The 44,918-nt window shown below is 70.4% G+C and carries 39 protein-coding genes and 1 pseudogene; 22 read left to right on the top strand and 18 right to left on the bottom strand.

The features are described 5' to 3' along the window. Positions 1–97: 97 nt before the first annotated feature. Positions 98–907 (bottom strand): annotated as a pseudogene (locus KUM49_RS12630) (L,D-transpeptidase family protein); the annotation flags it as partial. Between the two features lie 246 nt (positions 908–1,153). Between KUM49_RS12630 and KUM49_RS12625 the strand changes: the two are divergent. After that, positions 1,154–2,734, top strand: coding sequence for a methylmalonyl-CoA mutase (locus KUM49_RS12625; protein ID WP_217236879.1), 1,581 nt, complete (start codon positions 1,154–1,156; stop codon positions 2,732–2,734). A 57-nt stretch (positions 2,735–2,791) separates the two neighbouring features. Continuing rightward, positions 2,792–3,448, top strand: coding sequence for a leucine efflux protein LeuE (leuE, locus tag KUM49_RS12620; protein WP_217236878.1), 657 nt, complete (start codon positions 2,792–2,794; stop codon positions 3,446–3,448). A 47-nt stretch (positions 3,449–3,495) separates the two neighbouring features. Here leuE and KUM49_RS12615 read toward each other — a convergent pair whose 3' ends face one another. After that, positions 3,496–4,611 carry an acyltransferase gene (locus KUM49_RS12615; protein WP_217236883.1) on the bottom strand — a complete coding sequence of 372 codons (1,116 nt, stop codon included), beginning with the start codon at positions 4,609–4,611 and terminating at the stop codon, positions 3,496–3,498. Positions 4,612–4,838: 227 nt separating this feature from the next. Here KUM49_RS12615 and KUM49_RS12610 point away from each other — a divergent pair, with 227 nt between their 5' ends. From KUM49_RS12610 to KUM49_RS12600, 3 genes are read left to right on the top strand one after another with little or no spacing between them, the layout of a single operon-like run. Next, positions 4,839–6,311 (top strand): glycosyltransferase family 29 protein, encoded by a 1,473-nt coding sequence (locus KUM49_RS12610; protein ID WP_217236877.1) that lies wholly within the window; start codon positions 4,839–4,841, stop codon positions 6,309–6,311. Beyond that, a complete protein-coding gene (locus KUM49_RS12605) occupies positions 6,308–8,641 on the top strand; it encodes a glycosyltransferase (protein ID WP_217236876.1) in 2,334 nt (777 codons plus the stop codon). The genes KUM49_RS12610 and KUM49_RS12605 overlap by 4 nt, the downstream gene beginning before the upstream one ends. Positions 8,642–8,644: 3 nt before the next feature. Next, positions 8,645–10,345, top strand: a complete 1,701-nt coding sequence (locus KUM49_RS12600; RefSeq protein ID WP_254401139.1) for a hypothetical protein — start codon at positions 8,645–8,647, stop codon at positions 10,343–10,345. A 9-nt stretch (positions 10,346–10,354) separates the two neighbouring features. On the opposite strand, the gene KUM49_RS12595 is transcribed toward KUM49_RS12600, so the two are convergent. The 6 genes from KUM49_RS12595 to KUM49_RS12570 all read right to left on the bottom strand — a co-directional run bounded on the left by KUM49_RS12595 (position 10,355) and on the right by KUM49_RS12570 (position 16,497). Continuing rightward, positions 10,355–11,617, bottom strand: coding sequence for an NAD(P)/FAD-dependent oxidoreductase (locus tag KUM49_RS12595; protein WP_217236875.1), 1,263 nt, complete (start codon positions 11,615–11,617; stop codon positions 10,355–10,357). Next, a complete protein-coding gene (locus KUM49_RS12590; RefSeq protein WP_217236874.1) occupies positions 11,614–12,033 on the bottom strand; it encodes a GtrA family protein in 420 nt (139 codons plus the stop codon). The genes KUM49_RS12595 and KUM49_RS12590 overlap by 4 nt, the downstream gene beginning before the upstream one ends. Further along, entirely contained in the window at positions 12,026–13,051 is a 1,026-nt protein-coding gene (locus KUM49_RS12585; protein WP_217236873.1) for a glycosyltransferase family 2 protein, read from the bottom strand. The genes KUM49_RS12590 and KUM49_RS12585 overlap by 8 nt, the downstream gene beginning before the upstream one ends. Before the next feature lie 137 nt (positions 13,052–13,188). Further along, positions 13,189–14,031 carry an FkbM family methyltransferase gene (locus tag KUM49_RS12580; protein WP_217236872.1) on the bottom strand — a complete coding sequence of 281 codons (843 nt, stop codon included), beginning with the start codon at positions 14,029–14,031 and terminating at the stop codon, positions 13,189–13,191. Positions 14,032–14,164: 133 nt separating this feature from the next. After that, positions 14,165–15,511, bottom strand: a complete 1,347-nt coding sequence (locus tag KUM49_RS12575) for an alpha-2,8-polysialyltransferase family protein (RefSeq protein ID WP_217236871.1) — start codon at positions 15,509–15,511, stop codon at positions 14,165–14,167. After that, positions 15,511–16,497, bottom strand: a complete 987-nt coding sequence (locus KUM49_RS12570) for a glycosyltransferase family 2 protein (protein WP_217236870.1) — start codon at positions 16,495–16,497, stop codon at positions 15,511–15,513. Before KUM49_RS12570 ends, KUM49_RS12575 begins: the two co-directional genes overlap by 1 nt. Before the next feature lie 198 nt (positions 16,498–16,695). Between KUM49_RS12570 and KUM49_RS12565 the strand changes: the two genes are divergently transcribed. Genes KUM49_RS12565 through KUM49_RS12550 form a run of 4 tightly spaced genes read left to right on the top strand, consistent with a single transcriptional unit; the run spans position 16,696 to position 21,431 of the window. Beyond that, a complete protein-coding gene (locus KUM49_RS12565) occupies positions 16,696–18,057 on the top strand; it encodes a DUF6716 putative glycosyltransferase (protein WP_217236869.1) in 1,362 nt (453 codons plus the stop codon). 23 nt (positions 18,058–18,080) lie between these two features. Beyond that, positions 18,081–19,325 carry an N-acylneuraminate cytidylyltransferase gene (locus KUM49_RS12560; protein WP_217236868.1) on the top strand — a complete coding sequence of 415 codons (1,245 nt, stop codon included), beginning with the start codon at positions 18,081–18,083 and terminating at the stop codon, positions 19,323–19,325. A gap of 13 nt (positions 19,326–19,338) precedes the next feature. After that, positions 19,339–20,277, top strand: coding sequence for an N-acetylneuraminate synthase family protein (locus tag KUM49_RS12555; protein WP_217236867.1), 939 nt, complete (start codon positions 19,339–19,341; stop codon positions 20,275–20,277). 56 nt (positions 20,278–20,333) lie between these two features. Then, positions 20,334–21,431, top strand: coding sequence for a hypothetical protein (locus tag KUM49_RS12550; RefSeq protein ID WP_217236866.1), 1,098 nt, complete (start codon positions 20,334–20,336; stop codon positions 21,429–21,431). Positions 21,432–21,437: 6 nt separating this feature from the next. On the opposite strand, the gene KUM49_RS12545 is transcribed toward KUM49_RS12550, so the two are convergent. Beyond that, complete coding sequence (locus tag KUM49_RS12545) at positions 21,438–22,097, bottom strand: class I SAM-dependent methyltransferase (RefSeq protein WP_308406611.1); 660 nt, start codon at positions 22,095–22,097, stop codon at positions 21,438–21,440. Between the two features lie 267 nt (positions 22,098–22,364). On the opposite strand from KUM49_RS12545, the gene KUM49_RS12540 reads away from it, so the two are divergent. The 8 genes from KUM49_RS12540 to KUM49_RS12505 all read left to right on the top strand — a co-directional run bounded on the left by KUM49_RS12540 (position 22,365) and on the right by KUM49_RS12505 (position 32,332). Further along, complete coding sequence (locus KUM49_RS12540; RefSeq protein ID WP_217236864.1) at positions 22,365–23,597, top strand: amidohydrolase; 1,233 nt, start codon at positions 22,365–22,367, stop codon at positions 23,595–23,597. 303 nt (positions 23,598–23,900) lie between these two features. Then, on the top strand, positions 23,901–24,953 hold the full coding sequence (locus KUM49_RS12535; RefSeq protein ID WP_217236863.1) for a BMP family protein: 1,053 nt from the start codon (positions 23,901–23,903) through the stop codon (positions 24,951–24,953). A 371-nt stretch (positions 24,954–25,324) separates the two neighbouring features. Continuing rightward, entirely contained in the window at positions 25,325–26,380 is a 1,056-nt protein-coding gene (locus KUM49_RS12530; RefSeq protein WP_217236862.1) for a BMP family protein, read from the top strand. A 211-nt stretch (positions 26,381–26,591) separates the two neighbouring features. Then, positions 26,592–28,187: an ABC transporter ATP-binding protein gene (locus tag KUM49_RS12525; RefSeq protein ID WP_217236861.1), complete on the top strand. Its 1,596-nt coding sequence runs from the start codon at positions 26,592–26,594 to the stop codon at positions 28,185–28,187. Next, entirely contained in the window at positions 28,187–29,311 is a 1,125-nt protein-coding gene (locus KUM49_RS12520; protein ID WP_217236860.1) for an ABC transporter permease, read from the top strand. Before KUM49_RS12525 ends, KUM49_RS12520 begins: the two co-directional genes overlap by 1 nt. Continuing rightward, on the top strand, positions 29,308–30,573 hold the full coding sequence (locus tag KUM49_RS12515) for an ABC transporter permease (RefSeq protein ID WP_217236859.1): 1,266 nt from the start codon (positions 29,308–29,310) through the stop codon (positions 30,571–30,573). Before KUM49_RS12520 ends, KUM49_RS12515 begins: the two co-directional genes overlap by 4 nt. Then, positions 30,570–30,962 (top strand): cytidine deaminase, encoded by a 393-nt coding sequence (locus KUM49_RS12510; RefSeq protein ID WP_217236858.1) that lies wholly within the window; start codon positions 30,570–30,572, stop codon positions 30,960–30,962. Before KUM49_RS12515 ends, KUM49_RS12510 begins: the two co-directional genes overlap by 4 nt. Before the next feature lie 92 nt (positions 30,963–31,054). After that, on the top strand, positions 31,055–32,332 hold the full coding sequence (locus tag KUM49_RS12505) for a thymidine phosphorylase (protein WP_217236882.1): 1,278 nt from the start codon (positions 31,055–31,057) through the stop codon (positions 32,330–32,332). A gap of 93 nt (positions 32,333–32,425) precedes the next feature. Here KUM49_RS12505 and KUM49_RS12500 read toward each other — a convergent pair whose 3' ends face one another. Continuing rightward, the gene (locus KUM49_RS12500) at positions 32,426–33,349 is read right to left on the bottom strand and encodes an AEC family transporter (protein WP_217236857.1); all 924 of its coding nucleotides are present in this window, start codon (positions 33,347–33,349) and stop codon (positions 32,426–32,428) included. 142 nt (positions 33,350–33,491) lie between these two features. Here KUM49_RS12500 and KUM49_RS12495 point away from each other — a divergent pair, with 142 nt between their 5' ends. Beyond that, positions 33,492–33,878: an STAS domain-containing protein gene (locus tag KUM49_RS12495; protein WP_217236881.1), complete on the top strand. Its 387-nt coding sequence runs from the start codon at positions 33,492–33,494 to the stop codon at positions 33,876–33,878. Here the strand turns inward: KUM49_RS12495 and KUM49_RS12490 are convergent. Next, positions 33,762–34,772, bottom strand: a complete 1,011-nt coding sequence (locus KUM49_RS12490) for a sigma-70 family RNA polymerase sigma factor (RefSeq protein WP_217236856.1) — start codon at positions 34,770–34,772, stop codon at positions 33,762–33,764. The two genes, KUM49_RS12495 and KUM49_RS12490, sit on opposite strands and share 117 nt — an antisense overlap. 144 nt (positions 34,773–34,916) lie before the next feature. Continuing rightward, on the bottom strand, positions 34,917–36,194 hold the full coding sequence (locus tag KUM49_RS12485; RefSeq protein WP_217236855.1) for an MFS transporter: 1,278 nt from the start codon (positions 36,192–36,194) through the stop codon (positions 34,917–34,919). A gap of 63 nt (positions 36,195–36,257) precedes the next feature. Between KUM49_RS12485 and KUM49_RS12480 the strand changes: the two genes are divergently transcribed. Then, positions 36,258–37,211, top strand: coding sequence for a LysR family transcriptional regulator (locus tag KUM49_RS12480; RefSeq protein ID WP_217236854.1), 954 nt, complete (start codon positions 36,258–36,260; stop codon positions 37,209–37,211). An 83-nt stretch (positions 37,212–37,294) separates the two neighbouring features. On the opposite strand, the gene KUM49_RS12475 is transcribed toward KUM49_RS12480, so the two are convergent. After that, entirely contained in the window at positions 37,295–38,056 is a 762-nt protein-coding gene (locus KUM49_RS12475) for a prolyl oligopeptidase family serine peptidase (RefSeq protein WP_217236853.1), read from the bottom strand. 109 nt (positions 38,057–38,165) lie between these two features. Here KUM49_RS12475 and KUM49_RS12470 point away from each other — a divergent pair, with 109 nt between their 5' ends. Continuing rightward, positions 38,166–39,329 (top strand): adenosine deaminase, encoded by a 1,164-nt coding sequence (locus KUM49_RS12470; protein WP_217236852.1) that lies wholly within the window; start codon positions 38,166–38,168, stop codon positions 39,327–39,329. Positions 39,330–39,467: 138 nt separating this feature from the next. Then, positions 39,468–39,827, top strand: a complete 360-nt coding sequence (locus KUM49_RS12465; RefSeq protein ID WP_217236851.1) for an ATP-binding protein — start codon at positions 39,468–39,470, stop codon at positions 39,825–39,827. Positions 39,828–39,905: 78 nt separating this feature from the next. Here the strand turns inward: KUM49_RS12465 and KUM49_RS12460 are convergent, their stop codons facing one another. The 5 genes from KUM49_RS12460 to afsQ1 form a co-directional block, all read right to left on the bottom strand. Further along, on the bottom strand, positions 39,906–40,109 hold the full coding sequence (locus KUM49_RS12460; RefSeq protein ID WP_217236850.1) for a PspC domain-containing protein: 204 nt from the start codon (positions 40,107–40,109) through the stop codon (positions 39,906–39,908). A 117-nt stretch (positions 40,110–40,226) separates the two neighbouring features. Then, complete coding sequence (locus KUM49_RS12455; RefSeq protein WP_217236849.1) at positions 40,227–40,778, bottom strand: VanZ family protein; 552 nt, start codon at positions 40,776–40,778, stop codon at positions 40,227–40,229. Between the two features lie 210 nt (positions 40,779–40,988). Beyond that, positions 40,989–41,591, bottom strand: a complete 603-nt coding sequence (locus tag KUM49_RS12450; RefSeq protein ID WP_217236848.1) for a hypothetical protein — start codon at positions 41,589–41,591, stop codon at positions 40,989–40,991. After that, on the bottom strand, positions 41,591–43,147 hold the full coding sequence (locus KUM49_RS12445; RefSeq protein ID WP_217236847.1) for a HAMP domain-containing sensor histidine kinase: 1,557 nt from the start codon (positions 43,145–43,147) through the stop codon (positions 41,591–41,593). Before KUM49_RS12445 ends, KUM49_RS12450 begins: the two co-directional genes overlap by 1 nt. Next, positions 43,144–43,821 carry a two-component system response regulator AfsQ1 gene (gene afsQ1 / locus KUM49_RS12440; protein ID WP_217236846.1) on the bottom strand — a complete coding sequence of 226 codons (678 nt, stop codon included), beginning with the start codon at positions 43,819–43,821 and terminating at the stop codon, positions 43,144–43,146. Before afsQ1 ends, KUM49_RS12445 begins: the two co-directional genes overlap by 4 nt. Positions 43,822–44,075: 254 nt before the next feature. Between afsQ1 and KUM49_RS12435 the strand changes: the two genes are divergently transcribed. Then, on the top strand, positions 44,076–44,855 hold the full coding sequence (locus tag KUM49_RS12435; protein WP_217236845.1) for a SigE family RNA polymerase sigma factor: 780 nt from the start codon (positions 44,076–44,078) through the stop codon (positions 44,853–44,855). Positions 44,856–44,918: the final 63 nt, after the last annotated feature.

The raw sequence follows: 44,918 nt of genomic DNA, 5'->3' as shown, positions 1-44,918 counted from the left end.
CAGGCAGCGCGGATCCGGGGTGTCGGCCGGCTGGCCGCCCATCAGGTAGAGGTCCCACCGGCCCGGCTCGCGCGTCATCTTCAGCAGCCGCTGCCAGGACGACGACCTTGTCCCCGTTCCTCACCTGCGCGAACAGATCCGCGATGGCCGGCTCGTCCCGTACGTTGACGCAGCCGTGCGAGGCGCCGGCGTATCCGCGGGCCGCGAAGTCGGACGAGTAGTGCACCGCCTGGCCGCCGCTGAAGAACATCGCGTACGGCATCGGGGAGTCGTACAGCGTCGACACGTGGTGGCGGGACTTCCAGTAGACGCTGAAGACGCCTTCGCGGGTGGGCGTGTACTGCGAGCCGAAGCGCACCGAGACCGTGCTGACCGTCCGCCCGTCGATCATCCAGCGCAGGGTCCGGCTCGTCTTGCTGATGCACAGCACCCGCCCGGCCAGGCAGCGCGGATCCGGGGTGTCGGCCGGCTGGCCGCCCATCAGGTAGAGGTCCCACCGGCCCGGCTCGCGCGTCATCTTCAGCAGCCGCTGCCAGGTGACCGTGTCGGTCTCGCCGGTCTTCGGCAGCCCGCGCTTGCCCTGGAAGCCCTTGACCGCCTGCTCGGTCAGATCGTCGTAGGACCCCGTCGGTCCGTCGAAGAGCCAGGCCACCTGCCGCAGCCGGGCCTGGAGCTCTCGCACGTCCCGGCCCGAGTCGCCCCTGGACCACAGGACCACGGGGGCGGGCTCGCTCTTCTTCGGCGTGGGCGTCGAGCTCGGCTTGTCGTCCGCCGGGGCGGACGAGGGGCTCGTGTCGGGAAGCTCGACACGCACCGGCGAGTCCTGTCTGCCGTCCCCGTCGGCGGCCTGCACCGTGCAACCGCTCAGCGCGGCCACGGCCAGCAGCGCGGCGAACCGTCTCCCCATGCCCTCAGTACGCATTCCGACCCCCGTCGTCTCACGGATGTGCACCGATGCCACCTGAGATGTCTGCCCCCGGATGACTGGTTGCGAACGGCGCGGCATTGTTGTGACCGGGACCTCGAAAGGGCTGTGAGCAAGGTCCCAGCGTGCTTCCCTCCACCGGGTGCACGCCCGCCGCTACAGTCCGTCGAAGGGTCGGACCGTACCAGCTGGTAACCGGCGAGTAACCTCAGCGGGAGGCAACACACCATGGCGCGCGAGTCGGAATCGGGACTGCCCATCGAGCCGGTGTACGGGCCGGAGGCCCTGGCGGGCTGGGACCCGGCCGAGAAGCTGGGGGAGCCGGGGTCGTACCCCTTCACCCGCGGCGTCTACCCGTCCATGTACACCGGCCGCCCCTGGACGATGCGCCAGTACGCCGGTTTCGGTACGGCCACCGAGTCCAACGCCCGCTACAAGCAGCTGATCGCCAACGGCACCATGGGTCTGTCGGTCGCCTTCGACCTGCCCACCCAGATGGGCCACGACTCCGACGCGCCGATCGCGAGCGGCGAGGTCGGCAAGGTGGGCGTGGCGATCGACTCGGTCGAGGACATGCGGCTGCTGTTCGGCGGGATCCCGCTGGACAAGGTGTCGACGTCGATGACGATCAACGCCCCCGCGGCCCTGCTGCTGCTCATGTACCAGCTGGTGGGCGAGGAGCAGGGCGTCGCCGCCTCCCAGCTCACGGGCACGATCCAGAACGACGTGCTGAAGGAGTACATCGCCCGCGGGACGTACATCTTCCCGCCGAAGCCCTCCCTGCGCCTGATCGCGGACATCTTCAAGTACTGCCAGGCCGAGATCCCGAAGTGGAACACCATCTCGATCTCCGGCTACCACATGGCCGAGGCGGGCGCCACGCCCGCGCAGGAGATCGCCTTCACCCTCGCGGACGGCATCGAGTACGTGCGCACGGCGGTCGCGGCGGGCATGGACGTCGACGACTTCGCGCCCCGCCTGTCCTTCTTCTTCGTGGCCCGTACGACCATCCTGGAGGAGGTCGCCAAGTTCCGTGCCGCGCGCCGGATCTGGGCGAAGGTGATGCGGGAGGAGTTCGGCGCGAAGAACCCCAAGTCGCTGATGCTGCGCTTCCACACCCAGACGGCCGGTGTCCAGCTGACGGCCCAGCAGCCCGAGGTGAACCTGGTCCGCGTCGCCGTCCAGGGCCTGGCCGCGGTGCTGGGCGGCACGCAGTCGCTGCACACCAACTCCTTCGACGAGGCCATCGCGCTGCCGACCGACAAGAGCGCGCGGCTGGCGCTGCGCACCCAGCAGGTCCTCGCCTACGAGACCGACGTGACGGCGACGGTCGACCCCTTCGCCGGGTCGTACGTCGTCGAGAAGATGACCGACGAGGTGGAGGCGGTGGCCGTCGAGCTGATGGCCAAGGTCGAGGAGCTCGGCGGCGCGGTCTCGGCCATCGAACACGGCTTCCAGAAGGGCGAGATCGAGCGCAGCGCCTACCGCATCGCCCAGGAGACCGATTCCGGCGAGCGGGTCGTCGTCGGTGTCAACCGCTACCAGCTCGACATCGAGGAGCCGTACGAGCCCCTGCGCGTCGACCCCGCCATCGAGGCCCAGCAGGCCGAGCGGCTGGCGAAGCTGCGGGCCGAGCGGGACCAGGCGGCGGTGGACTCGGCTCTGGCCGCCCTGAAGAAGGCGGCCGAGGGCGAGGACAACGTCCTCTACCCGATGAAGGACGCGCTGCGGGCCCGGGCGACGGTGGGCGAGGTGTGCAACGCGCTGCGGGAGATCTGGGGGACCTACGTGCCGTCGGACGCCTTCTGAGCAGCGGTTTCACCATGGACTGAGGGAGTGTCGTACCCGCGTGCGACACTCTTTTTCATGTTCGGAGTCATCGATCTCTCCACCTATCTGGCAGGACTCGTCCTGATCGTCCTGCTGCCCGGTCCCAACTCCCTGTACGTCCTGTCCGTCGCCGCCCGGCGCGGTGTGCGGGCCGGGTACACGGCCGCGGCCGGGGTCTGGTGCGGGGACGCCGTGCTGATGACCCTGTCGGCCGCCGGGGTCGCCTCGCTGCTCCAGGCGAACGCCGTGCTGTTCGGGATCGTGAAGTACGCCGGGGCCGGGTATCTGACGTGGCTGGCGATCGGGATGCTGCGGGCCGCCTGGGGAATGTGGCGGGACCGACGGGAGCGGACCGCCGTCGAGGACGCCTCCGCCTCCGCCTCAGCCGCCGACGAGCGGCCGTATCGGCGGGCGCTGGTCATCAGCCTGTTCAACCCGAAGGCGATCCTGTTCTTCGTCGCCTTCTTCGTGCAGTTCGTCGACCCGGGATACGCCTACCCGGCGCTCTCCTTCGTCGTCCTCGGCACGTTCGCCCAGCTGGCCAGCTTCCTGTATCTCAGCGCGCTGATATTCAGCGGTACGAAGCTGGCGGCGGCGTTCCGGAGTCGCAGGCGGTTGTCGGCGGGGGCCACTTCGGCGGCGGGGGCGTTGTTCCTGGGGTTCGCGGTGAAGCTGTCGCTGGCGAGTTCGTGAGGCAGCGGGTCCCGTGTCGCGGTACCACTGCGCATGCGAAGCGGAGTTCAGCGCACCCTGGCCAGCGCCGCCCGCAGTCTGGGCGTCAACGGCTTCTCCACGTACCGGTTCAGCAGCCACGCCAGCAGCAGCATCGAGGCGACGGTCAGCATGAAGGTCTCCGCCGACGGTAGGCCGAGGCTGATGTGCAGGGCGTGGATCACCACCCAGCCGAGGTGCTCGTGGACGAGATAGAAGGGGTAGGTCAGCGCCCCCGCGACCGTCAGCCAGCGCCAGTCGGCCCAGTTCAGCCAGCCGAGCGCGATCGCCGCGACCGCCACGAACCCGACGGCGACGACGAGGACGATGCCGAGTGAGGAGCGGTGGGCGAAGGCGTTCGGGTCGGACGCGTTCCACAGACTGCGCACCGCGTAGTGCTGCCCGATCAGGAAGCTCACCGCCACGATGCCCCAGCCGTAGACGTCCCGCCGGTCGCGGTGGACGAGGTAGAGGCCGACTCCGCCGATGAAGAAGGGGGCGTACTCGGGCATCAGCACGACGTCGAGCAGCGGTTGGCGGGCGGCCTGCGCGAGCGCCGCCGCCAGCGTCCAGCCCGCGCAGAACAGGATCACGCGCCGCCGCGAAGCCCCGGGCAGGACGACACACAGCGCGAACAGCGCGTAGAAGCGGACCTCCGCCCACAGCGTCCAGCACACGCCCAGCACCCGGTCGACGCCCAACGGCTGTTGCAGCATGGTCAGGTTGACCAGGGTGTCGCTCGGTGACAGCGCCTCGTAGGCGACCATCGGCAGCGCGAACACGGCGGACACGATCAGGACCGCCGCCCAGTAGGCGGGCAGCAGTCGTGCGGCGCGGGACGCGAAGAACGACTTCGGGGGCCGGCCCCAGCCGCTCATGCAGATCACGAATCCGCTGATCACGAAAAAGACCTGGACGCCGAGGCAGCCGTAAGCGAAATAGCCGTGCAGGGTGGGGAACTGCTCTTTCGGTGAACTTCCCCAGGCCCGGGTGATCTCGCCGCCCCGGCCGCCGTAGTGATAGGCCGCCACCATCAGCGCCGCGATCAGCCGTAGTCCGTCGAGGGCGCGCAACCGGGATTCGCGGCGGGCCGGCCGATCCGGCCGAGGGGGTGCGGGCGCGTCGGGCACCGGCCGGACGGTCATGCTGGTCACGAAATTCCCCTTGGTCGACGCGCGGGCACTCCTGCGGTACTCGCGGCACATTAGTCCGAATCACAGGGAAGTCCCGGGCTGCGGGGAGACGGTTGTCCAGGTGGTCTCTGCGAATTCACCTGGACTTTGCCTTCGTTTCCTAACTTTCTCTCAACCTCCCCCCACGTGCTAATAAAGAGCGAATCGCGCAACACAGACGCGGCAAAATCAGGAGTGCCATGACGAGGGTCCAGAACAGACGGGCACGTGTGCGCGGAGGGGGGCTGGACGACTGCTTGCGCGCCTGCGCGGCGCACAGCGGCAAACTCGTCGGCAGTATCGACCGCCGCCGCGTCGAACTCGCCGAACAGCTACGGAAGTTGCTGGTCGTGTGGGGCACCACCGCGGCGGCCGGCGCCCCCGCACCCGCCCCGGCCGGCGCCACCGCCCTGCTCAAGCGGGCGGTCAAGGGCGCCGCGGCCCCTTCCGCCGGCCTCGGCAACGAACTCCTCGACGCCCTGCTCGCCGTCGCCAACAAGGCCCTGGAGTGCGGCTACGACGACGAGTTGAACCTCGCGCTGGTCATCAGCGACACCGTCCTCGCCCAGCGCAAGAACTCCCGGGCCGGCTGGCGACTGCGCGCCCGCCTCCTGGAGGCCCTCGGTGAGGACAAGGAGGCAGTGGAGGCGTACGAGCGGTATCTCGCCCTCACCGACGACGACGGCTTCGGCGTCCGCGCCCGGATCACCGGTATGCGCGCGGCGGCGGAGAAGGAGCGGGAGCTGCTGAGCCTGCTCCGCCGCCAGTGCCCACACGCCGAGCAGTACGCCCGCGGCCCCGCCACCGACACATGGGCCGAAGGCCTCGCCGCGCACGCCGTCGGTGACTGGCAGGCGGCCGAGCCCCGGCTCGTGGGAGCGCTCCTGTGCCTCGCCGCCGAGGACGCCCCGGCCACCGACCGGCAGGAACTCCTCAGCCAGTACCTCGACCTGCGCACCGCCGAGGCCACCGCGAGCGGGGACCTGCCCGCGCTCACCGAGGCGATCGCCCTCTACGCCGAGCAGCGCCGCACCCGGATGCGCGGCCCGGTCGACGACCCCACCGTCGGCGGGGTGCGGTGGATCAGCCTCGGCGAGTTCCGCAACCGGATCGCCGGCAAGTCGGTCTGCCTGGTCGCCAACTCCGGCCGTGTCGGCGCGAGTTCGATGGGCGCGGAGATCGACGCGTACGACCTCGTGGTGCGCTTCAACTCGTACAGGATCGAGCCGAAGCACACCGGCAGCCGTACCGACATCCACGCCACGATCCACAAGCACGGCTTCAACTGGGAGAAGCCCGTCGACACCCGGCTCGTCTTCGGCGGCGTCTCCGGCGACTGGAAGCACTCGTTGCGCAACCGCCTGGTCCCCGGCGCCCAGACGTATCTCGGCGACGAGTCCCTGCGCTGGCCCGTGCGCAACATCGGCAAGCTCGGCACCGACGTCTGGTCGGGCATCCCGACCACCGGCTTCAACATGCTGTACCTGCTGGACTTCCTCGACGTCAGCCCGACCCTCGACCTGATCGGCTTCGACTTCTACGAGAGCGGCGCCTACCGCGTCCAGGAAGCGATGAAGCTGGCCATCACCTCCGTGCACGAATACACGAGCGAGAAGGCATGGGTCATGCAGCGGGCCCAGAGCGTGACCGCCATGAGGATCTCCCTGCGATGACCACGACCTCCCCGACCCAGGCCGCCGCCCCCCTGGCCCCGGCCACCGACGCGCACGCCCTCACCGGCAAGCGCCGCATAGCCTTCGCCAGCTACGTCGACGAGAACTACCTGCCCGGATTCCTCGTCCTGCTGCGCAGCCTCGCCCTGTCCAACCCGGGCGTGTGCGAGGACTTCGTCGTCCTCTACGACGACCTGCGCCCCGGTTCGATCGCCAAGATCCGCGACCTGCACCCGCGGATCGTGCTGCGCCGGGTCAACGCCGAGCACTACGACTCGTACAAGAAGGGCGACCAGGACAACTACCTGGTCCGCAAGGCGTACTTCATCCTGGACGTCTTCCGGCTGCGCGAGTACGACACCGTCATCACGCTCGACACGGACATGGTCGTCCTCGGCGACCTGAGCGAACTGCTGGAGCTGCGCGAAGGGCTCGCGGCGGTCTCGCAGTTCTTCTACGGCCAGCACAAGCTCAACTCGGGCCTGCTGGTCATCCAGCGCGAGTACCTGTCCGACGCGTTCTGCGCCAAGCTCGACGCCACCGGACGCAGCGGCGACTACGAGCTCGACAAGCACGACCAGGGCATCCTGAACGCGGTCCTGGACGGCGACTTCATCCGCCTCGACGCGCGCTACAACTTCGTCAAGCGGCGCCTGTCCGGCGACCTCCCGGTCCCCGAGGACACCGCGATCCTGCACTTCACCGGCCGCCACAAGCCCTGGCAGGGCGGCGAGGCCGGCTACAGCCAGGCCGAGGACCGCTGGCGCGAGTTCGAGCTGGACGACGCCGACTTCCACGCCGCGTACCTGTCGAAGCCGGGCGGCCTCCACCACGACCTGCTCGTCCACTACGGCACCCCGCACGTCGCCCGCACCGGAGACGTCGAGGCCGCCCGCAAGGTCGCCGCCGCGCACATCTCGACGGGCGACTACCAGGACGCCGTGGACATCCTGAGCAGCGTGCGCATCCCGCTGGACGCCGCCTGGCCGCACGAGGTGCTCGGCCACGCCCTGATGAGCGTCTCGCGCTACGACGAGGCCAAGGCGCAGCTGCTGCTCGCCACCGCCGCTCCCAACCGGGCCGCCACCGCCTACGCCCGCCTCGCCCAGATGGCCTGGGTGCACGGCGACAACACGGCGGCCCTCAAGTACGCCACCGCGGGCCTGTCCGTCGACATCACCCACCGCTCCAGCCGGCTGTGGGCGCAGCGCGCCTCCGGCCTGCCCGCCCAGGAGCAGGGCGCCGCCGAGGAACAGCTCGCGCACGTCGCGTTCTACATGGACCGGCAGGGCAACGCTGGCGACAAGCTCCTCCCGGAGACCGTACGCCTCGCCTTCGGCCCGGACACCGGCTCCCGCCGCTGGCACTCCGTACACGCCCACCGCCTGTTCGACGAGGCGGCCCTGGAGCGCGTGAACTCCCGGCGCGGCCTGGTCATCGGCGGCGGTGGCCTGTTCATCCCGGACACCATGCCCAACGGCAACAGCGCCTGGCAGTGGAACGTCCCGGACGAGCTGCTGAATCGTATCGACGTGCCGATCGCGGTCTTCGCCGTGGGCTTCAACGCCTTCGACGGCCAGTCGTACCGGGCGGGCCGGTTCCGGGACTCGCTGCGTCTGCTGGTCGAGAAGTCCTCCTTCTTCGGGCTGCGCAACCACGGTTCGATCGAGAAGGTGCGGACCATGATCCCGGCGCACCTGCACGACAAGGTGCGCTTCCAGCCCTGTCCCACCACGGTGATGCGCCAGCTCGTCGACGGCTGGCAGGACCCGCTGACGCGCGACGACACCATCCTGGTCAACGCCGCCTACGACCGCGCGGGCCTGCGCTTCGGCCACGACTACGACTACTTCCTGGCCCAGATGGCCCAGGCGGTACGGGACCTGGGCGAGCTCGCCGAGGTGAAGTGCGTGGCGCACTCGCTCGACGACGAGAAGATCGCCTTCGACCTGCGGCGCGAGCACGGCATCTCGCTGCCCGTCATCCCGATGTACGACTTCGAGAACGACGAGATCCGCGAGCTGTACGCCCGCACCAAGCTGGTGATCGGCATGCGCGGCCACGCCGGCATGATCCCGTTCGGCGTCGGCACACCCATCATCAGCCTGATCTCGCACCCGAAGATGGCGTACTTCCTGCGCGACATCGAGCGCCCCGAGTGGGGCGTCTCCGTGCACGACCGCCACCTCGCCGCCCGACTGGTGGAACGCTCCAAGGACCTCCTCGCCGACCACGCCAAGACCGTCGCCGACGTGCACGGCCGGCAGCAGGAGCTCTGGAAGGTCACCGAGGCGAACGCGGCCGACCTCCGCGCCCTCCTGGGCGGCTGACGGATGGCGACCGTCCTGGCCGACGAGGCCGCCCCGGCGGCACAGCCGCGCCGGGGCGGCCGCCGGTCACCGTACTGGTGGCCGCTGGTCGCCCTGCCCGCCGCGGCCGTCGTGGTGTACACCGTGCTCACCCGGCGCCTCACCGGCGACCTGCACTACGTCCTCGGCGCCCTGCGCACCGGCCGCGCGGCAGGCTACTCACCGTCGGAGATCTTCACCCACCGGCCGTACTTCTACCGGTGGTTCATCGCCGGCCTCGACCGGCTCACCTTCGGCGGGACGACGGTCCGCGAGGCCCTGATGGGAACGGCGGGCGTCCTGCTCGCCGCCGCGGCCGCCCACACGCTGTACGTCGTGCTCCGGCGACGGCTCACCGGCCGCGAGTCGGCCCTCACCGCGGGCGCCACCGGGCTCGCCCTGGCCCTCGCGCCCCGCAACGACTTCCTCCAGCCGGAGTGGGCGGCCGTGGTCCTGACGGTGTTCGCCGTCGCCGCCGCGCTCGGCCTGTCCCGGCCCTGGCCCGCTGCCCTGCTCGCCGCGCTGCCCTTCGGCCTCGCGGTGATGATGAAGTACTCCACCGCCGCCACGGCCGCCATCGGCGTCCTGCTCGTGTACGCCGCCGACCGGGGCCGGGCCGTACGGCTCGCCCTCGTCGGGGTGCCCGCCGCGGTGGCCCTGTTCGGGCTGAGTCTGCTCGGCGGGTCGCACGAGTGGCAGTGGACCGAGGACATGCCGCAGATCAACCAGTCGGCGCTGAGCCGCACCGGCATCCACCCGTCCTTCATGCTCGACCGCTCCGTGGAGTTCCTGGCCGACCGGGCCGTGGAGAGCCCGGTCCTGCTCCTCCTGCCCGGAGCGCTGCTGCTGGTCCTGTCCCGGATCCCCGGACGCGGCCGACGGCTCGAACTGCTCCTGGTCGCCCTGACGATCGGCCTCGGCGCCCAGGCGGTCGTGATCGTGCAGGGCAACTGGTTCCTCTACCACGGCGCCCAGATGCCCGTCCTCGCCGCCATGCTGTGGGGCCTCGCCGTGGGCGGTGCCCGGCGCTCGCCGCCGTGGTGCTTCGGGGCCGTGTCACTGCTGTACGGCGCGCTGCCCGTGCTGTACGCGCAGGCCCCGGCGGACTGGCAGCGTACGTATGTGGCGTGGGCGCTCGGGCTGGTGGCCCTGCTCGCCGCCGTGGTGGACGTCCTGCGCGCGCCGGCCACGGCAGGGCATCCGGCGCGTCTGCTGTGGCCGGTCGCCCTGGCCGGTGTGGTGTGCCTGGCCGCGAGCATCTGGCCCGGCTCCCCGCACCTCGTCCAGTACGGCAAGGTCAGGATGACCGGCACCGAGTACCTGGCCGGGATGCGGAACAGCGAGGCGGAGGCCGACCGGCTGCGGGCGCGGATGCCGGCCGGTGCCCCCGTGCTCTACCTCGCCTTCGGCGACACCACGTACTACGTCGACCACCCGGCCCGGTGCCGCTACCCCATCGCCACGTTCCTCCAGCGCACCCGCTACCTCGCGGACGTCACCGAGCTGAAGTCCTACCGGGAGAACGCCGACTGCATCGACCACGGCACCGCCCCGTACGCGATCCTCGACCGGGCCTGGTTCCGGCCCGCCAAGGTCGACCCGGCACTGTGGCGGCGCATCACCGCCGCCTACGACTGCCCGCCGTCGAGCGCCGGCACGATGACGGTGCTGTGCCGGCGCAAGTAGGGCCGAAGGTCACCGCAGCCCGAGTGCCGCGGTGACCTTCCTGGCCAGCGCCACCGAGTAGCTCTGCCCCCGGTCCTGCGGGTAGATCTGCGCCATCGTCACCAGCGTGACCCGGCTCATCGGCGTCTCGTGGGGCGGGATCAGCGCCCGGTACTCGGGCGTCACGACGGGCTGCGCGAACCCGGCCTTCGAGAAGTGCCAGTCCTTGATCCAGGACTCGTCGAAGTCCGGGTTGACCCGCCGCAGATACGGCAGGAACTTCCGCAGCAGCTCGGCCGGTTCGGTGGTGAACCGCCAGTCCTCGCGCTCCACGTAGTTGCCGACGTAGAGGACGTGCCGGCCGCCGTACACCGACGGGTCGATCATCTTCGTGTGCTCGACCACCGCGAGGAACGGGAAGTCCGGCTCGTTGATGTTCAGCCAGTAGTACGGGATCACGCTGCGGTCCAGTTCCAGCACGAAGCAGGTCGCGCCCAGGTACTGGTTCCTCCACACCGCGTCCTCGGACGGCAGCCCGGCCGCCTTGGCGAAGGCGGGCTGCGGAGTGGTGACGAGCAGCCGGTCGAACGCGTACGTCGAACCGTCCGCGCACCGCACCACCGCCTCTTCGCCGTCCTGCCGGATCGACTCGACCGCCTTCCCGAACTCCACCTTGCCGCCGCGCTCCTCGACACCGTCCCGCAGCGCCGCGTACACCCGCTCGAACCCGCCGTCCACATAGCCGAGCTCGAACGTACGGCAGTGGATACGGGCCCACAGCCACGCCATCGACACCTGCTCGGCCCGGTCGCCGAACTTGCCCCGCAGCAGCGGCTCCCAGATCGCGCCGGTGGCCTTCCTGCCCGCCCAGCGGCGCAACCAGGCGAGCGCGGTCAGGTCGCTGAACCGCTCACCGTTGCGGATCGCCTTCAGCGCCGCCGACGATCCGGCGAACCGCACCGCGTCGACGGGGGAGAACTCCGGGAAGCGCAGCATGTCGAACGGGGTGGTGAAGTCGATGAGCTTCCCGCCCCGGTAGATGCCGGTGGTCGGCTTGTGGAAGCGCAGCGCGTCGCCGAGGCCCAGCTCCTCGATCAGGGCGATCATCGCCTTGTCGCTGCGGAAGATGTGGTGGTAGAAGCGCTCCAGCGGAACGCCTCCCACCTCCAGCGAGGCGGCGAGACCGCCCAGTTCGTCGGCCGCCTCCAGGACGGTGACCCGGTGGCCGGCGCGTACGGCGTCCCAGGCGGCGGTGAGGCCGGTGGCACCCGCGCCGATGATGCCGAGGTTCATGCGAAGCTCCACTTTCTGTTGAGCACGAACTGGAGCGCCAGGACCAGCGGCAGCGAACCCGCCTTGACCAGGTTGGCGTCGATCCCCAGCCCGTCGGTGAAGACGAGGAAGAGCAGGTTCGTCAGGACGATGCCGGTCAGCCCGACGGCGTAGAAGCGCAGGAAGCGCACGAGGATCCGGTCACGCCGCTCGAAGGTGAACAGCGCGTTGAGCACGAAGTTGTTCGCGATGCCGAGGCTGGTGCTGAGCGCGTTGGCGAGCTGCTCGTCCATCCCGGCGAGGTTGTGCAGCAGCAGGAAGACGACGAAGTCGAGGGCGACACCGCTGCCGCCGATGAGGCTGTAACTGACGAGCTGGCGCAGGGTGCGGTTCTGCTTCTCGGGAGCCGCGTCGACGGTGGCGGTGGTCTCAGTCATCGTCACCCGGACCGCCTGTCACCTCACGCACCAGGTACAGCGGACGCCCCTGCGTCTCGCTGTATATCCGCCCTATGTACGCCCCGATCACGCCCAGCGACAGCATCTGGGTGCCGCCGAGGAACAGCACGACACACATCAGCATCGTCCAGCCGGAAACGGTGATGTCGGGCCGGAAGAACTTCATCGCCAGGGCGTAGAGGATGCCGACGAGCGACAGCGCGAGCACCACGAAACCGAGCCGGGTGATCATCTTGAGGGGTGCGGTGGAGAAGCTGGTGACCCCGTCGACGGCCAGCCGGGCCATCTTGCGCAGCGGGTACTTGGTCTCGCCCGCGAACCGTTCGTCGCGGTCGAAGGCCACCTCGGTCTGCCGGTAGCCCATCGAGGCGACGATGCCGCGGACGAAGCGACTGCGCTCACGGTATCGGCGCAGTTCGACGGCGACCTTGCGGTCCAGCAGCCGGAAGTCGCCGGTGTCCAGCGGGATGTCCACGTCGGTGGAGGCCCGCAGCACGCGGTAGTACAGGTGCGCGGTGGCCCGCTTGAACGCGCTGTCCTGTCGGCTGCGCCGGCGCGCGTGCACGATGTCGGCGCCCTCGCGCCAGGCGTCCACCAGCTCCAGGCTGACCTCGGGCGGGTCCTGGAGGTCGGTGTCCATCACGATCACCGCGTCGCCCCCGGCGACGTCGAGCCCGGCCGTGATGGCGATCTGGTGCCCGAAGTTACGGGCGAGGTCGACCACCCGGACGCGCGGATCCTGCTGTGCGAGGCCCGTGAGGATCGCGAGCGACCCGTCGCTGGACCCGTCGTTGACGTACACCAGCTCGAAGTCGAGCTCGGGGCGCCCGGCGAGTGCGGCGGTCAGCGCGGCGTGGAAGGCCGCGACACCGTCCCGCTCGTTGTAGACCGGGAGCACATACGAGATCAGCGGCCGGCGGGCCGGTCCCGGCTCGACCGCCGCGGGCGGGACGGGAGCCGGGACGTGGGCGGGGGGCCGGGTGTCCTGCTGGGTCATCTCCGCCGGCCCCCGGGGCTGTACGGGATGAACGTGAACGCTGTTTGCAGCATTTGGGGAAGCTATGCGCGTTCAGTGAACCTGCCCCGAACGCGTCGCGTCCGGGAGCTGTCTTCCCCGTTTCGCTTGAACCCGGCTCACTCGTGCGGGGTGAAGAGCAGGTTCCGTGTCCTGGGCGGACGAGGCGCGTACCACGGGAGAAGCGTCCCGTCGTGTTCGGTGACCCAGTGGCAGTCGTAGCCGAGGGGGTCGAACTCGGCGAGGAGGGTGTCCAGCGGAGCGTCCCGCAGCGCTTCGAGCATCACGGTCGGCCGGTCGCGCTTGAGCACCTGCCGGGCCCCTTGCAGGACCGCCATCTCGTGGCCCTCGACGTCGATCTTGACGAGGTCCAGCCTGGTGTCGGCGAAGACCTCGTCGAGAGGCAGCAGTTGGATGCGCTTCAGCTGGGCGTCGGCGGCGGCGTGCTCCAGGGTCGAACCGGTCGAGAGCAGGTTTCCCGAGAAGCGGACGCTGATGTCGGCCCAGCCGGCGCTGCTGGACACCCCGGCCTGGTAGAGCCGCACGTTCTGGACGTTGTTCGAACGGATGTTCACCGAGAGACGGGCGTGGACCTGGTCCACCGGCTCGAAGGCGTGCACCTTGGCGTTCGGGTTGGCGAGCGCCGCGATCAGCGAGAAGTACCCGACATGCGCCCCGACGTCGGCGATGGTCGCGCTGTTCGCGGCAAGGCGGGCCCAGGTGCCGAGGCTGCCGGGTTCGTAACCGAACGCCCCGTTCCACAGGGTGTCGAGGGCGACCGCGTCGTCGTTCACGCAGAACATGACGAACGGCGGGCCGTAAGGGGAGTCGATCTCGGCGAAGCCCCGGTACGGGAACTTCTTGCGGTGGGTGCGGATGATGTCGCCCGTGGAGACCGGCCGGACGGATGGTGCGTGGGCCAGCATGCGGGCATTGGCTTGTTCGAGCTGGGGGATACGCATCACGCGATGGTAGAGCCGCGGTCATGGCCTGTCACAGGCTCCGCACCAACCGGAAAAGCCAGATCACGGGCGTGTGACCTGGCCTTTCCCGGAGGGACACCACCAGGTACCCCCTGGTTCACCCCTGCTTCGCTCAGCGCTTCACGGCCTTCTTCAGCGCCCGTGCCCGCCGCACCACCCGGCGTGCCGTCGCACTGTGCGGCAGGAACGCCAGCCGCTCCGGAATGCCGCCGGGCAGCCCGAGCGAGGTGAGCCGCTTGCGCTTGAAGTACCGGCGGGTGCGCGGGCCGAAGTGCTTCGCGAGGTAGCGCTCCGCGGCCGGGCGCAGGCCCGGGTGGATCTGCGGCTGCATGGTGAAGCCGACGGCGGTGACCAGGCCGTTCAGGTCCCCGGCGGGGATCGGGTCCTCGCCGCCGCGCAACTCCACGTCCGGCAGCACCGCGTCGGCCAGCACCACCGGGACCCGGTTGCTGTTCTGGTATGGCGTCAGCCGGTCCAGCAGCGGCTCGGTGCCGATGCGGGCGACGGGGAGGTCGTAGAACGCGGACGCCGTGAACAGGGCCGTGGAGAAGCAGCCGACGACCAGCCCCGGTCGCGCCTTCTCGAACAGCACCTCGGCGAGGACGGGCGTGTCCAGCACCGTGAGGTCCACGCCCAGCTTTCCGGCCTCCGCCTCCAGGGCGCGGCTGTAGCGGGCCGGCGCGGTGGGATGCGGTTTGAAGACGACCGTGCGGTGCCCGCGCTCGACCGCACCCCGCATCATCCGTACGTGCAGGTCCTCCTCCTCGGCGGGGGAGAGGATGTTCAGCGCGGACAGGTACTGGCCGAGCAGCAGTGCCGAACCGTCCGGCAGTACCGGCAACTCGGGTACGGACACGGCGAGTTCGTTCATCACCTTCAGGAAGGCCGGCGTCGGCACCACCTGCGCCGACACCTCGAACTCGGTCAGCAGCATCGGCGTGAGCCCCGGCACCAGGTCCAGGTGCAGCAGCCGGCGCACCCGGGTGCCGACCAGCGGGTCGAGCTTGTTGCGGGTGGGGCCGTAACTCATCAGCCCGTCGGCGTAGACGTCGACGGGCGCGCCGGTGAACAGCTGGGCCACCGTGAGGGCGGGGGTGACCTGGATGGACTCCAGGACCAGCTCCACGCGGTCGTCGCCGAGATCCCACAGCAGCCGCAGGTAGCGCTCGAACAGCGGCACGTCGTCGGGGCGCGGGGTCCAGGAACCGGGGTGGAAGGGGCTGATGGCCTCGTTCCAGGACAGGACGTCGTCGAAGTGGCTGCGCAGCGGCTCGAAGCCCGGCATCTCGTCGAGCGCCGGCGTGGTCTCGGGGGTGGCGGAGTTGTTGAAGACGAGCAGTACCCGGCGGTCCGGCTCGGCGAACAGGTCGGAGTCGACCGCGGCGGCCAGGGTGGCGGCGCCGTACAGCGTCGAGGCACAGAAGATCTGGGTGGTGCCAGGGGTGGTGGTACGGGACATCAGGCGGCCGCCTTCGCTGTGGTGACCCGGCGCCGCAGCCGCCGCAGCGTGGAGGAGCGGCGCATGTCCATGGTCTCGAGTACGTCACCGAGCGCGTCCTGCGGCATGCGCTGTATCGCCGCCGCGCTCATCGCCCGCAGCTGCTTGGCCACGGTCGGCTCCCACTTGGACTCGTCCGAGAGATGGTGGGCGATGATCGCGCAGTAGGTGCGCACCGCCTTGGGGAGCAGCCGGTCGGCGTCCCGGTCCGCCGCCGTCTCCTCGATCACCTGGTCGAAGGCGCGGATGAAGTCGAGCTGGCGGGCGTCGCCGATCTGGGTCAGCGAGGAGGCCACTCCGCGCCGGTAGAACACGCCCAGCAGGCTCACCACGGCGAACGACTCGGCCTCGCGGTGCAGTTTCCAGATCCACGGCCGGTCCTCGGCCGTGCGCAGCCCGTCGGTGAAGTGCAGCAGGCCCCGGTCGAGCAGACGGCGGTGGTAGGCGCCGGCCCAGGCGTAGGCGTAGTCCACCGAGGTCGTCCGGTCCGCGGGCAGGATCGCCTCACGCGGGTCCAGCACCTCGCCGCGTCTGCCGACCGGGGCCCGGTGCACGGTCCGGGCGCGGGCGGTGGCCTGCACATGGTCGGTGCGGACGAAGTCGCAGCCCGACCCCTCGATCGCCGACACCAGTTCGGCGAGGTAACCGCGGGCCAGCCAGTCGTCGCCGTCCAGGAACGTCAGGTACTCGCCCTGCGCGGCATCCAGGCCGGTGTTGCGCGCGGTGGCGAGCCCGCCGTTCTGTTCATGTCGGATATAACGCACCTCGGCGACATCCGAAAGCTGGTCGGCAGCGCGTTCGAGAATGGCCGGGGTTTCGTCCGTCGATTTGTCGTCGACCAGCACGAACTCGAAGTCGGGCCGGGCGTTCATTCGAAGGCTTCTGAGAGTGTCCGGGGCGAATTGCTGCACGTTATAGAACGGCACGATCACGGAAAGCTTTGGCACCTGCAAAACCCTAGGAGCCGGTCCGGCAGCAGAACCGTACGGTGCACGTACGGGGGGTGAACTCCATGTGTCGGAATGGTGCATCCCCGCTACTTTTCCCTATTCCGCGGGCCAGTTCGGCTCTCGGTGGGCTGTTGTTAACTTTTCGTTGATTCCCGGTTGGGCCGCACCTAGAAATTGCTTCCTAGCGTCTTCCTCGTGCCACCACGTACAAGGAACACCCCGCGAATCGCCGTCCTCGCGGACTCGGACACCCGCTGGAAATGGGGTGCGCTGACCGCGGACCGCATCACGCCGGGCCCGTCCATGGAAGCCGCATCGCGCGACGACGCGCAAGCCGGCCCCGCCCTGAGCGGATTCCTGCTGCGCGGCCGGGCCACGCCCACGCCCCGCCAGCTGGAGGAAGTGGGGGTGCGCGCCGACTCGCTGCGCGAGGTCACCGCGGTCGAGTTCCTGCGCGCCATGGCCGAGGAGGAGTACGACGTCGTCGTCATCGCCCTCGTCGGCGGCGGCGTCCAGGCGATGCTGCACGGCCTGGGGCGGGTCTGGGAGGGCCGCGAGAAGCGTCCCGTCATCGTCACCGGCTATGTGGGTGTCGTCTACGAGAAGCTCGCCGACGGCCTCCTGCTGCGGCACGGCGCCGATCTCGTCCTCGCCAACTCCCGCCAGGACGCCGAGCGTTTCCGCGCGGTGTACGAGGGCGTGGGCGCCGACGCCTCGTCGGTGACCGAGGTGGCACTCCCGTTCCTCGGCGGAGCCCCCTACACGGGCGAGCACGACCCCTACACGGTGGTCTTCGCCGCCCAGCCGTCCGTCCCGGACAGCCGCAAGGACCGTACGTACCTGCTGGACCGGCTCGTCCGGCACGCCCGGACGCACCCCGACCGCGAGGTGGTGCTGAAGCTGCGCTCCAAGCCGGGCGAACACACCACCCACCTCGAGGAGTTGCCGTACCAGAAGCTGGCGCAGCGCACCGGCCTGCCGCCCAACTTCCGTCTGGTCTACGGCCACATGGGCGAGGTGCTCGACCGCACCGACCTGCTGGTCACCGTCAGCTCGACCGCCGCCCTGGAATCACTGCACCGCCGCATCCCCACCGTGGTGCTCACCGACCTCGGCGTCCGCGAAGTGCTCGGCAACCACCACTTCGTCGGCTCCGGCTGCCTCGCCTCCTGGGACCAGCTCGACGCCGGCCACCGCCCGGCGCCCGACGAGGAGTGGGTGGCCCGGCAGGGCGTCGCGGCCGCGGACTCCCCCTCCGGGGCCGGCTCGTACGCCCACGCCTTCGACGCGGCGCGGGAGCGGATCGCCAAGCTGCTGGCCGCGCCCGAACTGCCCCCGCTGACCCCGTACTACACCCCCGCGACCGCGCCCGGCTACCTGCCCGGCATCCTCGCCCGCCACCACCTCGGCCCGGACGGCAGCCCGCTGCCCGGCGCGCCCGCCGCCGACAAGGAGCCGGGCCCGGTCCGGCAGATCGTGCGCCGGGCGGCGCGCGGCGCCTACCGGCACGGAGTGCAGCGGGTGGCTCCCGTCATCCGGCGGATGGGGGAGCTGTGACCTCTCTTCAAGGAGTAGACCCCATGTCCCACCCGGCAGCGGGCCAAGGCGCCTCCGTGCGCCGCGTGCTCGCGGTGATCCCCGCGCGCGGCGGCTCCAAGGGCGTGCCCGCGAAGAACCTCGCCCCCGTCGGCGGTGTCCCGCTGGTGGCGCGAGCGGTGCGCGAGTGCCGTGCGACCCGGCTGGTCACGGACGTGGTCGTCTCCACCGACGACCAGGCCATCGCGGCCGCCGCCCGCCAGGCCGGTGCGGAGGTCGTGCTGCGGCCGGCCGCCATCGCCGGCGACCTGGCCACCTCGGAGGCCGCGGTCCTGCACGCGATGGAGGCCCACGAGGCCCTGCACGGCGCGGCCGTCGAGGTGGTCCTCCTCGTGCAGTGCACCAGCCCGTTCATCGCCCGCGAGGACGTCGAGGGCGTCGCGGCCGCCGTCGTCGAGAACGGGGCGGACACCGCGGTGACCGTGGCGCCGTTCCACGGATTCGTGTGGCGGGACGCGGACCAGGCGGCCGACTCCGGCGTCGAGCGCGGCGGTCACGGCGTCAACCACGACAAGTCCTACCGCCCCCGCCGCCAGGACCGCCCCCAGGACTTCCTGGAGACCGGCGCCGCCTACGCCATGGACGCGGCCGGCTTCCGCAAGCACCGGCACCGCTTCTTCGGCCACACCGAACTGGTCCGCACGGACCCGGCCCGTGTGCTGGAGATCGACGACCCGCACGACCTGGCCCGCGCCCGCGCACTGGCCCCCCTCTTCGACGCGGACCGTCCCGGCGCCCTTCCCGCCGCCGACGACATCGACGCGGTCGTACTGGACTTCGACGGCACCCAGACCGACGACCGGGTGCTGATCGACGCCGATGGAAAGGAGTTCGTCTCCGTGCACCGCGGAGACGGCCTCGGCATCGCCGCCCTGCGCAACAGCGGCCTGAAGATGCTGATCCTCTCCACGGAGCAGAACCCGGTCGTCGCCGCCCGGGCCCGGAAGCTCAGAATCCCGGTCCTGCACGGCATCGACCGCAAGGACCTCGCACTGAAGCAGTGGTGCGAGGAGCAGGGCATCGCGCCCGAGCGCGTGCTCTACGTCGGCAACGACGTCAACGACCTCCCGTGCTTCGCCCTCGTGGGCTGGCCCGTGGCGGTCGCGAGCGCCCACGACGTGGTGCGCGGCGCCGCACGCGCGGTCACCACCGTCCCCGGTGGCGACGGCGCGATCCGAGAGATCGCCAGCTGGATCCTCGGCCCTTCTCTCGACTCCCTCAACAGTTAAGGAACGTTCTGCCATGAGCACCAACTCCCGCCTGCGCACGTTCGGTTCGAAGACCGCCGGCCCGGGGCACCCCGTCTACATCACCGGCGAGATCGGCATCAACCACAACGGCGAGCTGGAGAACGCCTTCAAGCTCATCGACGCCGCCGCCGAAGCCGGCTGCGACGCGGTCAAGTTCCAGAAGCGCACGCCCGAGATCTGCACCCCGCGCGACCAGTGGAACATCGAGCGCGACACCCCCTGGGGCCGGATGACGTACATCGACTACCGCCACCGCGTGGAGTTCGGCGAGGACGAGTACCGCCAGATCGACGAGTACTGCAAGACCAAGAACATCGACTGGTTCGCCTCCCCGTGGGACAACGAGGCCGTCGCCTTCCTGGAGAAGTTCGACGTCCCCGCCCACAAGGTGGCCTCCGCCTCCCTGACCGACGACGAACTGCTGCGCGAGCTGCGCGCCACGGGCCGTACGGTCATCCTCTCCACAGGCATGTCCACCCCGAAGCAGATCCGCCACGCGGTCGAGGTCCTCGGCTCGGACAACATCCTGCTGTGCCACGCCACCTCGACCTACCCGGCGAAGGCCGAGGAGCTCAACCTCCGGGTGATCAACACCCTGGAGAAGGAGTACCCGAACGTCCCGATCGGCTACTCCGGCCACGAGACCGGCCTGCAGACGACCCTCGCCGCCGTCGCCCTCGGCGCCGCCTTCGTCGAGCGCCACATCACCCTCGACCGCGCGATGTGGGGCTCCGACCAGGCCGCCTCCGTCGAGCCGCAGGGCCTCACCCGCCTGGTCCGCGACATCCGCACCATCGAGGCCTCACTGGGCGACGGCGTCAAGAAGGTCTACGAGTCCGAGCTCGGCCCGATGAAGAAGCTGCGCCGCGTCAGCGGTGTCGTCGCCGAGGCGGAGATCGCGGCGGCGGCGGGCGAGCCGGTCGCGGTCTGAGCCCCGCGCACCCACACCCCCCAAAGAATCAGTTACGACGGGACGGTCGTACGTAGATGAGCCGCCGCGCCGGGTCCGCCGGCCCCCGCACTCTCGCCTTCGTGGAGAGTCCGGTACAGCTGCTGAACGTGCTGGAGTGGGCGCACACGCGTGTGCGGACCCCCGAGCACGACGAGCACGAGCAGGCGCCCGGCGCGGGGCTCACCCTCGTCGTCCTGTCCCCGATCGACCCCATGACCCGCGGCCAGCTGCGCCGCATGTCCGAGCTCGCCCGCGAGGAGGGCCACCAGGTCCGCTGGGAGGAGGCGCGGGGCGGCCCCATGGCCCCGTTCCAGACCATAGGCGGCCTCACCGGAATGCTCCGCCGGGCCGACCGGGTGGTCCTGGGCGACCCCTTCTCGCGCTACGTGCAGCTGCTGCTGACCATCACCAGGGCCCGTGACCTCGTCGTCGTCGACGACGGCACCGCCACGATGGAGTTCGTCGCCCAGCTGGCCGGCGGCGAACGCCTGGTGCGCTGGCACCGCAAGGGCGGCCGGCCCGGCGCCCGTGACCTGGTCTTCGCGCCGGTGTCGTCCGTGGCCCGGCGCCGGCTGACGCCGAGCGGCAACCGGACCGTGGAGATCTTCTCCTCCATGCCGATGGAGGAGACCCCGGTGGGCGTCACGGTCACCGCGAACGCCTTCGCCTGGACCCGCTCCCGCTTCGGCCCGCCCCGCATCACCAAGGGCGCCGACCTGGTCGGCACCTCGCTGGTGGAGACGGGTGTCGTCGACGGCGACCGCTACCTGGAGGCCGTCCGCGCCCTGGCCAAGGCCCACGGCGCGACCCGCTACTTCGCCCACCGCCGGGAAGCCACCGACAAACTCCACCGCCTCGCCGTGGAGACCGGCCTGGAGATCGTCCGCCCCGACCTCCCCCTGGAGCTGATCGCCCGCCGCGGCCCGGTCGGCCGTACGATCGTCAGCTTCCCCTCGACCGTCGTCCACACCCTCCCGCTCGCCCTCGTCGGTACGGACGTACGCGTCGCGGTCTGTGACATCGACCCCGAATGGCTCACCCGGAACGCCTCACCCCGCGCGCAGGGCTTCCTGTCGGGCGTGACGGGCTCCGCGCCGGACGTGACCCGGCTGTCGGCGGTCACGGCGGTGTGACGGTTCCTACGCCGGCTTTCCCGCCAGCAGGAACGCCCGCGGCCGCGTCTCGTCCTCGTACGGCTCCCGCACCATCCGGACCTGGAGGCGCAGGCCCGCCGCGGTGAGGTGGTCGGCGACCGTCTGCGGCGTACGCCAGTAGCAGTCGAGCGAGATCTCCTGGCCGAACCGTTCCGAAATGTGCAGCCGCTCCTCCTCTTCCCCGGACTGGAAGGCGAGCAGCACGTGTCCGCCGGGCACCAGGACGCGGTGGAACTCGGCGAACGCCGTCGGCAGGTCCTCGTCGGGCACGTGGATGATCGAGTACAGGGCGACGATCCCGCCCAGCGTCCCGTCCGGCAGATCCAGGGACGTGAGGGATCCCACATGGAAGCGCAGACCGGGGTGGGCCCGGCGGGCCAGTTCCACCATCCGGGGCGAGAGGTCGACGCCGAAGACCGGCAGCCCGAGCGCGCGCAGCCGGGCGGTGACACACCCGGGGCCGCTGCCGAGATCGGCGACCGGCGCGGACCCGTTGCCACGCACCAACTCGGCGAAGGCGGCGACCTGTGCGCGGTCCACCGGTCTGTCGGCGAGGCCGTCGGCGTAGCGCTCGCTGTAGACGTCGGCGATCTTGTCGTACGACGTTCGGGTGGCCCGCAGGTGGTCCAGCGTCTCGGCACTCACGCTGCCGCACCCTACTGACCCGGCGTCCCGTCCGTAGGCCGCTTCACCGGTCCGACAGGTGAACAGACCGGCCTCTTCCGGGCAAGGCGTGGTATCCGTGGAGAAGAGGATGGGTGCGAAGCACTTCCGCTCGGCCGGAAAGACCGGCGAGTTTACCCATCTCGAACGGTACATATACGTCCGGCGATCAGATTTTCTTCCCCTTTCGGGTTGATCTTTTGTTGATCGAGGGTCAGCAGACCGTCCGGGCGTCCTACCCTTCAGAGGGTGAAGCAATTGACGTCCCTAGAGTCCGAGGCCGATTCCGCCGGGGAAGCGCTGCTTCCCGGTGTGCTGCCCGAGGCGCTCCGTGCCGAACTCGTCGCCTTCCGTCGCGACCTGCACATGCACCCCGAGCTCGGCAACCAGGAGTTCCGCACCACGGCGGCGATCAAGGAACGGCTCGAGAAGGCCGGCCTGAAGCCGCGCGTGCTCGCCGTCGGCACCGGACTCGTCTGTGACATCGGCGAGTGGGACGGCGGCCGTCCCATGCTCGCCCTGCGCGCCGACATCGACGGCCTGCCCATCCCGGACATGAAGACCGAGTGCTCGTACCGCTCCACCGTGCCGGACCGCGCGCACGCCTGCGGTCACGACGTGCACACCACCGTGGTGCTGGGCGCCGGGCTCGTCCTCGCCGACCTGCACCGGCAGGGACGGCTCCCCAGGCCCGTACGGCTGATCTTCCAGCCCGCCGAGGAGGTCCTGCCCGGTGGCGCCGCCGACGCCATCGACTGCGGGGTCCTCGAAGGGGTCGGGCGGATGATCGCCGTGCACTGCGACCCCCGGGTCGACGCCGGGCGGATCGGTCTGCGGCAGGGCGCCATCACCTCCGCCTGCGACCGGCTGGAGATCTCCCTCGACGGCCCCGGCGGCCACACGGCGCGGCCCCACCTGACGACCGACCTCGTCACCGCCGCCGCCCGCGTCGTCACCGACGTGCCCGCCCTCGTCGGCCGCCGCGTCGACACCCGCGCCGGCCTCGCCGTCACCTGGGGCCGGATCGAGTCGGGCCACGCCCCGAACGTGATCCCGCAGCACGCCGAGCTCTCCGGGACCGTACGGTGCCTGGACATCGACGCGTGGCGGCAGGCGCCCGACATCGTGGTCGCCGCGATCGACGAGGTCGCCAACCTGCACCGCGCCAAGTCGGAGATCAACTACGTGCGCGGAGTGCCGCCGGTCGTCAACGACCCGGTGGTCACCGAACTGGTCCGGGAGGCCATGATCGCCCGCCGGGGTGTCGACTCCGTCGAGGGCACCGAGCAGAGCCTGGGCGGCGAGGACTTCTCCTGGTACCTCCAGCACGTCCCCGGCGCCATGGCCCGCCTCGGCGTCCGCACCCCCGGCGAACGCGCCGTACGCGACCTCCATCAGGGCGACTTCGACGCCGACGAGTCGGCGATCACGGTCGGCGTGGAACTGTTCACGGCCGCCGCCCTGATGGACGGCGGTTTCTAGCCGGTCCCCGAGGGCCCCGCTCCGGTTGCGTACCGGGCGGGGCGGAGGGAGTCTGGGCGCGTGGCGTTCCAGCAGGTGCGTCATCACGCTGCATGCAAACCGGAGGCACGGAGAGTCACGGGACCTGAGGGTGCGGTGTCCCACGCCATCCCATTCGATCCGGTGGTTCACAGGGCCGTAACCGGCCATCGGCACGAATGGATAACGGCCACGCGAAACCCCGTTCCCAGGAGTGTCTACGCGCGTTACTCTGCGCCGAACTCAGCACCCACTGCGGGGCTTTGGAGAATGGGGAACTTCGAGATGCGTCGGATATCCAAACTGACCCGTGTCGCGGTGGGGGTCGCGTCGCTCGCGCTCGCCGCAACCGCTTGTGGCGGCACCAGCACTGACGACGGCGGCAGCGACAGCGAGACCAAGAGCGACCTCGGTCTCGCCATCGCGTACGACATCGGCGGCAAGGGCGACCAGTCCTTCAACGACGCCGCGTTCTCCGGTCTGGAGAAGGCGCAGAAGGAGTTCGGCTACAAGACCGCCGACGTCGAGCCCACCGAGGGCGAGACCGACGCCGACAAGGAACAGCGTCTGTCGTCGCTCGCCAAGCAGGGCTACAACCCGATCATCGGCGTCGGCTTCGCCTACACCCCCGCGATGGAGGCCGTGGCCGCGAAGTACCCGAAGACCACCTTCGGCATCGTGGACTCCGTGGTCGAGGGCAAGAACGTGGCGTCCCTCGTCTTCGCCGAGAACGAGGCCTCGTACCTGGCCGGCGTCGCCGCCGCCAAGGCCACCAAGACGAACATCGTCGGTTTCGTGGGCGGTGTCGACGTCCCGCTGATCCACAAGTTCGAGGCCGGCTACAAGCAGGGCGTCACGGACACCAACTCCAAGGTCAAGGTCATCTCGCAGTACCTGACGCAGACCGCGGAGGAGGGCGGCTTCTCCAGCCCCGACAAGGGCAAGGCCGCCGCCGAGGGCCAGATCGAGAAGAAGGCCGACGTCCTCTACGCGGCCGCCGGCCTCTCCGGCCAGGGCGTGATCGAGGCCGCCGCCAAGGCGAAGGTCTGGGCGATCGGCGTCGACTCCGACCAGTACAACCAGGCCGCGCTGGCGGCGTACAAGGGCTCCATCCTGACCTCCGCGCTCAAGGACGTCGGCGGTTCGGTGTACGCCCTGGCCAAGTCCGTCGAGGACGGAAAGCCGCTGACCGGCGTGCAGACCTTCGACCTGAAGGTGAACGGCGTCGGGCTGGCCGAGAGCAACCCGGAGTTCGCGAAGGTCGCGGGTCTGTCCGCCGCGGTGGCCAAGGCCAAGGAAGAGATCATCGACGGCACCATCAAGGTCAAGACCGAGTAGTTGCGCGCGGTTCCGCCCGAACGGGCGAACCCGGTCGGACCGGTACGAAGCGGGCGGGGACTCCTGAGTCCCCGCCCGCTTCGGCATGCCGGGAACGGATCACTCACCGCCACCCTCCCTTCGCGGTCGGCAACCCTGTGAGTCAAGGGTGAGTCGCGTTGGGCACGGCCGGATAACAAGGTGGACAGAAGGGGTTTTCAGGCAGGTCTACGCGCGTTAATCTGCGGCGAAGCCAGCGTCGATGTTGAACCATCCCCGGCGCTGAGCGACCCCGGGGCAGTGCGAGCGACGCCCCCGCGCCGCCCGGCAGGCACCCTCGCCGGAACGCACCCGCACTTCTCCGGACCCGCTATACGACAGGAGCACCACACATGCGCCGGATTTCCCGGATCACGGTCGCAGGCGCAGCGACCGCCTCTCTGGCCCTCGCCCTCTCCGCCTGTGGCGGTACCTCGACCTCGGCGTCGGGCTCGTCCTCGGACGCGAAGGGCGACAAGGGTCTCGCCATCGCGTACGACGTCGGCGGCAAGGGCGACCAGTCCTTCAACGACGCGGCGTACGCGGGCCTGGAAGAGGCGAAGAAGGAGTTCTCCTACGACACGGCCGACCTCGAGCCCACCGAGGGCGAGACGGACGCCGACAAGCAGCAGCGTCTGGAGTCGCTGGCCAAGCAGGGGTACGACCCGGTCATCGGCATCGGCTACGCGTACGCGCCGGCCGTCAAGGAGGCCGCGGCCAAGTTCCCGGACACCACCTTCGGCATCGTGGACGACTCCACGGTCGAGGCGGACAACGTCGCGGACCTGGTCTTCTCCGAGGAGGAGGCCTCCTACCTCGCCGGTGTCGCCGCGGCCAGGAGCACCAAGACGAACGTGGTCGGCTTCGTGGGCGGTGTGGACATCCCGCTGATCCACAAGTTCCAGGCGGGCTTCGCGCAGGGCGTCAAGGACACCGACCCCAAGGTCAAGGTCCTCTCGCAGTACCTCACCCAGACGGCCGACGAGGGCGGCTTCTCCAGCCCGGACAAGGGCAAGACGGCCGCCGAGGGCCAGATCGAGAAGAAGGCCGACGTCGTCTACGCGGCCGCCGGTCTCTCCGGCCAGGGCGTGATCGAGGCCGCCGCCGCCAACAAGGTCTGGGCGATCGGCGTCGACTCCGACCAGTACCAGCAGGAAGCCCTCGCGAACTACAAGGACTCCATCCTCACCTCGGCGATGAAGGACGTCGCCAAGGCGGTGTACAACCTGGCGAAGTCGGTCGAGGACGGAAAGCCCGAGACCGGTATCGTCAGGGGCGATCTGAAGACCGGCGAGGTCGGCCTGTCGAACTCCAACCCGAAGTTCGCGGACAACACCGAGCTGCAGGACGCCATCAAGACGGCCAAGGAGAAGATCATCAGCGGCGAGATCAAGGTCAAGAGCAGCTGACTGAGCAATACCCTGAGCAGCGTGTAACCGCGGGGTTACGTCCGCTCAACGGGGTACGGGGAGGCTGTCTCCCCGTACCCCGTTGTCACGGGCGCCGGGCCCCGTTTCGATGCCGTAGGGGCGCTACGCGCGTAGACGACCCCCGTCCCCAGGAGAGTGCGCCATCAACGCGTCCAGCAGCCCTCCGGCCGGAGCGGCGGTCAAAGGTCAAGTGACCGCCGTCGAGCTCGCCGGGATCACCAAGCGTTTCCCGGGCGTCGTGGCCAACCACGACATCCATCTCACCGTCCGCAAGGGCACCGTCCACGCCCTCGTCGGTGAGAACGGCGCCGGCAAGTCGACGCTGATGAAGATCCTCTACGGCATGCAGAAGCCGGACGAGGGCACCATCGCGATCGACGGTGAGCCGGTCACCTTCTCCTCCCCGGCCGACGCCATCGTCCGCGGCATCGGCATGGTCCACCAGCACTTCATGCTGGCCGACAACCTCACGGTGCTCGAGAACGTGGTGCTGGGCAGCGAGAAGCTCCACGGCATCGGCGCCAAGGCCCGCCGCAAGATCAAGGAGATCTCCGAGCGCTACGGCCTCGGCGTGCGACCCGACGTCCTCGTCGAGGAACTCGGCGTCGCCGCCCGCCAGCGCGTGGAGATCCTCAAGGTTCTCTACCGCGGCGCCCGCACGCTGATCCTGGACGAGCCGACGGCCGTGCTGGTGCCCCAGGAGGTGGACGCGCTCTTCGACAACCTCCGCGAGCTCAGGGCCGAGGGCCTGTCGGTCATCTTCATCTCCCACAAGCTGGGCGAGGTCCTCTCCGTCGCCGACGAGATCACCGTCATCCGCCGCGGCACGACCGTCGGCACCGCGGTCCCCGCCGAGACCACCCCGCGTCAGCTCGCCGAGATGATGGTCGGCAGCGAGCTCCCCACCCCCGAGACCGCCGAGTCGACCGTCACCGACCGCCCGGTCATCACCGTCGACAAACTGCGTCTGGAGGCGTTCGGCGGCAAGGCCCTCCTCGACGACATCAGCTTCACGATCCACGCGGGCGAGGTCCTGGGCATCGCCGGTGTCGAGGGCAACGGCCAGACCGAGCTGGTCGACGCGCTCATCGGCCTCAAGGGCGCCGACTCCGGCACGATCTCGCTGATCGACGAGGACATGACCGGCTGGCCCACCCGCAAGCGCCGCGAGCAGGGCATCGGCTACATCCCCGAGGACCGCCACCGCCACGGCCTGCTCCTGGAGGCCCCCCTCTGGGAGAACCGCATCCTCGGCCACGTCACCGAGAAGCCCAACGCCAAGGGCATCTGGCTGGACCCCAAAGCGGCCCAGGAGGACACCCGCCGGATCGTCGCCGACTACGACGTGCGCACCCCCGGCATCGACGTCACCGCCGCCTCCCTGTCGGGCGGCAACCAGCAGAAGCTGATCGTCGGCCGCGAGATGAGCAGCAAGCCGCGCTTCCTGATCGCCGCCCACCCCACCCGGGGTGTGGACGTCGGCGCGCAGGCCGCGATCTGGGACCACATCCGCGAGGCCCGCCGCGAGGGCCTGGCCGTGCTGCTGATCTCCGCCGACCTCGACGAGCTGATCGGCCTGTCCGACACCCTCCGCGTGATCTACAACGGCAAACTGGTCGCCGACGCCGACCCGGCCACCATCACCCCGGAGGAGCTCGGCTCGGCCATGACCGGTGCCGTCACAGGGCACCTCGAACACGAAGAAGCCCCCGAGACCCCGGCAGACACCCCCGAGACCCCCGAGATCCGCAAGTCTCCCGAGTCTCCGGAAGACGAGGCCCGCTGATGAAGAAGTTCGACAAGGAGCGCGTGCTCCTCGCGCTGGCCGGACCGGTCATCGCGCTCGCCGTGGCCTTCGTGCTGAGCGCGATCGTGCTGATCGCCTCCGGCAAGAACCCGGTCGAGCCCTTCTCGATCATGTTCGAGCAGGCCTCGTTCTCCGACGTCCAGGTCCGCATCATCAACCAGGCGTCGATGTACTACATCGCGGCGCTCGCGGTGGCCATCGGCTTCCGGATGAACCTGTTCAACATCGGCGTCGACGGCCAGTACCAGCTCGCCGCCATGATGGCCGCGATCGTCGGCGCCCACGCGAACCTGCCGGCCGTCCTGCAGATCCCGCTGCTGCTCCTCACCGCGGTACTCACCGGCGCCTTCTGGTCCGGCATCGCCGGTGTCCTCAAGGTCACCCGCGGGGTCAGCGAGGTCGTCGCGACGATCATGCTCAACGCCATCGCGGTCTCCGTGATCGCCTACCTGTGGCTTCCGAACGTCTTCGGCGTCAAGGTCGGCAACAACAACACCACCGGCGAGATGCACGAGTCGGGCTGGGTGCCCGGCATCGACATGGGCGCGGCCGGCGAGATCTACGGTCTGGTGGTCCTCGCCGCCCTGCTCGGCGTCGGCTACTGGGTCGTCCTCAACCGCACCCGCTTCGGCTTCGACCTGCGCGCCTCCGGCGCCTCGGAGTCGGCGGCGGCGGCCAGCGGCGTCGACCCCAAGCGCATGGTGCTGACCGCGATGCTCATCTCCGGTGGTCTGGCCGGTCTCGCGGGCCTGCCGATCCTGCTCGGCGACTCGCACACCTACAACCTCAACTTCCCCACCGGCATCGGCTTCCTCGGCATCGGCATCGCCCTGCTCGGCCGTAACAACCCCACCGGTATCGCCTTCGCCGCCCTGCTGTGGGCCTGGCTCGACAAGGCCTCGCCCGAGCTGGACTTCCACGACTACGACAAGGAGATCGCGGTCATCATGCAGGGCCTGATCGTGCTCTCGGTCGTCGTCTCCTACGAGGCCGTACGCGAGTGGGGCCTGCGCCGCCAGCAGCGCCGGGTCGGCGCGGAACTCGCCGCCGGAAACGTCCTCGGCGCCGACAACAACGTGAAGAAGGAGGTGGCGGGCCGATGACCACCGTGACCGACCTCAACCAGCCCACGCTGCAGCCCACGGCGCCGACAGGGCGCCGCATGTCATGGCCCGTCCTGCTGCTGGTCATCGCCGGCGCCCTGGCGCTGACGTCGATCGTCCGCATCATCACCGGCGCCGACGGCATCACCAACGTCAGCCAGATGTCCACCGCGCTCCAGCTCGCCGTCCCGATCGGCCTCGCCGGCCTCGGCGGTCTGTGGGCCGAGCGCGCGGGCGTCGTCAACATCGGCCTCGAGGGCATGATGATCCTCGGCACCTGGTTCGGTGCCTGGGCCGGCTTCCAGTGGGGCCCGTGGACGGGCGTCCTGGTCGGCATCCTCGGCGGCGCGATCGGCGGCCTGCTGCACGCGATCGTCACCGTCTCCTTCAACGTCAACCACATCGTCTCCGGTGTGGCCATCAACATCCTCGCCCTCGGCGCCACCCGCTACCTCGCCCCGCTCGCCTTCGAGGGCCACACGGGCGGCTCGGCCAAGCAGTCCCCGCCGGTGGAGTCCCTCGGCAACTTCACGGTGCCCTGGCTGTCGGACGCGCTGACCGACCTGAACGCCAAGGGCTGGTTCTTCATCTCCGACATCGCCGGTCTGCTCGGCGGTCTGATCACCAACGTGTCCTGGCTGACCCTGATCGCCATCGCGCTGATCCCCGGCACCTGGTGGATCCTGTGGCGCACCGCGTTCGGTCTGCGGCTGCGGTCCTGCGGCGAGAACCCGATCGCGGCCGAGTCGCTCGGCGTGAACGTCTACAAGTACAAGTACGTGGCCGTGATCATCTCCGGCGGACTGGCCGGCCTGGGCGGTGTCTTTCTCTCCATCGTCGCCAACCCCTTCTACCTGGAGGGCCAGACCAGCGGCCGCGGCTACATCGGTCTCGCCGCGATGATCTTCGGCAACTGGATGCCGGGCGGACTCGCCATCGGCGCGGGCCTGTTCGGCTACACCGACAGCCTCAACCTGCGCGGCGGCTCCGAGAACGTCCACGCGCTGCTGCTGCTCGGGGCGCTGCTGCTGATCATCGGCTCCATCTGGCTGGCGTTCCGGAAGAAGTACACCTCGTCCGCGATCACCCTGCTCGTCGGCGGTCTGGTGCTCGCCTGGTACCTGGGCACCAACGAGGTCCCGAACCAGGTCGTGTCCGCCACGCCGTACGTCATCACGCTCGTCGTCCTCGCCCTGTCGGCCCAGCGCCTCAGGATGCCGAAGGCGGACGGCATGCCGTACCGGAAGGGACAGGGCAAGTGACCGACGTCGACTGGGACACGCTGCGGGCGGTGGCCCGGGACGCCATGTCGCGGGCGTACGCCCCGTACTCCGGCTACCCGGTCGGCGTGGCGGCCCTGGTCGACGACGGGCGTACGGTCTCCGGCTGCAACGTCGAGAACGCCTCGTACGGCCTCGGCCTGTGCGCCGAGTGCGGGCTCGTCTCGGAGCTGCACAACACCGGCGGCGGCCGCCTCACGCACTTCACCTGCGTCGACGGCAACGGCGCGATCCTCGTCCCGTGCGGCCGCTGCCGGCAGCTGCTGTACGAGTTCGGCGGTCCCGACCTGCTGCTGGAGACCCCGGAGGGCATCCTGCCGCTGTCGAAGATGCTGCCGCAGGCCTTCGGGCCGGGGCATCTCACCAAGTAATTCCCGTGCGGCCCCTGCGAGTTCCGGCTTCGGCCACTCGGGGGGCCGCGCGGTTTCCGCATGCTTTTCACAAGGAAGGCCACGCCATGGCCATGGACGCCATCTCCGTCATCCGCACCAAGCGGGAGCGCGGTGAGCTCAGCGACCAGCAGATCGACTGGGTCATCGACGCGTACACCCGCGGGGAGGTCGCCGACGAGCAGATGTCCGCGCTCGCGATGGCCATCCTGCTCAACGGCATGAACCGCCGCGAGATCGCCCGCTGGACGGCCGCGATGATCGCCTCCGGTGAGCGCATGGACTTCTCGTCCCTGTCCCGGCCGACGGCGGACAAGCACTCCACGGGCGGCGTCGGCGACAAGATCACCCTGCCGCTCGCCCCGCTGGTCGCGGCCTGCGGCGCGGCCGTCCCGCAGCTGTCGGGCCGCGGCCTCGGCCACACCGGCGGCACCCTGGACAAGCTGGAGTCGATCCCCGGCTGGCGGGCCCTGCTCTCCAACGAGGAGATGCTGTCCGTGCTGGACGGCACCGGCGCGGTGATCTGCGCGGCGGGCGACGGCCTGGCCCCTGCCGACAAGAAGCTCTACGCCCTGCGGGACGTGACCGGCACGGTGGAGGCGATCCCGCTGATCGCCTCCTCGATCATGTCGAAGAAGATCGCCGAGGGCACCGGCTCCCTGGTCCTGGACGTGAAGGTGGGCACCGGCGCCTTCATGAAGACCATCGAGGACGCGCGCGAACTGGCCTCCACGATGGTGGGCCTGGGCACGGACCACGGGGTGAAGACGGTCGCGTTGCTCACGGACATGTCCACCCCCCTGGGCCTGACGGCGGGCAACGCGCTGGAGGTCCGCGAGTCGGTGGAGGTCCTGGCGGGCGGCGGCCCGGCGGACGTCGTCGAGCTGACCATCGCCCTGGCCCGCGAGATGCTCGACGCGGCCGGCGTGAAGGACGCGGACCCGGCGAAGGCCCTCGCCGACGGCTCGGCCATGGACGTCTGGCGCCGCATGATCGCGGCCCAGGGCGGCGACCCGGACGCGGAACTGCCGGTGGCCCGCGAGCAGCACGTGATCAAGGCCCCGTCCTCGGGCGTCCTGACCCGTCTCGACGCCTACGGCATCGGCGTCGCCGCCTGGCGCCTGGGCGCCGGCCGCGCCCGCAAGGAGGACCCGGTGCAGGCGGGCGCGGGCGTCGAGCTGCACGCCAAGCCCGGCGACCCGGTGGCGGAGGGCCAGCCCCTGCTGACCCTGCACACGGACACCCCCGAGCGCTTCGCGTACGCCCTCGAGTCGGTGGAGGGTGCGTACGACATCGCGGCGGCGGGCACCGAATTCACGGCGTCGCCCGTGGTGCTGGAGCGGATCGCCTGAGCGGATCGCCTGAGCGGGGGAGGACCGGGCCGGGGGCCGGGGCTGTCGAAGCCCCGGCCCCTTTGCCGGTCCGTCCGGGGCGCTGCTCCGGGCTCAGCCGAGCAGGGCCGCGACCACGACCAGCACCGGCACGGACAGCACCGTCGACACCAGGATCGAGTCCCGGGCCAGTCGCTCGCCCACGCCGTAGCTGGAGGCGTAGGTGAAGAGGTTCTGCGCCGCCGGGAGCGCCGAGGTCACCACCACGTCGAGCAGAGGCGCCCCGCGCAGCCCGAACACCCCCACCGCCAGCGCCCAGGCCACCGTCGGCTGCCCCACCGTCTTCAACGCGACCGAGAGCAGCACGAGCGGGCGGTCCGGGCCCCGGCCCGGCATCGCGCTGCCGCACAGGGAGATGCCGAAGGCGAGCAGGACCGCCGGGACGGACATGTTGCCGATCAGGGTGACGGGGTCCATGACGAAGGACGGGATGCCGATACCGGATGCCGAGACCGCCACTCCGGCCAGCGACCCCACCGCGATCGGATTGCGCAGCGGTGTGAGCAGCCGGTGCCACAGCGGGCCCTTCTCGCCGTCCCTGCCCGACAGGTCCAGGACCGTCAGCGCGACCGGCGTCAGGAGGAGCAGCTGGAACAGCAGGACCGGTGCCACCAGGGAGGCGTCGCCGAGCACGTACACGGCGATCGGGATGCCGAGGTTGCCCGAGTTGACGTAGCCGGAGCACAGGGCGCCGATCGTCGTACGGCCGACTCCCCAGCCGCGTACGACACCCACCGCGACGAAGACGCCCGCCGCGGCAGCCGTGCTCAGCGCGGTCACGAGCAGGCGGCTGGAGAAGATCATGGAGAGGTCGGTGGGAGCCAGCGTGGTGAACAGCAGAGCGGGTGTGGCCACGTGGAACGCGAGCTTGGTCAGGACGTCACGGCCGTGTTCACCGAGGTGACCGCCCCGCCCGAGCGCATAGCCGACGCCGATGACGACGGCGATGACCGCGAAGCCGGTCAGCACCCCCTGCACGGAGCCTCCTCGGAGGTGAGGAAGGCGTGCGGTCTCCGGGGCGGCGCCGATATGTGGGGCATACAGGCAACCCTCCGGGGAAGGAGGGCGGCGGGTCAATGTGATCCCGGTCGGCGGACAGCAGGGGAAGACGCCGGTCGCGATGAGTTACGCCCGCCCCGTCGGTCTACCGCTCGTGGACGCCATGACACCCGCAGTACTCGTGCTGACCGGCCCCGTCACCAGGGACGAGGTGACCGGGCTATGCGACGAGGTGCGTGCGCTGCTGGAGGCCGGTGAGGCCAGGACCGTGGTGTGCGACGTCGGAGGACTCGGGCCGCCGGGGCTCGGCACCGTCGACCTGCTGGCGCGCCTGGAGCTCGCCGCCCGGCGGGCCGGGGGCCGGATCAGGCTGCGGGACCCGGACCCGGGCCTACCCGCCCTGCTCGACCTGGTCGGCCTCCGCTTCGAGACGGAGGGGCAGCCCGAACAGCGGGAACCAGCGCTGCGTGTCGAGGAAGCAGTGGAACCCGGTGATCTCACCCTCTGAGATTTCGAGGACCTGCACGGCCCACGGGACGAAGCCGCCCTTGTCCGGGTCCGGCTTGTACTGGGCGAAGCCCGGCAGTCCGTTGACCTGGACCGGCACCAGACGCGAGCCCGCGCAGGGGGCGCCGAGCGTCGTCATGAAGCCGGTGATGTCCGAAGGGCCGGTCAGCCACAGGTCGAACGGCGGCATCGTCATGACGGCGTCCTCGTGCAGCAGGGCCGTCAGAGCGGTCATGTCATAGCCCTCGAACGCCGCCACATAGCGGTCCAGGAGCTTTTGCTGCTCGTCGTTCAGCGGGTCGGACACGGCCGCGTCCGCGCCGCGCTGCTCCCGCTCGGCGAGCGTCGCCCGGGCCCGCTGCAGTGCGCTGTTGACCGACGCGACCGAGGTGTCCAGCAGCTCGGCGACCTCGCTCGCCTTCCACGCCAGCACCTCGCGCAGGATCAGCACCGCGCGCTGCTTGGCCGGGAGCTGCTGGAGGGCGGCCATGAAGGCGAGCCGCACGGACTCCTTGGCGACGGCCGCCTCCGCCGGGTCCTCGGTCGTGGGCAGTACGCGTGCGTCCGGCATCGGCTCCAGCCAGGTGTTGTCCGGGCGGGGGGACAGGGCGGCCCGGGCGAGAGGGGTGGACTCCGTGAGATCCATCGGCCTCGCGCGCTTGTTGCCGGCCGTCAGCATGTCCAGGCACACGTTCGTCGCGATGCGGTACAGCCAGGAACGGAGGCTGGAGCGGCCCTCGAACTTGTCGTAACTCCGCCAGGCCCGGACCATCGTGTCCTGCACCGCGTCCTCGGCCTCGAAGGAGGAGCCGAGCATGCGATAGCAGTACCCCGTCAGCTCGGTCCGGTGTTTCTCCAGCCTGACGTCAAGATCCGTCGTCACCGTGTCACTCATGGTCCACCCACCCCTGTGGCGTTCCTGTCGCGCGCCTTTGCGCCCAGCACTTCGGAAGCTACCGCAGGCCACTGACAATGGCCTGGGCAGTGGGGAAAAGTGCAGGTCGGGGGTCCGGGGGCGGAGCCCCCCGGTACGGCGCCGTCAGTTGACCGGCACTGCCACCCGCCGCGCGGCGACCCGCGCCGCCCGCGACCCGAACACCGTGATCGTCACGACGCCGAGCACCGCCAGCAGGCCGACGCCCACCGTCCCGGCCCAGCCGCCCGCGTGGAAGGCGACCGCGCCGACCGTACTGCCCGCGCTGGAGCCGACGTAGTAGGACGACTGGTAGAGGGCCGAGGCCTGCGCCCGCCCCTTCGTCGCCGTCTTGCTGACCGCCGACGACGCGACCGCGTGCCCCGCGAAGAAGCCCGCCGTGATCAGCACCAGTCCCAGCAGGACCAGCGGAAGGGAGTCGGCCAGGGACAGCACCAGACCCGCGGTCGTCGTACCGCCCGCCGCGTACAGCGCGCCCCGGCGGCCGAGGCGTCCGACCAGCCGCCCGGCCGTGGACGCCGACGCCGTGCCCACCAGGTAGACCAGGAAGATCGACCCGATGATGCCCTGGGGCAGGCCGAACGGCGCCTCCGTCAGCCGGTACCCGATCACCGTGTAGACGCCGCCGAACACCGTCATGAACAGTGCGCCGATCGCGTACAGCCGGCGCAGCAGCGGGTCGGAGAGGTGGTCGCGGACCGTGCGGGCCAGTACCCGGGGCCGCAGCGAGCCGGGCACGAAGTTCTTCGGCGCCGGCAGCAGCAGCCGGAAGGCCACCGCGCAGCCGACCGCGATCACGCCGATCACGCCGACCGCGACGCGCCAGCCCCACTCCTGCGCGACCCAGCCGGTGACGACCCGGCCGCTCATTCCGCCGACGCTGTTGCCCGCGACGAACAGGCCGATCGCGGTGATCAGCGCCTTGGGCGTGACCTCCTCCGCGAGGTAGGCCGTCGCCGAGGCCGGCAGACCCGCCAGTGCCGCGCCCTGCACCGCCCGCAGCACGATGAGCGAGGTCAGCGAGGGCGCGAAGGGGACCAGGAGGCCGACGGTCACCGCGACCGCCAGCGAGGCGGTCATCACCGTACGCCGGCCGAACCGTTCCGACAGGGCGCTCATCGGCAGGACGAACAGCGCCAGTCCGCCGGTCGCGGCCGCCACCGTCCAGCTCGCCTCGCTCGCCGCCACCCCGAAGTCGCCGGAGATCAGCGGCAGCAGGGCCTGGGTGGAGTAGAGAAGGGCGAAGGTCGCCACGCCGGCGAGGAAGAGGGCAAAGCTCATCCGGCGGTAACCGGGACCGCCCGGGGCCACACGGGAATCGACGACAGGGGCTGGAGCAGCGGCGCCCACGACGGTGGACGCCCCGGTACTGGCGGGAGACATGCCTCGAAACTATGTACGCTCCCGGTCATCCGTCCAATGCATGGAATCGGCATAATCGTTCCCATGGAGCATCAGCAGAGGTCACAGGCGCGTCTGTCACCATCCAGTGACACAGAAGACATGGTGATGTTGCTGGCCCCGCGCCTCGCGTACTTCGCCGGCGTCGCCCGCACCGAGCACGTCACCCGCGCCGCCCAGGAGATGCAGGTCCCGCAGTCCACCCTGTCGCGAGCCATGGTCCGGCTCGAACAGGACCTGGGCGTCGACCTGTTCGCCCGCCGCGGCCGCACGGTCTCCCTCACTCCCGCCGGACGCACCTTCCTCGGCTCCGTCGAGCGCGCCCTCGCCGAGATCGAGCGTGCCGCCGACGAGGTCCGCGCCGACGCCGACCCGGCCACCGGCAAGGTCGCCTTCGGCTTCCTGCACACCATGGGCGCCGAGACCGTGCCGGGCCTGCTGCAGGCCTTCCGCGCCGACCATCCCCGCGTCCGCTTCAGCCTCGTCCAGAACTACGGCGAGGCGATGATCGAGCGGCTGCGCGCGGGCGAGCTGGACCTGTGCCTGACCTCTCCGGTCCCGGACGCCCCCGACCTCGTCGCCCGCCGCCTCGACGAGCAGAAGCTCCGCCTGGTCGTCCCCGCCGACCACCGCCTCGCCGCCCGCCGGCGTATCCGCCTGGCCGAGGCCGCCGACGAAACCTTCGTCACCCTCGAACCCGGCTACGGCCTGCGCCGCATCACCGACGACCTCTGCCAGGAGGCGGGCTTCAAGCCGCGGGTCGCGTTCGAGGGCGAGGAGGCGGAAACGCTGAGGGGTCTGGTGGCGGCGGGCCTGGGAGTAGCCCTCCTCCCCCCACCCGTCTTCCCTCGCCCGGGGGTCGTGGAACTGACGGTCACGGCCCCGAGGGCGGCCAGAGAAATCGGCGTGGCCTGGCTGGACGGCCACCCGGACACGCCGCCGGTGGCCGCCTTCAAGAAGTTCCTGCTCTCCAAACGAGGCAATCTGCTGCCAACCTGAGGGGCGGGGCTGTGTCGACATGCGCTCCGCCGCGTGGGCGCGATCAACCCCCACAACCCGCACATCCCCACCGAACCCAAGCCTCAACGGCGCAGGGACCGCCCGAAGCCGGAGGCGAGCGGCATCCGCAACCCCAACGGGGGCGGCGCCGCCAGCGCATCGCGGACCGGCCGCGACAGCGCCCGCCCGAACAGCATCCCCATCACGAAGTCCTCGGTCAGCGCGTGGACTTCGTCCCGGTGCTGGTGCAAGCCGTGCCCGTCGGAGTGCACTTCGAACCGGCACACATCCCGGTTGGCCTTCTTCGCCCGTGCCGCCAGCCGGAACGACAACTCCGGATCCGTCCGTTCGTCGTTCGTGCCGTGCACGATCAGCACCTGGCGTCCCACGAGCTGCTTCACCGGTTCGGGTGGAGCGGCCATGTCCTCCTCGGGCAGCCAGGGGGCGAGTGCCACCACGGAGTTGACGGCCTCGTGCCCGCTCGCGTGCAGCGCCGCGCGCCCGCCCATGTCGACGCCGACGAGGCAGACGGAGACGTCGCCGTAGCGCCGTACGACCTCCTCGACCGCCCAGGACGTGTCGCGCGCCGGATGGGCCTCGCTGCCGTTCCAGCCGCGATAGCGGTAGTGGACGACATGCGTGACCAGGCCGTCGTCACGCCCCGTACGCGCGAGCCGGCGGCCCAACGTGCGCACGGACGCGGTCGCCAACAGGGGGGACGGTCTGCGGCCGGAGACCTCGTCGCCGCCGGGGAGCAGCAGCACCACCCCGCTCACCGCCGTCGGCTCCGGTCCCAGTGCCCGCCCGAGCCGGGCCGTACGAACCGGCGTCGCTTGCTGTGCCATGACAGAACAGTGTCAGAAGCGCGGGTGTACGCCACTAGTACGTGCGGTCACCGTTACGTATCGACGATTTCGTACACCGATCTACGCGCGTAGGCGTTAGAGTGCGGAAATGACGAGCCAGACTGCCCCGAAAGGAACCACCCCGAGCTCGGACCAGATCCGCCGGGCGCCCAAGGTTCTGCTGCACGACCACCTCGACGGCGGGCTGCGCCCCGGCACGATCGTCGAACTCGCCCGGGAGACCGGGTACTCCCACCTCCCCGAGAACGACCCCGGCAAGCTCGGCGTCTGGTTCCGCGAGGCCGCCGACTCCGGTTCCCTGGAGCGGTACCTGGAGACCTTCTCGCACACCGTCGGCGTGATGCAGACCCGGGACGCGCTCGTCCGGGTCGCCGCCGAGTGCGCCGAGGACCTCGCCGAGGACGGGGTGGTGTACGCGGAGGTGCGGTACGCCCCCGAGCAGCACCTGGAAGGCGGCCTGAGCCTCGAAGAGGTCGTCGAGGCCGTCAACGAGGGCTTCCGGGAAGGCGAACGCCGCGCCCGTGCCGGCGGCCACCGCATCCGCGTCGGCGCCCTGCTCACCGCCATGCGGCACGCGGCCCGTGCCCTGGAGATCGCCGAACTCGCCAACCGGTACCGGGATCTGGGCGTGGTCGGCTTCGACATCGCGGGCGCCGAGGCCGGGTTCCCGCCCACCCGGCACCTCGACGCCTTCGAGTACCTCAAGCGCGAGAACAACCACTTCACCATCCACGCCGGCGAGGCCTTCGGACTGCCGTCCATCTGGCAGGCCCTGCAGTGGTGCGGCGCCGACCGGCTCGGCCACGGCGTGCGCATCATCGACGACATCCAGGTCCAGGAGGACGGCTCGGTCCAGCTCGGGCGGCTCGCCTCCTACGTACGGGACAAGCGGATCCCCCTGGAGCTGTGCCCCAGCTCCAACCTCCAGACCGGGGCCGCGGCCTCGTACGCCGAGCACCCGATCGGACTGCTGCGCCGGCTGCACTTCCGGGCGACCGTGAACACGGACAACCGCCTGATGTCCGGCACCAGCATGAGCCGGGAATTCGAGCATCTTGTCGAGGCGTTCGGTTACACACTCGAAGACATGCAGTGGTTCTCCGTCAATGCGATGAAATCAGCGTTCATTCCATTCGATGAACGACTCGCGATGATCAATGACGTGGTCAAGCCCGGATATGCCGAGCTGAAGTCCGAATGGCTGTTCCAGCAGACCGCCTCCACCAGCGGTTCTGTGGGTGCGGAGGGCTGACCGGGAAAATCCGGTGACCCGGAATGCGGGCGGGCTTTCACCATCCGTCCGCCTTTCGATGTTTGCGGAGGGCCGTGTGGCGTGTTTACGGTCGTGAACCGCTCACATCACCGTCATCCCATTCAAGGACGCGTTTACATGAAGCAGTCTGCTGCCAAGACCCTCGGTGTCGCCGCCCTCGGTGCCGCCTTCGCCGCCGCCGGTGCGGGCTCCGCGAACGCCGCCCCGGCCGTCCCGGACGCCACCGAGGCGCTGGGCGGCGTCACCCAGACGCTGCCGGCCGAAGGCATCACCAAGTCGTTGCCGGGGACCGGTGAGGCGCTGTCCCAGGCGCAGCCGGCGCTCGCCACCAGCCTGGCCGCGGCGCAGCCGGTCGCGCAGCGGGTGCTTACCCAGGGCCCGACCGCGCCGGCCGCCGGTCTGCTCGGCGGCCTGCCGGTCGGTGGCGCCGGGCTGCCCACGCAGGGCCTGCCGGTGAACGGGATCCCGCTCGGCTGATCGCACCGCCTCCGAACGCGCCGGTGGGGCGCACCCTTGGACACGGGGTGCGCCCCACCGGCGTGCGCGTATCCGCGCTCACCAGGCCGTGCGCGCGGCCTTGTTCTCCGACGGGAACAGGATCCAGAGCGCGGCGTAGAGCAGGAACTGCGGGCCGGGCAGCAGGCACGAGATGAGGAAGATCACGCGCATCGTGGTGGCGGAGGTGCCGAAGCGCTGCGCCAGCGCGGCACACACTCCGCCGATCATGCGGCCGTTGGTGGGGCGGGCGAGGCGGTTCATTGCGGCTCTCCTTTGATCGGGTCGTTCCCCTACGGGCGCCTCAGCGTCCCTGCGTCGGCTGGTCGCTCCGTCCATCTGCCTTCCAAGCTACGGGCACGAAGCGGACGAAGCGTCGCTCTACGGTGCGATCCCGACCCTGGGAATCGTCGGGGTCCGACCCTGAGGAGCGTCCTCCTGGCGGAGCGGGCGGCTGCCGACGTGCTCGGTCCTGCGGCGGAACCAGGCGCGGGCCGCGGGCACGAGCGCCGCGTGGGTGAGGGCGACGCCCGCCGTGTTCAGGAGCAGCGAGTCGATGTCGACGACCTGTCCGGGCACCGCGGTCTGGAGCAGTTCGATGCCCAGCGAGATCAGGGCGCCGGCGGCCATCGTCCGGAGCAGTGAGGCGAGCGGCGAGACCGTGAGCCTGCCGTGCGCCATCGGGAGCAGCACGCCCAGCGGGGCCAGCAGCGCGAGCCCTTCGCCGATGCGCCGGGCGCCCTCCTGCCAGCCGAGCGCCGCATCCGCCCGTATACCGGCCAGCGGATGCAGATTGGGTGGCATCACCCAGGGGACGTCCAGCGGTCGCAGCGTGAACCAGGCGACGAACACGAGGTGTGCGACGAGGAGGACGCCTCCCGTCACACGGATGCGAATCGCGGCACTGCCGCCGATGGAGCCTTGACGCTGCACGCCCCCCTAGACGCGGCCTCCGGCACGAACGGTTCCGGGACACCCAGAGGTACGTGCGTGAGGCTTGCGCCACACGCTTCTCTTTTTGGGGCTCGGTTCGCCTCCGGGGCGCCTCCGCCGGTGTCGGGAGCGCGACCGTGCTCAGCCCTTCGGGCCTCCGCGCGCTCACACTCCCGACACCGGCGCGCCCCTTCGGCTCACGCGCCGGCGTCAGCCGCCCGTCACCTCGGCCGACGGCGGCTCCTTGCTGCCCGGGCGGGAGCGGACCTCGTCGGTGCACTCGTAGCGGCGCAGCGGCGCGCTGTCGGGGCCGCCGAGGATGACGGAGCCGTCGCCCTCCGCGGCCGCCGAGTCGGAGAAGGTGCAGACGAGCTGGGCGAGGGAGTAGGAGGTCAGGTCGCCGGGCGGGGCGCTCAGGCGCAGGGCGTCCTCGGGGTCCGTGGGGCGCGGTCCGCTCACCGCCATGCCGCCGCGCACGTCGGTGGTGTACCCGGCCTCCTTCTCCGCGGCCGACGGCGTCGCGGCGAGTTCGTCCAGCAGCCCCTGCGCGACCAGCACCCGCCGCCTGGAGTCGGCCGCACCGTCCGGCACGCGCACGGTCCGGTCGACGGTCACCAATGACGAACCGCACAGCAGGAACACCTGCACCGGCAGCCCGCCCGAGGCCTGCGTGGAGACGTCCGGCTCGGACAGGGAGCAGCGCACCCGGGAGGGCGCGGGGCCGAAGTCGGTGGGCACCTCGGTGGCCCGGATGCCGCAGCCGGCGAGGAGCAGGGCGAGCGCGGGGAGCGCCAGCAGACGTCGTACGTTCATCAGGCGTCCCCCTGGCCCTTCTCACCTTCGTCGGCCTCTTCGGTGAGCGGCGACGAGTCCCGCGGCAGCCGCAGCGTGAACACCGCACCGCCCTCGGCGGAGTTGGCGGCCGTGATCTCGCCGCCGTGGATGTGGGCGTTCTCCAGGGCGATGGACAGGCCCAGGCCGCTGCCCTCGGAGCGCGGCCGGGAGGCGCTGGCCTTGTAGAACCGGTCGAAGACGTGCGGCAGGACGTCCTCGGGGATGCCCGGTCCGTGGTCCCGCACCTCGATGACGACCTCCTCGTCGGCCGCCCGCACGGCGACCCGCACCGGCGACCCCCCGTGCTTGAGCGCGTTGCCGATCAGGTTCGCCATGATCACGTCCAGGCGGCGCGGGTCGAGACGGGCGTGGATGCCCCGCTCGGCGTCCAGCTCCACCGCGTCCAGCCAGGCCCGCGCGTCGATGCAGGCGGTGATCTGGTCGACGACGTCCACGTCGTCGACGACCAGCCGCGCCGTACCGGCGTCGAAGCGGGTGACCTCCATGAGGTTCTCCACGAGGTCGTTGAGCCGCCGTGTCTCGCTGACCACGAGCCGTACCGCCGGATCGACCATGGGATCGATCCCGCCCGACTCCAGCTCCTCCTCCAGCACCTCCGACACGGCGGTGATGGCGGTCAGCGGCGTACGCAGCTCGTGCGACATGTCCGCCACGAACCGCCGGGACGCGTCCTCCCGCGCGGCCATGTCGTCCACCCGTTTCTCCAGCGCCGCGGCCGCGTTGTTGAACGTCCGTGACAGATCGGCGAGTTCGTCGGTCCCGGACACCCGCAGCCGTGTGTCCAGCTTCCCCTCCCCGAGCCGCCGGGCGGCGACCCCGAGCCGGTGCACCGGCTTCAGCACGGTCGTGGCGGCGGCCTGCGCGAGCAGCGCGGAGCCGATCAACGCCAGGCCGGTGGCGATCCCGAGCGACCAGGCAAGGGAGTTGAGGTCCTTGGCCTCCGGCTCCAGCGACTTGAGCATGTAACCGGTCGGCCCGCCGCCGATCACCTTCGTACCGGCCACCAGATAGGGGGTTCCGTCGCTGACTATCCGCTGCCAGTACAGGTGGTACGCGTACTTGTTGGTCGAGTTGACCTTCTGCTCCCTGTTCACCGCCTCGCGCAGGGAGGCGGGCACGTCCTGGAGCGAGAAGCCGTCCAGCGCGCCGGAGTTGCCGTACACCGTCGTGCCGCCCTCGTCCTGGGCGACCAGCAGGACGCTGAAGCGCTGGCTGCTGTTCGCCATCTGCCCCGCGGTGTGCTGCAGTTCGTCCTGGGTGGGGGTCTGAGGCAGCGAGCCCGCGCGGTTCTGCATCTCCTGCTCGAAGTCGCGCAGCACCGCGTCCTGGGTGCGTGTGAGCACCGCCTCGCGGTTGAGCCAGTAGGCGATGCCGGACGCGGACACGGCGGCGGTCAGCGCCACCAGACCGAACACGACGACCAGCCGCAGCCGCAGACTGGTGAAACGCAGCCGTGACCAGGTTCCCTTGCGAGCCGCGGCCCAGCCGCGGACCCCCCCTTGCGCTTCGGTCACTGAGGACTGTCCAGCCGATAACCCACGCCACGCACGGTACGGATCAGCGTCGGGGACGACGGCACGTCCTCGACCTTGGCGCGCAGCCGCTGCACACAGGCGTCCACCAGCCGCGAGTCACCGAGATAGTCGTGCTCCCACACCAGGCGCAGCAACTGCTGACGCGACAGGGCCTGCCCGGGCCGCCGGCTCAGTTCGAGCAGCAGCCTGAGCTCGGTCGGGGTGAGCTGGAGGTCCTCGCCGTCCTTGGTCACGGTCATGGCCGCGCGGTCGATGACCAGCGAACCGAACGTGGCCGCGTCGTTCGCCTCCCGCTCACCGCGCCGCAGCACGGCCCGGATCCGGGCGTCGAGGACACGCCCCTGCACAGGCTTGACGACATAGTCGTCGGCACCGGACTCCAGTCCGACCACCACGTCGATGTCGTCACTGCGCGCGGTCAGCAGGATGATCGGCAACTGGTCCGTGCGCCGGATGCGCCGGCACACCTCGAACCCGTCGATACCGGGCAGCATCACGTCCAGCACGATCAGATCAGGCCGCTGCTCGCGCAGCAGCTGCAGGCCGTCCTCGCCGGTGGCAGCGGTGGCAACCCGGTGTCCCTGGCGCGTCAGAGACAGCTCCAGGGCCGTACGGATGGCGTCGTCGTCCTCGATCAGCAACAGGGAAGGCACGGGGGTCATTCTGACCCATGGGGGGCCGGGGCTGCGACACCTGTATGGCTCAGGCCTGAACCTGTATTTCTACGCACCGGTAGCGCTCTTGTCTGTGTGGGGACTGTGCCGCGTCCAGGAGCGGCATCCGAGGGGGGCCCTGTGACAGGTCTGTGACAGTCGGCGGACACGGCCATGAAGTGGTCCGGGCAAGCTTCTCGGCACAGGCAAGGAAGCAAGGCGAAACACCGGAAGTCCACGACGGGGGGCGCGAGATGAACACGCTGCACGGCAACGGCACGAGCGCAGTGATCACGCGTCTGCACGACGTGAACGGGGGCCGGGGTTCCGAGAAGTCCGGTGCCGATGGGGGCCCCTCCCGCGCGAGCGTAGTCGAGCGTGGGGGAGGGCGGGGGTGCGCTCGCGGCACCGGGCGTCAGCACACCGGATACATGACGGTGGTTGACGGTTTCACGGGGGAAGCACACGGGGGAAGCGCGTACAGGGAGGACACGGGGGAGCGTCGTTCGCTGTCGGAGGCGGAGTTCACCGCCTACGTCCAGGAGCGCCGCGCCTCCCTGTACGCAACCGCCTATCACCTCACCGGCGACCGCTTCGAGGCCGAGGACCTGCTGCAGAGCGCGCTGTTCTCGACGTACCGGGCGTGGGAGCGGATCAGTGACAAGGCCGCGGTCGGGGGCTACCTCCGCCGCACCATGACCAACCTGCACATCAGCGCGTGGCGCCGCCGCAAGCTGAACGAGTACCCGACCGAGGAACTGCCGGAGACGCCCGGCGACACGGACGCGATGCGCGGCACGGAACTGCGCGCGGTCCTGTGGCAGGCGCTCGCCCGGCTGCCCGAACTCCAGCGCACCATGCTGGTCCTGCGCTACTACGAGGGCCGCACGGACCCGGAGATCGCGGAGATCCTCGACATCAGTGTCGGCACGGTGAAGTCCAGCATCTGGCGGTCGCTCCGCCGGCTGCGCGAGGACGAGGTCCTCAGCTTCGGCCGTGACGAGGAAAGCGCCTTCGGGGAGCTCGTCGCCTGAAGGTCGGGGGGAAGCAAGTAACGGGGGAGCAGTAACGGGGGAGGGGCCGACGGGGGTCACGGG

The organism is Streptomyces sp. AC555_RSS877 (genome assembly GCF_019049245.1).
Lineage (GTDB): Bacteria > Actinomycetota > Actinomycetes > Streptomycetales > Streptomycetaceae > Streptomyces.
Note: the sequence above shows the minus strand (reverse complement) of the source record. Positions and strands in the feature narration are given on the sequence as shown.

Coding starts and splice junctions, on each gene's coding strand:
- KUM49_RS12625 (WP_217236879.1), top strand. CDS start 1,154: ATGGCGCGCGAGTCGGAATCGGGACTGCCCATCGAGCCGGTGTACGGG.
- leuE (WP_217236878.1), top strand. CDS start 2,792: ATGTTCGGAGTCATCGATCTCTCCACCTATCTGGCAGGACTCGTCCTG.
- KUM49_RS12615 (WP_217236883.1), bottom strand. CDS start 4,611: ATGACCGTCCGGCCGGTGCCCGACGCGCCCGCACCCCCTCGGCCGGAT.
- KUM49_RS12610 (WP_217236877.1), top strand. CDS start 4,839: ATGACGAGGGTCCAGAACAGACGGGCACGTGTGCGCGGAGGGGGGCTG.
- KUM49_RS12605 (WP_217236876.1), top strand. CDS start 6,308: ATGACCACGACCTCCCCGACCCAGGCCGCCGCCCCCCTGGCCCCGGCC.
- KUM49_RS12600 (WP_254401139.1), top strand. CDS start 8,645: ATGGCGACCGTCCTGGCCGACGAGGCCGCCCCGGCGGCACAGCCGCGC.
- KUM49_RS12595 (WP_217236875.1), bottom strand. CDS start 11,617: ATGAACCTCGGCATCATCGGCGCGGGTGCCACCGGCCTCACCGCCGCC.
- KUM49_RS12590 (WP_217236874.1), bottom strand. CDS start 12,033: ATGACTGAGACCACCGCCACCGTCGACGCGGCTCCCGAGAAGCAGAAC.
- KUM49_RS12585 (WP_217236873.1), bottom strand. CDS start 13,051: ATGACCCAGCAGGACACCCGGCCCCCCGCCCACGTCCCGGCTCCCGTC.
- KUM49_RS12580 (WP_217236872.1), bottom strand. CDS start 14,031: ATGCGTATCCCCCAGCTCGAACAAGCCAATGCCCGCATGCTGGCCCAC.
- KUM49_RS12575 (WP_217236871.1), bottom strand. CDS start 15,511: ATGTCCCGTACCACCACCCCTGGCACCACCCAGATCTTCTGTGCCTCG.
- KUM49_RS12560 (WP_217236868.1), top strand. CDS start 18,081: ATGTCCCACCCGGCAGCGGGCCAAGGCGCCTCCGTGCGCCGCGTGCTC.
- KUM49_RS12555 (WP_217236867.1), top strand. CDS start 19,339: ATGAGCACCAACTCCCGCCTGCGCACGTTCGGTTCGAAGACCGCCGGC.
- KUM49_RS12550 (WP_217236866.1), top strand. CDS start 20,334: ATGAGCCGCCGCGCCGGGTCCGCCGGCCCCCGCACTCTCGCCTTCGTG.
- KUM49_RS12535 (WP_217236863.1), top strand. CDS start 23,901: ATGCGTCGGATATCCAAACTGACCCGTGTCGCGGTGGGGGTCGCGTCG.
- KUM49_RS12530 (WP_217236862.1), top strand. CDS start 25,325: ATGCGCCGGATTTCCCGGATCACGGTCGCAGGCGCAGCGACCGCCTCT.
- KUM49_RS12520 (WP_217236860.1), top strand. CDS start 28,187: ATGAAGAAGTTCGACAAGGAGCGCGTGCTCCTCGCGCTGGCCGGACCG.
- KUM49_RS12515 (WP_217236859.1), top strand. CDS start 29,308: ATGACCACCGTGACCGACCTCAACCAGCCCACGCTGCAGCCCACGGCG.
- KUM49_RS12505 (WP_217236882.1), top strand. CDS start 31,055: ATGGACGCCATCTCCGTCATCCGCACCAAGCGGGAGCGCGGTGAGCTC.
- KUM49_RS12495 (WP_217236881.1), top strand. CDS start 33,492: ATGAGTTACGCCCGCCCCGTCGGTCTACCGCTCGTGGACGCCATGACA.
- KUM49_RS12490 (WP_217236856.1), bottom strand. CDS start 34,772: ATGAGTGACACGGTGACGACGGATCTTGACGTCAGGCTGGAGAAACAC.
- KUM49_RS12485 (WP_217236855.1), bottom strand. CDS start 36,194: ATGTCTCCCGCCAGTACCGGGGCGTCCACCGTCGTGGGCGCCGCTGCT.
- KUM49_RS12480 (WP_217236854.1), top strand. CDS start 36,258: ATGGAGCATCAGCAGAGGTCACAGGCGCGTCTGTCACCATCCAGTGAC.
- KUM49_RS12475 (WP_217236853.1), bottom strand. CDS start 38,056: ATGGCACAGCAAGCGACGCCGGTTCGTACGGCCCGGCTCGGGCGGGCA.
- KUM49_RS12470 (WP_217236852.1), top strand. CDS start 38,166: ATGACGAGCCAGACTGCCCCGAAAGGAACCACCCCGAGCTCGGACCAG.
- KUM49_RS12465 (WP_217236851.1), top strand. CDS start 39,468: ATGAAGCAGTCTGCTGCCAAGACCCTCGGTGTCGCCGCCCTCGGTGCC.
- KUM49_RS12460 (WP_217236850.1), bottom strand. CDS start 40,109: ATGAACCGCCTCGCCCGCCCCACCAACGGCCGCATGATCGGCGGAGTG.
- KUM49_RS12450 (WP_217236848.1), bottom strand. CDS start 41,591: ATGAACGTACGACGTCTGCTGGCGCTCCCCGCGCTCGCCCTGCTCCTC.
- KUM49_RS12435 (WP_217236845.1), top strand. CDS start 44,076: ATGAACACGCTGCACGGCAACGGCACGAGCGCAGTGATCACGCGTCTG.